The sequence below is a fragment of the Anaerococcus sp. C0059F3 genome, from assembly GCF_056590475.1.
Window position 1 is genome coordinate 1 of the sequence record NZ_JBWPWE010000006.1, and the last position, 57,671, is coordinate 57,671.

Annotated in this window: 52 protein-coding genes, 1 pseudogene and 2 CRISPR repeat arrays (1 of these 55 running past the window's edge); of the genes and pseudogenes, 40 read left to right on the top strand and 13 right to left on the bottom strand. The window is 38.1% G+C overall.

Annotated features, from left to right (window positions below):
• Positions 1-439 precede the first annotated feature (439 nt).
• Positions 440-1,549 (bottom strand): alanine dehydrogenase, encoded by a 1,110-nt coding sequence (gene ald, locus AC1EJ5_RS04900; RefSeq protein ID WP_479814888.1) that lies wholly within the window; start codon positions 1,547-1,549, stop codon positions 440-442.
• A 1,136-nt stretch (positions 1,550-2,685) separates the two neighbouring features.
• Between ald and AC1EJ5_RS04905 the strand changes: the two genes are divergently transcribed.
• From AC1EJ5_RS04905 to AC1EJ5_RS04920, 4 genes and pseudogenes are all read left to right on the top strand, one after another.
• Entirely contained in the window at positions 2,686-3,513 is an 828-nt protein-coding gene (locus tag AC1EJ5_RS04905) for a Cof-type HAD-IIB family hydrolase (protein ID WP_479814889.1), read from the top strand.
• Positions 3,514-3,577: 64 nt separating this feature from the next.
• The gene (locus AC1EJ5_RS04910; RefSeq protein ID WP_479814891.1) at positions 3,578-4,117 is read left to right on the top strand and encodes a helix-turn-helix domain-containing protein; all 540 of its coding nucleotides are present in this window, start codon (positions 3,578-3,580) and stop codon (positions 4,115-4,117) included.
• Positions 4,105-4,683 (top strand): annotated as a pseudogene (locus AC1EJ5_RS04915) (IS3 family transposase); the annotation flags it as partial. The gene AC1EJ5_RS04910 and the pseudogene AC1EJ5_RS04915, both read left to right, overlap by 13 nt.
• 63 nt (positions 4,684-4,746) lie before the next feature.
• Entirely contained in the window at positions 4,747-4,974 is a 228-nt protein-coding gene (locus AC1EJ5_RS04920) for a transposase (protein WP_479814893.1), read from the top strand.
• A gap of 84 nt (positions 4,975-5,058) precedes the next feature.
• On the opposite strand, the gene AC1EJ5_RS04925 is transcribed toward AC1EJ5_RS04920, so the two are convergent.
• Positions 5,059-6,432, bottom strand: coding sequence for an alanine/glycine:cation symporter family protein (locus AC1EJ5_RS04925; RefSeq protein ID WP_479814895.1), 1,374 nt, complete (start codon positions 6,430-6,432; stop codon positions 5,059-5,061).
• A 1,048-nt stretch (positions 6,433-7,480) separates the two neighbouring features.
• Positions 7,481-8,047, bottom strand: a complete 567-nt coding sequence (locus tag AC1EJ5_RS04930) for a DUF3783 domain-containing protein (protein WP_348938791.1) — start codon at positions 8,045-8,047, stop codon at positions 7,481-7,483.
• Positions 8,048-8,157: 110 nt separating this feature from the next.
• Here AC1EJ5_RS04930 and AC1EJ5_RS04935 point away from each other — a divergent pair, with 110 nt between their 5' ends.
• Both AC1EJ5_RS04935 and AC1EJ5_RS04940 read left to right on the top strand, forming a co-directional pair.
• A complete protein-coding gene (locus AC1EJ5_RS04935) occupies positions 8,158-8,619 on the top strand; it encodes a hypothetical protein (RefSeq protein WP_479814897.1) in 462 nt (153 codons plus the stop codon).
• A 91-nt stretch (positions 8,620-8,710) separates the two neighbouring features.
• Entirely contained in the window at positions 8,711-9,223 is a 513-nt protein-coding gene (locus AC1EJ5_RS04940; protein ID WP_479814899.1) for a nitroreductase family protein, read from the top strand.
• A 321-nt stretch (positions 9,224-9,544) separates the two neighbouring features.
• On the opposite strand, the gene AC1EJ5_RS04945 is transcribed toward AC1EJ5_RS04940, so the two are convergent.
• The gene (locus AC1EJ5_RS04945; protein ID WP_308749675.1) at positions 9,545-9,781 is read right to left on the bottom strand and encodes a DUF2922 domain-containing protein; all 237 of its coding nucleotides are present in this window, start codon (positions 9,779-9,781) and stop codon (positions 9,545-9,547) included.
• A 13-nt stretch (positions 9,782-9,794) separates the two neighbouring features.
• Positions 9,795-10,013: a DUF1659 domain-containing protein gene (locus AC1EJ5_RS04950; RefSeq protein WP_223419084.1), complete on the bottom strand. Its 219-nt coding sequence runs from the start codon at positions 10,011-10,013 to the stop codon at positions 9,795-9,797.
• Positions 10,014-10,168: 155 nt separating this feature from the next.
• On the opposite strand from AC1EJ5_RS04950, the gene AC1EJ5_RS04955 reads away from it, so the two are divergent.
• The 14 genes from AC1EJ5_RS04955 (at position 10,169) to AC1EJ5_RS05020 (ending at position 28,704) form a co-directional block, all read left to right on the top strand.
• The gene (locus AC1EJ5_RS04955; RefSeq protein ID WP_223419086.1) at positions 10,169-10,471 is read left to right on the top strand and encodes an ArsR/SmtB family transcription factor; all 303 of its coding nucleotides are present in this window, start codon (positions 10,169-10,171) and stop codon (positions 10,469-10,471) included.
• 16 nt (positions 10,472-10,487) lie between these two features.
• A complete protein-coding gene (locus AC1EJ5_RS04960) occupies positions 10,488-10,712 on the top strand; it encodes a heavy-metal-associated domain-containing protein (protein ID WP_223419089.1) in 225 nt (74 codons plus the stop codon).
• Positions 10,713-12,563: a heavy metal translocating P-type ATPase gene (locus tag AC1EJ5_RS04965; RefSeq protein WP_479814902.1), complete on the top strand. Its 1,851-nt coding sequence runs from the start codon at positions 10,713-10,715 to the stop codon at positions 12,561-12,563.
• 1,102 nt (positions 12,564-13,665) lie between these two features.
• Positions 13,666-14,148: a hypothetical protein gene (locus AC1EJ5_RS04970; protein WP_348938794.1), complete on the top strand. Its 483-nt coding sequence runs from the start codon at positions 13,666-13,668 to the stop codon at positions 14,146-14,148.
• 1,177 nt (positions 14,149-15,325) lie between these two features.
• Entirely contained in the window at positions 15,326-16,543 is a 1,218-nt protein-coding gene (locus AC1EJ5_RS04975; RefSeq protein WP_479814904.1) for a hypothetical protein, read from the top strand.
• Between the two features lie 1,718 nt (positions 16,544-18,261).
• Positions 18,262-18,933 (top strand): TMEM164 family acyltransferase, encoded by a 672-nt coding sequence (locus AC1EJ5_RS04980; RefSeq protein ID WP_479814906.1) that lies wholly within the window; start codon positions 18,262-18,264, stop codon positions 18,931-18,933.
• Between the two features lie 367 nt (positions 18,934-19,300).
• Positions 19,301-19,966 carry a peptidoglycan amidohydrolase family protein gene (locus AC1EJ5_RS04985; protein WP_479814908.1) on the top strand — a complete coding sequence of 222 codons (666 nt, stop codon included), beginning with the start codon at positions 19,301-19,303 and terminating at the stop codon, positions 19,964-19,966.
• A 733-nt stretch (positions 19,967-20,699) separates the two neighbouring features.
• Positions 20,700-20,987: a GIY-YIG nuclease family protein gene (locus tag AC1EJ5_RS04990; RefSeq protein WP_479814910.1), complete on the top strand. Its 288-nt coding sequence runs from the start codon at positions 20,700-20,702 to the stop codon at positions 20,985-20,987.
• Between the two features lie 558 nt (positions 20,988-21,545).
• The gene (locus AC1EJ5_RS04995; RefSeq protein WP_479814912.1) at positions 21,546-22,331 is read left to right on the top strand and encodes a hypothetical protein; all 786 of its coding nucleotides are present in this window, start codon (positions 21,546-21,548) and stop codon (positions 22,329-22,331) included.
• Between the two features lie 94 nt (positions 22,332-22,425).
• Positions 22,426-25,350, top strand: a complete 2,925-nt coding sequence (locus AC1EJ5_RS05000; RefSeq protein WP_479814914.1) for a hypothetical protein — start codon at positions 22,426-22,428, stop codon at positions 25,348-25,350.
• Positions 25,337-25,786 (top strand): hypothetical protein, encoded by a 450-nt coding sequence (locus AC1EJ5_RS05005; RefSeq protein WP_479814916.1) that lies wholly within the window; start codon positions 25,337-25,339, stop codon positions 25,784-25,786. The genes AC1EJ5_RS05000 and AC1EJ5_RS05005 overlap by 14 nt, the downstream gene beginning before the upstream one ends.
• A 201-nt stretch (positions 25,787-25,987) precedes the next feature.
• Positions 25,988-27,010, top strand: a complete 1,023-nt coding sequence (locus AC1EJ5_RS05010; RefSeq protein ID WP_479814918.1) for a hypothetical protein — start codon at positions 25,988-25,990, stop codon at positions 27,008-27,010.
• Between the two features lie 2 nt (positions 27,011-27,012).
• Positions 27,013-27,540: a hypothetical protein gene (locus AC1EJ5_RS05015; RefSeq protein ID WP_223419114.1), complete on the top strand. Its 528-nt coding sequence runs from the start codon at positions 27,013-27,015 to the stop codon at positions 27,538-27,540.
• A 75-nt stretch (positions 27,541-27,615) separates the two neighbouring features.
• A complete protein-coding gene (locus tag AC1EJ5_RS05020) occupies positions 27,616-28,704 on the top strand; it encodes a transglutaminase domain-containing protein (protein WP_479814920.1) in 1,089 nt (362 codons plus the stop codon).
• A 113-nt stretch (positions 28,705-28,817) separates the two neighbouring features.
• Here the strand turns inward: AC1EJ5_RS05020 and mnmM are convergent, their stop codons facing one another.
• The 3 genes from mnmM to AC1EJ5_RS05035 are packed head-to-tail and all read right to left on the bottom strand — an operon-like array spanning position 28,818 to position 30,306.
• On the bottom strand, positions 28,818-29,360 hold the full coding sequence (mnmM, locus tag AC1EJ5_RS05025; RefSeq protein WP_479814922.1) for a tRNA 5-(aminomethyl)-2-thiouridylate-methyltransferase MnmM: 543 nt from the start codon (positions 29,358-29,360) through the stop codon (positions 28,818-28,820).
• Positions 29,360-29,911, bottom strand: coding sequence for an ImmA/IrrE family metallo-endopeptidase (locus AC1EJ5_RS05030; protein WP_479814924.1), 552 nt, complete (start codon positions 29,909-29,911; stop codon positions 29,360-29,362). The genes mnmM and AC1EJ5_RS05030 overlap by 1 nt, the downstream gene beginning before the upstream one ends.
• Complete coding sequence (locus AC1EJ5_RS05035; protein ID WP_223419123.1) at positions 29,911-30,306, bottom strand: helix-turn-helix domain-containing protein; 396 nt, start codon at positions 30,304-30,306, stop codon at positions 29,911-29,913. The genes AC1EJ5_RS05030 and AC1EJ5_RS05035 overlap by 1 nt, the downstream gene beginning before the upstream one ends.
• Positions 30,307-30,472: 166 nt before the next feature.
• Here AC1EJ5_RS05035 and AC1EJ5_RS05040 point away from each other — a divergent pair, with 166 nt between their 5' ends.
• The 3 genes from AC1EJ5_RS05040 to rlmH all read left to right on the top strand — a co-directional run bounded on the left by AC1EJ5_RS05040 (position 30,473) and on the right by rlmH (position 32,664).
• Positions 30,473-31,714, top strand: coding sequence for a DNA polymerase Y family protein (locus AC1EJ5_RS05040; protein ID WP_479814926.1), 1,242 nt, complete (start codon positions 30,473-30,475; stop codon positions 31,712-31,714).
• Positions 31,715-31,777: 63 nt separating this feature from the next.
• A complete protein-coding gene (locus tag AC1EJ5_RS05045) occupies positions 31,778-32,182 on the top strand; it encodes an ATP cone domain-containing protein (protein WP_479814928.1) in 405 nt (134 codons plus the stop codon).
• Positions 32,182-32,664: a 23S rRNA (pseudouridine(1915)-N(3))-methyltransferase RlmH gene (gene rlmH / locus AC1EJ5_RS05050; RefSeq protein WP_479814930.1), complete on the top strand. Its 483-nt coding sequence runs from the start codon at positions 32,182-32,184 to the stop codon at positions 32,662-32,664. The genes AC1EJ5_RS05045 and rlmH overlap by 1 nt, the downstream gene beginning before the upstream one ends.
• Before the next feature lie 897 nt (positions 32,665-33,561).
• Here the strand turns inward: rlmH and AC1EJ5_RS05055 are convergent.
• The 3 genes from AC1EJ5_RS05055 to AC1EJ5_RS05065 are packed head-to-tail and all read right to left on the bottom strand — an operon-like array spanning position 33,562 to position 36,123.
• Complete coding sequence (locus tag AC1EJ5_RS05055) at positions 33,562-34,788, bottom strand: diphosphate--fructose-6-phosphate 1-phosphotransferase (protein ID WP_479814932.1); 1,227 nt, start codon at positions 34,786-34,788, stop codon at positions 33,562-33,564.
• A 2-nt stretch (positions 34,789-34,790) separates the two neighbouring features.
• Positions 34,791-35,603 (bottom strand): Cof-type HAD-IIB family hydrolase, encoded by an 813-nt coding sequence (locus tag AC1EJ5_RS05060; protein WP_479814934.1) that lies wholly within the window; start codon positions 35,601-35,603, stop codon positions 34,791-34,793.
• A gap of 49 nt (positions 35,604-35,652) precedes the next feature.
• Complete coding sequence (locus AC1EJ5_RS05065) at positions 35,653-36,123, bottom strand: PTS sugar transporter subunit IIA (RefSeq protein ID WP_479814936.1); 471 nt, start codon at positions 36,121-36,123, stop codon at positions 35,653-35,655.
• A 300-nt stretch (positions 36,124-36,423) separates the two neighbouring features.
• Between AC1EJ5_RS05065 and AC1EJ5_RS05070 the strand changes: the two genes are divergently transcribed.
• From AC1EJ5_RS05070 to thrB, 3 genes are read left to right on the top strand one after another with little or no spacing between them, the layout of a single operon-like run.
• Positions 36,424-37,737, top strand: a complete 1,314-nt coding sequence (locus tag AC1EJ5_RS05070) for an aspartate kinase (protein ID WP_479814938.1) — start codon at positions 36,424-36,426, stop codon at positions 37,735-37,737.
• 26 nt (positions 37,738-37,763) lie between these two features.
• Entirely contained in the window at positions 37,764-38,945 is a 1,182-nt protein-coding gene (locus AC1EJ5_RS05075) for a homoserine dehydrogenase (protein ID WP_479814940.1), read from the top strand.
• A complete protein-coding gene (gene thrB / locus AC1EJ5_RS05080) occupies positions 38,942-41,236 on the top strand; it encodes a homoserine kinase (protein WP_479814942.1) in 2,295 nt (764 codons plus the stop codon). The genes AC1EJ5_RS05075 and thrB overlap by 4 nt, the downstream gene beginning before the upstream one ends.
• A gap of 132 nt (positions 41,237-41,368) precedes the next feature.
• Here the strand turns inward: thrB and AC1EJ5_RS05085 are convergent, their stop codons facing one another.
• Positions 41,369-41,854 (bottom strand): hypothetical protein, encoded by a 486-nt coding sequence (locus tag AC1EJ5_RS05085; protein WP_479814944.1) that lies wholly within the window; start codon positions 41,852-41,854, stop codon positions 41,369-41,371.
• A 210-nt stretch (positions 41,855-42,064) separates the two neighbouring features.
• Here AC1EJ5_RS05085 and AC1EJ5_RS05090 point away from each other — a divergent pair, with 210 nt between their 5' ends.
• From AC1EJ5_RS05090 to AC1EJ5_RS05155, 14 genes are all read left to right on the top strand, one after another.
• Complete coding sequence (locus AC1EJ5_RS05090) at positions 42,065-42,634, top strand: RNA polymerase sigma factor (RefSeq protein WP_311487210.1); 570 nt, start codon at positions 42,065-42,067, stop codon at positions 42,632-42,634.
• On the top strand, positions 42,631-44,268 hold the full coding sequence (locus AC1EJ5_RS05095) for a hypothetical protein (protein WP_479814946.1): 1,638 nt from the start codon (positions 42,631-42,633) through the stop codon (positions 44,266-44,268). Before AC1EJ5_RS05090 ends, AC1EJ5_RS05095 begins: the two co-directional genes overlap by 4 nt.
• 192 nt (positions 44,269-44,460) lie before the next feature.
• Positions 44,461-44,854: a CRISPR direct-repeat array (repeat unit 28 nt; unit sequence GTGTTACCCGCCCAAGCGGGGATGATCC).
• 272 nt (positions 44,855-45,126) lie between these two features.
• The gene (cas3, locus tag AC1EJ5_RS05100; RefSeq protein ID WP_479814948.1) at positions 45,127-47,883 is read left to right on the top strand and encodes a CRISPR-associated helicase Cas3'; all 2,757 of its coding nucleotides are present in this window, start codon (positions 45,127-45,129) and stop codon (positions 47,881-47,883) included.
• Positions 47,876-49,597, top strand: coding sequence for a type I-E CRISPR-associated protein Cse1/CasA (locus tag AC1EJ5_RS05105; RefSeq protein ID WP_479814950.1), 1,722 nt, complete (start codon positions 47,876-47,878; stop codon positions 49,595-49,597). The genes cas3 and AC1EJ5_RS05105 overlap by 8 nt, the downstream gene beginning before the upstream one ends.
• An 11-nt stretch (positions 49,598-49,608) precedes the next feature.
• A complete protein-coding gene (gene casB, locus AC1EJ5_RS05110; protein WP_479814952.1) occupies positions 49,609-50,214 on the top strand; it encodes a type I-E CRISPR-associated protein Cse2/CasB in 606 nt (201 codons plus the stop codon).
• Entirely contained in the window at positions 50,198-51,400 is a 1,203-nt protein-coding gene (gene cas7e, locus AC1EJ5_RS05115) for a type I-E CRISPR-associated protein Cas7/Cse4/CasC (RefSeq protein ID WP_479814954.1), read from the top strand. The genes casB and cas7e overlap by 17 nt, the downstream gene beginning before the upstream one ends.
• A gap of 9 nt (positions 51,401-51,409) precedes the next feature.
• Positions 51,410-52,111 carry a type I-E CRISPR-associated protein Cas5/CasD gene (gene cas5e / locus AC1EJ5_RS05120; protein WP_479814956.1) on the top strand — a complete coding sequence of 234 codons (702 nt, stop codon included), beginning with the start codon at positions 51,410-51,412 and terminating at the stop codon, positions 52,109-52,111.
• Between the two features lie 2 nt (positions 52,112-52,113).
• Positions 52,114-52,767 carry a type I-E CRISPR-associated protein Cas6/Cse3/CasE gene (gene cas6e / locus AC1EJ5_RS05125; protein ID WP_479814958.1) on the top strand — a complete coding sequence of 218 codons (654 nt, stop codon included), beginning with the start codon at positions 52,114-52,116 and terminating at the stop codon, positions 52,765-52,767.
• The gene (gene cas1e / locus AC1EJ5_RS05130) at positions 52,764-53,702 is read left to right on the top strand and encodes a type I-E CRISPR-associated endonuclease Cas1e (protein ID WP_479814960.1); all 939 of its coding nucleotides are present in this window, start codon (positions 52,764-52,766) and stop codon (positions 53,700-53,702) included. Before cas6e ends, cas1e begins: the two co-directional genes overlap by 4 nt.
• 1 nt (position 53,703) lies before the next feature.
• A complete protein-coding gene (cas2e, locus tag AC1EJ5_RS05135; RefSeq protein WP_479814962.1) occupies positions 53,704-54,591 on the top strand; it encodes a type I-E CRISPR-associated endoribonuclease Cas2e in 888 nt (295 codons plus the stop codon).
• 60 nt (positions 54,592-54,651) lie between these two features.
• A CRISPR array of direct repeats spans positions 54,652-56,268; the repeat unit is 29 nt; unit sequence GTTCTACCCGCACAAGCGGGGATGATCCT.
• Positions 56,269-56,641: 373 nt separating this feature from the next.
• Positions 56,642-56,848, top strand: a complete 207-nt coding sequence (locus AC1EJ5_RS05140; protein WP_311486769.1) for a hypothetical protein — start codon at positions 56,642-56,644, stop codon at positions 56,846-56,848.
• A gap of 6 nt (positions 56,849-56,854) precedes the next feature.
• Complete coding sequence (locus AC1EJ5_RS05145) at positions 56,855-57,064, top strand: hypothetical protein (RefSeq protein ID WP_311479384.1); 210 nt, start codon at positions 56,855-56,857, stop codon at positions 57,062-57,064.
• Entirely contained in the window at positions 57,061-57,234 is a 174-nt protein-coding gene (locus tag AC1EJ5_RS05150; protein WP_311486770.1) for a hypothetical protein, read from the top strand. Before AC1EJ5_RS05145 ends, AC1EJ5_RS05150 begins: the two co-directional genes overlap by 4 nt.
• 2 nt (positions 57,235-57,236) lie before the next feature.
• On the top strand, positions 57,237-57,461 hold the full coding sequence (locus AC1EJ5_RS05155) for a hypothetical protein (protein ID WP_479814965.1): 225 nt from the start codon (positions 57,237-57,239) through the stop codon (positions 57,459-57,461).
• A gap of 113 nt (positions 57,462-57,574) precedes the next feature.
• Here the strand turns inward: AC1EJ5_RS05155 and AC1EJ5_RS05160 are convergent, their stop codons facing one another.
• Positions 57,575-57,671, bottom strand: the final stretch of a protein-coding gene (locus AC1EJ5_RS05160) for a sodium-dependent transporter (protein WP_479814967.1). It continues 1,220 nt past the right edge of the window; 97 of the gene's 1,317 nt are visible here — the last part of the coding sequence; its start codon lies off the right edge, out of view; it ends in the stop codon at positions 57,575-57,577.

Below are 57,671 nucleotides of genomic sequence, written 5' to 3' on the forward strand. Positions count from 1 at the left end.
TTCGGGCTACCGCCCTATGTTTTCGCCATAAAGGCCCCAAATCAAGGGGCCTTTATGAGGTCCAGGGTTCGAGTCCCAGGCTACGGCATAAGACTTTCCATAGTTCGCTTACGCTCACTAGGACAAGTCTATAAAGCCCCACCAAGCGTTTCTTTAAGAAGTGCTTATTTTTTTGGAAAATTATGGGAGGGGCCTACCGGTGGCTAGCCCGTCGGCTTGTGAGACGGTTCGAGTCCCAGGCTATGGCATAAGACTTTCCATGACTTGATTTCATCTCGTCAGGACAAGTCTATAAACCCCCACCAAGAATTTCCCTGAGATATTCTTACTTTTTGTAAAATTTTTGGGATTAATTTTCTTTTGTTTGGTGCCTATACTTATGGCTTAGCCTTCAATTTTTTTGCATAGAAAAACCACGAGTTTTGGCTCGTGGTTTGTTTTAGATTTCTAATTTTTTGCATTCGTGGCCTGTGTCTTGGGCTACGGATTCTATTGTGACTTGGCCATTGTGGGTGTTGACGCCTGTTCCTATTTCTGGGAATTTTTCTATGGCATCTTTTAGACCGCCTTTGCCTAGGGCTTTGGCATAGATTGTTGTGGCGTTTGATAGGGCGTAGGTTGATGTCTTGGCGACAGCGCCTGGGATGTTGCCTACTGCGTAGAAGGTTACGCCGTATTCTTTAAAGATTGGGTGGGTGTGGCTTGTAGCGTGGTCTTTGGTGATGTCGGTTGATCCACCTTGGTCGATGGCGACGTCGACTACGACTGAGCCTTCACTCATTTTCTTAACTGTGTCTACTTTTATTAGTTGTGGGGCACGTCTACCTGGGATTAATACTGTTGATATAACTAGGTCTGCACCGCTAACTGCTTCGTCTATGTTAAGTGGGTTTGAGTAAAGAGTTTCGATTTTATCTGGGAAAATGTTGTGTAGTCTTGTGAGTGAATCGATATTGACGTCTAGGACTGTAACCCTGGCTCCCATGCCGACTGCTATTCTTGTGGCAGCTGTGCCTACTGTACCTGCACCGACAATAACTACGTTGGCTGGCCTTACTCCTGGCACGCCTTGGAGGAGGATTCCCTTACCGCCTTCTGGGATAGTTAAATATCTTGCCCCTTCTTGGACTGCCATCCTGCCTGCAATTTCAGACATTGGGCGAAGAAGTGGGAGTTTGCCGTCTTTGACAACTGTCTCAAAACCAATGGCAGTAACTTTTTTCTCTAATAATTGGTCTAATAACTCCTCGTTGCCAGCTAGGTGAAGATAGCAATAGACGATGAGGCCTTCTCTTAGGTATTGGTATTCTTCCTTGAGAGGCTCTTTGACCTTGTAGATGATGTCTGATTTTTCCCAAACCTCAGCAGCAGAGTCAAGGACTTTGGCACCTGCTTCGGCGTAGTCTGCGTCTGTTATGCCAGAGCCAAGGCCAGCACCAGATTCAACAAGGACTTCTATTCCATTTTTAACAAGATCAGCCACAGCACCAGGTACTGCAGCAACTCTTGATTCTTGATCTTTTAATTCTTTTGGTATTCCTATAATCATTTTTTCTCCTCTTATATTATATAAAACTTAGTTATTAACTTATCTTTATCATTATACCGAATTTTGGGGTTTTATCCGAGTATAAAATATCTTTTTTTTGTCAATCCGAGATTGACTTCATCTTTTATTATTTTCAGGTCATTAACATGACCTCTCCGTATCTGGGAGAATATAGGCATGATTTTCTATCCAAGATAGGGTATTTTTCTTTAAATTCTAGATTTTTCATTATCTTTTATTATTTTTTCTCAGTCATTTACATTACCGCTTCGTAAAAAGGGGACCCCAGGGGAACGTTTCGCACGTTCCCCCATCGGGTCCCCTTAAACCCCTTCCGTTACACCCTCCGGGCGACCCCTCTCGGGGGATAATGTGTTTGCCTATCGGCAAACATGTTGGTAAGGAGGCGTCCTTGTTTAGGAATAATAGTTGTTTAACTTTTTAAAATCCCAAGCCTCATAAAATTGCAATCTCGTCTGACTTGTGCTCTTTGTTTGAAAATTAGTTCACAGTATCTACTGTATTTCTATTTGTAAAAAGCTGTCAGTGCAATTTTCGTAACGGAGGCTTGGGATTTTAAAATACAAGACCTTAAGTTTTTAAACTCTTAGTATAAGAAAGACAAAACACATCTAGCAAAGTTTGGCGAAAGCCAAACGAGCCTAGCAATTTTTAGAACTTCGAAGTCAATTCTCTAATCCACTGGGTAAAGATTTCTAATAGAAAGCCCCGTTTAAAAAACTGATTGTTTGAGCGATAGCGAGTTATCAGTTTTTAGGGGCTTGATTATTAGAAATCTGTGGGGATATACTAATACTAATACAAGGACGTTCTCTCTACACAAAAAAAGCTTGCCGAAAAGGCAAGCTTCATTGTCCGCACTCCGCCAAGGAGCCGCTCGGGGGTGCAGCCGAGAGGGGTTTAAGGGGAGGCGGGTGAGGGACCCTGCGGAAGGTCCCTCGGGCCTCCCCTTTAAACGAAGATTCAGCTGTAAGTAGAATAATAATACTGAATATAAAATTACGGAGAATTCAGGTAAATAACTTTATAAAAGAAGTGATAAAAATAAATTATTAAAATAAAGAAAAAGATTGCTTCGTCTCGGACGAAAGCGAAAAAAATAGTATAGTATTATTATGATTAAACTAATTACCATTGACGTGGATGGGACACTTGTCACACCACTTAAGAGATTAACTAAAAAAAATATTATACAAATCGACAGGGTAAGGGACTTGGGTGTCCATATTGCCCTTGCTTCTGGCAGGCCTTTTCATTCTATGGAAAGATATATCGAAAGACTTGGCCTCATGCAGGAGGGGCATTTTACTGTCTGCCAAAACGGATCTTACATAGTGGACAATGCTACAAAGCAGCCAATTGCTGGTTCTTTTCAGACTGTAGAGGACCTTGCAAGGCTTGATAAGCTGATGGAGGGCTTTGATGTGGAAGTCTCCGCCATGGACGACGTTGGTTTTTATTCCAGGCACAAAAACCCAAGTTTTTATACCAAGGCCGACGCCTTTATAAATAAACTTGCCCTAACCCCTGTAAATTACGAAGATTTCCCAGAAAATATGAGCTTTGGCAGGTTTCTAATCTTGGGATCCTCATCAAGCATCAAGGAAGTTTTGGCCAATATGCCAAAGGAAGTGACCGATAATTACTATGCTGTTCAGACCGCTCCATTTTTGATAGAAGTCATGAACAAAACCGCCAACAAGGGCCACGCCGTAAGGCAAATGGCAGCCAAACTCGGGATTACAGCCGACGAAATCATGTCCATAGGCAATGAGAAAAACGACATACCAATGCTAGAACAAACAGGTTTTCCTGTGGCAATGGAAAACTCAGTCCCAGAACTTAAGGCCCACGCCAAATTCATCACCAAATCCAACCTTCAATCAGGTGTAGGTTATGCTATAGAAAGACTAATTGATAATGGTTTAAAAAGATACGAATAAGAAAAACGACTCTAGGACGTGACCTGAACCCCAAAATCCGGAATACGGATGGAGGGGTTTTTGTATGCCAAAATACACAAAAGAATTTAAAATCAAACTAGTAATGGAATACTTATCAGGAGAAACAGGAGGTATAAGAAAATTAGCTGATAAATATAATATTCCCAAAGGCACCATTGAAAACTGGATAGATAAATATAATTCAGGAGGTTTTGATAACTTATCAAAAAAACAAAATCAAGATAAATTCACTAGTGAATTTAAGCTATCTGTAATACAATATAGGCAAATCAATAATATCTCATTCAGACAAACCGCAGAGCACTTTAATATAAAAAATGGATCAATAATATGTAATTGGCAGAGAGCATATAGACAGCGTGGTTTATCTGGACTAGAAGATAACAGAGGAAGGCCTAAAAAAGACAGGACCAAATCAAATAAGAAGTCTAAACCTAATACTCCAATAAATGAAAGTGAAAGAGAAGAATTAATAAGACTAAGAGAAGAAAATAGACTTCTCAAAATGAAGATAATCTACGAAAAAAAGCTACAAGCCTTGCTACTGGAAGAGGAAGCAGAAGCAAGGAAAAGACAAAGATAATCCTCAACTTAATAAAAGAATATCCACAAAGTAAAATAATCGAATGGTTAAGCATAGCAAAATTACCAAAATCATCATACTATAAATGGAAGATGAAATTAGGAAATCCAACAAACAAAGACAAGGAAGTTAAAAATGAAATTAAAACCATAGTAGAAGCATCAAAAGGCAGATATGGATATAGAAGAGTTACTCTAGTATTAAAAAATAAAGGATTTAATATTAACCATAAAAGAGTTTTAAGAATAATGAGAGAAGAATCCTTGCTATGCACTAAATTTAAAACTAGATCAAGAAAATATTTATCATACAAGGGACAAATAGGTAAAGTAGCAGATAATGTTGTAAAAAGACAGTTTACAGCTACTAAGCCAAATCAATTATGGCTAACAGATGTAACAGAATTTAGAATAAAAGGGCAAGAAAAGAAACTATACCTATCACCAATATTAGACCTATACAACAGTGAAATAATCAGTTATACACTAAGCGATCATCCAACAATAGAATTAACTAATACAATGCTAGAAAAAGCGTTAGAAGAAAATAAAGAAATTAAAGAATGAACAATACACTCAGACCAAGGATTTCATTATCAACATAGTACTTGGACTAAAAAACTAGAAAAAATGAATATTAGGCAGAGTATGTCAAGAAAAGGGAATTGTCTAGACAATTCTCCAATGGAGAACTTCTTTGGGATATTAAAACAGGAAATGTATTATGGAGAAGAGTTTAATAGTTATGATCATTTGAGAAATGAGATTGAAAAATATATCAAATGGTACAATGAGGATAGGATTAAAACAAAATTAAACGGAATGTCTCCTGTTATGTACAGATTACATTCCGCTTAAAATATTATTAAATTATTCCGTGTTTACGGGTTCAGGTCAGACGGAGTCGTTTTTAATTTTATATAAAGTTTTTTTGATAAAAGCTTAGTTTAACAAGCTTTGGTATTCTTGGCTTCCCTTTCTTATCCTCATTGGGTCTTTGAAAAAGTCTTTTTCTAGCCTGGTTAGTACTGGGGCTAGCTTTATCAAAGCGTAGAGGTTTGGAAGGGCCATTAGGCCGTTTAGGATGTTTGAAAATGTCCAGGCAAGGCCTAGGTCCATGTTTGCGCCAACAAAGACAAAGATTACATAGATTATCCTGTAATATTTTTTGACCCCATCACCAAGTAGGTAGGAAATGGCCAGTTCTCCGTAGTAGGCCCAACCGAGTATGGTTGAGAAGGCGAAAAGGCTGATTCCCAAAGAAAGGATTAGGCCGCCGATTGAAGAGGTGGACGAAAAGGCGTTTGCAACCAAGGTCCTTGCGTCAACGCCGACTGATCTGTCGACCCCTGTAGTCAAGATGACTAGGGCTGTGAGCGAACAAATCACCATTGTGTCAACAAAAACTTCTGTCATGCCCCAAAGTCCTTGGCGGATTGGGTGGTCTGTGGAGGCTGATGCGTGGGCCATTGGTGATGAACCAAGACCGGCTTCGTTGGTAAATACACCTCTTGCTACACCGGCAGACATAACTTGCTTTATAGAAAGTCCGACCACTCCGCCAGCCACACTCATCGGTGCGAAAGCGCCAACAAAGATTGACTCGATGGCAGGGATTAGGTTTGCCCTGTTGAGGAAAATTATCCAAACCGATCCCAAAATATAAAAAAATGACATGAAAGGCACGAGCTTTTCGGTAACCTTTGATATTGTGGCAAGGCCGCCAACAACGACAATGGCTGCAAGGCCACTTAGGATAAGGCCTGTAACTATTGTATTTACGCCAAAATTATCCCTCAAAACACCGGCAATGGCGTTGGATTGGGTGGAATTGCCTATACCAAAAACTGCAACTGAGGCAAAAAGAGCAAAAAGTTTGGCGAGATTTTTGTTTTTGAGGCCCTTTTCTATGTAATACATTGGCCCACCGACAAAAGAACCTCCTCTTTTTTCCCTATAGGCAAGCGCGAGAGTGACCTCAGCAAACTTGGTAGCCATGCCAAAGATAGCGGCAACCCACATCCAAAAAATCGCACCCGGTCCGCCCATGATAATGGCAAGGGACACACCGACGATATTGCCAGTCCCAACTGTGGCAGCAAGGGCAGTAGCAAGGGCTGAAAATGGCGAAATATCACCATCCGCCTCATCGACCTGTTCAAAAACCTTGCCCAAAGTATTCCTAAGGGCAAAACCAAGTTTTCTAAACTGGATTCCTCCGAGCCTGATACTAATATATATACCAGTACCCATGATGCCTAAAATAAGGGGCAAGCCCCACAAAAAGTCATTAAAACTCTCAATAATCTGTCTCATAATATCTTCCTTAAAAATGTTATTTTATTATTTTATTCTAATAATTATTAATTACAAATCATTTTTTTATTTTTTCGTCCGAGACGAAACAATCATTTTTCATTTTTTATCCGAGATAAATTATCTTTTCTTTCTTATACGAGATAAGTTATCTATCTTTTATGTGATAATTTTATTAACAATTGAATCTTCGTAATTTTATCTTTCATATTATTATTCTACTCACAGTTGAATCTTCGTTTAAAGGGGAGGCCCGAGGGGGCGGCAGATGCCCCCTCACCCGCCTCCCCTTAAACCCCTCTCGGCTACACCCCCAACTGCTCCTTGAGCGGAGTGCAAAACCAGAAGTTTGTCTGCGGCAAACCTCTTTAATAGAGTTAATGACCTTGTATAAGATTACGTATCTCCCCACTGATTTCTAATAGTCGGTCACCTAAAAATCGCAAACTCGCTTCGCTCAGACATGCGATTTTCTTTACGGTGACCTTTATTAGAAATCTTTGCTCGATAAAGGGGAGATTTGGTCTCGAGATTCTAGAATGTCCCAGGCTCGTTTGGCTTTCGCCAAACATTGCTAGATGAGTTTTACATTCTAAAACGAAGAGTAGAAAACTTAAGACCAAGTATTTTAAAATCCCAAACCTCCGTGAAGAGCCTGCCCTAGCGGCCGAGAGCGTTGCACTGACAGTCCTTTACAATTAAGAATACAATAACTACTGTGAACTGATTTTAAAATTCAAAACACAAGTCAGACGAGATTGCAATTTTTAGGAGGCTTGGGATTTTAAAAAGTTTGGATAATAATTTACTGAAACAAGGGCTCCTCTATGTTAATAGTTTGCCGTAGGCAAACTCCTTATCCCACGAGAGTGGTCGCCCGGAGGGGGTAACGGAAGGGGTTTTAAAGGGGACCCGATGGGGGAACGTGCGAAACGTTCCCCTGGGGTCCCCTTTATTACGAAGATTCAACTGTAAATAAAATGATTATTCTAACTATATAACTTATCTAGGATAAGAAAAAAAGATAATTTTATTCTCGGATAAACTACTAATTTTCTTTTTCAACCCTCAAATTTTCATCCATCAATTTCAAATAATAATCCTTGGCCTTGTCTATATCAAATATTGATGAATCTTGGAAAAAGCCTTGGATTTCTTCTATTAGGGCCTTTGTTGTGGCGTCTTCGCCGTATTTTTCCTTGAGGTCTGAAGCTTTTTCTAGTTGGGCATTTATTTTGTGGATGAGGCCCATGGTTCTGGCTTCCTTGTCATTTTCGATCAAAAGCTCTCTTAGGGACCAACCTATGTTATTTTGGGTGGTGCCGGCCTTGTGTTGGACATTTGCCTCGCTTTCCCTAAGCTCGTCCATGACTCTGAACATCTTTTCATTATCAAAATTAGAAAATAAAATAAAGTCAAAGTCTATATTTGCTTTTTCGTCAATATCAGTTTTCTTTTCATCAGTAAAACCTTCAAGACTGAGCAAATATCCCACATAGTGGTCAACTTGGTCTTCTTCTACTTCGATGATTGTTACGTCATTGGCCTCGCAAATTTCCTTAAATTTATTATAGTCCTTTGCAAGATGTGTATTATAAAATAGTATTTCTGCCATATTTTCCTCATTTCTATATTTTATATATAAATTATACTTATCATAAAATGAAGGTCAATTTTGAAAAATGGGTATATAATATAAAAGACTACAGTGGAAGGAAAAATATCATGAATATAGATTTAGAAATAGTAAAAACCGACAAAATGATCAGAAAAGTTAGGCAAACAAGGGCCAGGATTAAGCTCGCCATGGGAAAAATGGAAGACCAGTATTCCTACACCACATCAAGCTGTTTTCGTGGCAATATTTTTGGCGACATAATTAGGAAAAAAAGGACAGACAAACTAAATTCAACCATAAATAAGATCCAACAAGACCTCCTAAATCTCGAAAGTGACCTCCTCTTATACGACGAGAACCTAGCCAAAAGCCTAAGACTGCCAGCAAAAATGGCAGAAGCGGGCAGGGTAAATGGCATATTAGACGACATTAGCCTTAGAAGTAGGATGAGATACAGGGAATTTGACGTAGCCAAAAGCCTAAGAAACCTAGAAACCATCCTAGGCAAACTAGAAGACGACAAGAAAAAACTAAGATTTATAAAAAAAGACCAAAAAGGACTAATTTAATAATTATTAAAAGCCGAGCTATTAGGTTCTGCTTTTTTCACTCTAAATATTTTGTATATAAGTATATTAAAGAAAGAAAAGAGGAGATTTTATGGATTTTATTAAACTTGCTAGCGAACGTTATTCTTTGAAAAAATACGATGGGAGAAGGGTTCCTAAGGACAAGCTTGATCTCATTTTAGAGGCAGGCCGTCTTTCTCCGACTGCCAAAAATTTACAAAATTACAAGATTTATGTGGCCGAGTCTGAAGAAGCTTTGGCCAAGGTTGACCAGGTGACTCCTTGTCGTTATGGTGCGGGGACAGTCCTTGTTTTAACCTATGATAAAGACCAAGTTTTCACTTATCCAGGCGGCAAATACGACTCTGGTTTTGAAGATACAGCCATTGTAGCCACCCACATTATCCTTGCAGCTAAGTCCCTTGGCGTCGATTCTTGTTGGATTAACAACATCGATCCCGACCAGGTAAAGGAAGTTTTTGACCTACCAGCTAATGAAATAGTCGTTTGCATGATCGACCTGGGCTTTCCGGCTGAAGGGGCAGGTCCTCTTGCCAACCATACCAATAGAAAACCTATCGAAGATTTGGTAAAATATATTTAAGAAATTCACCCTAGGAAAATTGGGTCAGATTTTTTACCAAATCAAAACCACACAATCTTATAAATTATTTTAAAAAAATTAAACCCGAGGGGGCCAAACTCCACTAATCAATCAACTTATGAAAGCCACACGACTGCAAAAATCAATATGCCGGCCCCCTCACTTGTCTTATAAATCATCGCTCTTTTGATTTTGGCTAGATAGCCAAGTTAAAGGGCTTTTTTATTGTAAATTTTATGGTAAAAAAGCCAAAAACCTGGATCCGGCCATCAAAAATTATTAGAAAAATCCCCAAAAAAAAGACCCCTTATGGGGTCTTTCTTAGGCTTTTGTCACATCAAATGGAGATTTTTCAATGGTTTCCATTTCGGCATTGGCCTTTGTTGTGACCTTGCCTTTTTTTGTTTCAAGCACTCCAGATTTTACGATTTTATCCATAGCAGCCTTAACATCCGCATCTTGGTAATTATCTTTTGGATAGTCAATAGAGACAGTCCTTTGTGTGTTATCAGCGTCTTTAAAGTATAATTTTAATTTTCTTTTTATTGTTTTTTCCATTGTTTATGCCTCCTTAATTTACTTGTCCTTCATCAACTTTTTCTTCATTTGCCTTGTAGATTGCATAGGCAATTCCCTTGCCATTGTCATTTAATAAACCTAGGTAAGCCTCGGTGAATGCTTTTAAATTCTCGTTTGTAGCTCCTTGGTTTACTTGGGAGAAGGTCTTTGTGTAAGTCTTTTTTCCTACTCCTTCAATGTCCACAATTTCATATTTGATCTTAATTTTCATATTTAACTCCTTATATTTATTTCTTGGCGCCGTACTAATAGGTAGAAAAAAATTGAAAAATGTCCCGAAAATCTTGACAAAATTTTTATATATGCTACAATATTCATATGAAGATACATTCATATGTACAAATATAGAAATGAAACGAGGTGGAGATGAAGGTAGACATAGACAATATTTCGGATAATATCCTAAGCGACTTGGCCGACCTTTTCAAAATTTTTTCAGACTCTACAAGGATGAGAATCATGTACAGGCTTTTTGAGGGGCCAGTAAGTGTGGGCGACATAGCCGAAAGCCTTGATATGAGCCAATCGGCCATCAGTCACCAACTAAGAAACCTAAAGAAAAACAAGCTAGTAAAAAGCGAGAGGGAAGGCAAGTCCATTATGTATTCCCTTCTCGATGACCACGTGAAATTAATTATAGAAATCGGTCTAGAACACATTTGCGAATAGACCAAAGGAGGAATTTATGAAAGCAAAATACAAAATTGAAGGCCTAGATTGTGCCAACTGTGCAGCCAAAATTGAAGAAGCCATCTCTAAATTAGACGGTGTCAACAGCGTTAGAGTTTCATTTTTATCAGAAAAGGTCAAATTTGACCTAGCAGATGACATTGACCTAGAAGACCTAATTGCAAAATCAAATGAAATAGCCGACAAGATTGAACCAGGATCAAAAATTTTGGTGGACTAGATGCTAAAATCAATGACCAAAGACCATAAACAGACTTTTTTAAAGCTTGTTTTAATAGTCATCCTGACCTTTGCCCTAGCATATTTTGACTCCCACATCGCTTGGGTCAATATCCATATCGCAAGACTTTGGTATTTGGGCCTCTATCTTTTAGCGGCATGGGAGGTCCTCAAGGAAGCCTTTGAAGGCCTCAAACGTGGCCAGGCCCTTGATGAGAACTTCCTCATGACCATAGCCACACTCACCGCCTTTTTAATCGGTGACTACCTTGAAGCCATTGCGGTAATGGTATTCTACGGCTTTGGCGAACTTTTTGAGGAAATAGCCACCCACTCTTCTAAGGAAAACATCAAAAGCCTCTTAGACCTAGTCCCAGACCTTGCCAACAAGGTCCTAGACGACGGAACAATCGAGGAAATCGACCTCGATGATGTAGAAGTGGGCGACATCTTGATGGTCCGTGACGGAGAAAAAGTCGGAGTCGACGGGATAATAATCGAAGGAAATGCTTTGGTTGACACATCTTCAGTCACAGGCGAATCCATGCCAGTAGAAGTAGGCCCTGGAGATGAAATAATATCCTCATCAATCCTAAGCCAAGGCATCATCAAATATGAGGCCACCAAGGAATTTGACGACTCAGTTGCGGCAAAAATCATCGAACTAATCGAAGATTCCCACATGTCAAAATCTGACTCCGAGAGATTAATCAGCAGATTTGCCAGGATCTATACACCAATCGTAGTTGCCTTTGCAGGCCTACTTGCAATCGTCCCACCACTATTCATGGGCGGAGCCTGGTCAGATTATCTCCTAAGAGCAGCCACCTTCCTAGTTTTATCCTGCCCATGCGCCCTAGTATTATCAGTCCCACTTTCCTTCATGTCAGGCCTAGGCCTTGCAAGTAGGGAAGGAATCTTGATCAAAGGCAGCCAATATTTGGAAGAACTAGAAGCGGCAGATGTACTCTTATCAGACAAGACAGGCACCCTCACCACAGGCGAATTTGTCGTAAAAGACATAGAATTTTTGGCTGACTACGATAGGGAAAGGGCCCTCGATTATATCTACAACATCGAAAAAATGTCCACCCACCCAATCGCCAGAGGCATTGTAAATTCAATGGATAGGGAAGAAAACCCTGACCTATTTACAACAATTGACAACAAAAGCGGCCTTGGAGTCCTAGCAGAAAGTCGAAATGGCGAAGAAGTCAAAATCGGATCAGGCAAATTTATCGGCATAGAAAATGACGGATCCAGAGCTGTATATCTAGCCATAGACGATAAGCCAATCGCCAAAGTCGTCATAGAAGACCAAATCAAAAAAGACAGCAAAAAGACAATAGAAAGTCTCAAAAAACACTTCAAAAAAATCGCCGTAGTATCAGGCGACGGCCAAGGCCCAGTCAGAGACTTGGCAGAAGAACTCGCCCTCACAGATTATTATGCAGAAGTCATGCCAAAAGATAAGCTAGACATCATGCAAGACTATCAAAACAAGGGCAGCAAAGTAGTCTTTGTAGGCGACGGCATCAACGACGCCCCAGTCCTTAAAAACGCAAACGTCGGCATATCCATGGGCGAAACCGCCTCAGACCTCGCCATAGAATCATCCGACATCCTAATAGCCAACGGTGAATTTAGCCAAATGGCCAAACTAATGACCATAGCCAAACTCACCAACTCCACAGTAATGCAAAACATCACATTTATAATGACAGTAAAAGTCCTAATCCTAATCTTAGGGCTCCTAGGCCACGCCTCCATGTGGTTAGCAATCTTCGGAGACGTAGGAGTAAGTATAATTGCTATATTGTGGGGAATGAGGATACTTAAGAAAAGGTTATGAAAATAGCCTTTTTTTTTATGATTTTTTTAATTTTAAATTTATTTTATCTTTTATATTTTCTCAGTCATTGACATTACTGCTCCGTTCATAGGGGGAACCCAAGGGGGCGGCAGATGCCCCCTAACCGGTTCCCCCTAAAACCCCCTTACGCTACACCCCCAACTGCTCCTTAAGCGGAGTGCGAAACCAGAAGTTTGCCTAACGGCAAACCTCTTTAGTAAAGATAATATCCTTGTATCAGTTTATGTATCTTCTCACTGATTTCTAATATTCAAGCCCCTAAAAACTGATAACTCGCTAACGCTCAGACAATCAGTTTTCTTGACGGGGCTTTCTATTAGAAATCTTTGCCCGATAGAGGGGAGAGTGAGCACGAGACCAACTCAAACCCACACCCTCGTCTCGACTAAGTGAGCAAAGCGAACGCATGGAGAGACCTCCTACGTACACTTAAAGCTAGCTCTACTCATACATTCGGGAGACATTTATAAAATCAAAACCCTACCCCCAACACCAAAAACTTGCAAACAACCCCAAAACTGATATAATAAACCTAAGAGAAGCCACCTCTTATCCCATCAAAAAAGCTCTTGGCTTAGGCCAGGAAACAAAACAAATAGAGTGAGATTCTCCATGAGGATCAAAAAAGACGGTAGTTCCAGCTACCGTCTTTTTATTATTTGCTAGTGCCGTCGTCATCTATATATTTTTCAATATATAAGACAATTAAAGCCACTAGCAGTGGAAAAAATAAATTTTCCAACAAATAGAGTGATATCTCCATCAGTCTCACCTTCTTTTTTTCAGGAGATAATTATATTATAACATATTTAATTAATAATAATAATCTATCTTAAAATTACCATGACACCTATACCGTATAGATTAGACAAAGGAAGCCAGAGGCTTCTCCAGTCTCCTAGAGCCGACGGGCTTGTTATTCGCTACGTTCACTTAGTCGAGACGAGAGGGGTGGAGCCTCGAGCCCACCCCCCTAAAAGCCTTTAAGCCAAATCCCCCTCAAACCCCTTGCCAAAAATCAAATTTCACTGTACAATAAAAGTACATTTAAAGTCCAAACACGGACTAGAAAGGAGAATATATGTACTATGAAATTATCGCCATCTTGCCAGAGCAAGTGAAAGGCAAGGGAATATATTCCCGTATATATAGGGAAGACAAATCCTTCCTCGACCCACGCACACCCGCCCTCTATCTCAAAAACCTCTACGAAGCCAAAGGCAAAAACAAAAGGCAGATGGACAAAAAAATCAAAGAAACCTACCAAATCGCAAGAAACATCCCCTACGCCATAGACTCTAACCACGTCTTCTTCCCATTCAAAATCAGATCCACCGACATTATGGAAAACAACCGAGCCTTCATCAACGTCAAATTCATCAGGGAAATCAAAGGCACTTCCATAATCCTAGACACAGGAGAAGAAATCCAAAGTCTCACCACCAACAAAGCCCTAATCCAAAACAAAATCCTAGCCAGAGCCCTACTAATGGAAGAAATCCTCCAAACCACCCTACAAAGGGAAAAAACATTGAAATATATGACGGCTTACTTAAAAAGATAGGTAGCTACCTTTTTGATTCCTAAAAATTGGTGGGTTTCTTATCCAAGATAAGTTATTTTTTTCTTTCTTATCCGAGATAAGCTATCTATCTTATATATGATTATTTTATTTACAGTTGAATCTTCGTAACTGGGGGAACCCCAAGGGACAACTTGCCCAAGCGGCTTAGAGCGCCGCAGGGTCCCTCACTGGGTTCCCCCAGGCCCCTTTTCCGCTACACCCCCGAGCGGCTCCTTATGCGGAGTGCGGATAATGAAGCTTGCCTATCGGCAAGCTTTTTTGTGTAGAGAGAATTACCTTGTATAAGATTACGTATCTCCCCAGAGATTTCTAATAATCAAGCCCCTAAAAACTGATAACTCGGCTCCGCCTCAAACAATCAGTTTTCTTAACGGGGCTTTCTATTAGAAATCTTTGCCCGACAAAAGAGAGAACTGGTCTCGAAGTTATAGAAAGTGCTGGCTCGTGTGGCTTCGCCATACATTGCTAAATTAGTGTTTATTTTCAAACAAAGAAATTATAATCCCAAGACCAATTATTTTTGTAAATGAAGGAGGCGTCAAAAAATTTGATTGTTTGAGGCTTTAGCCGAGTTATCAAATTTTAGCCGACTGAATGTCAAAAAAGTTTGGAGATAGTCCAACTAGAACAAGGGCTCCTCTATATTAATAGTTTGCCGTAGGCAAACTCCTTATCCCCCGCGAGGGGTCGCCCGGAGGGGGTAGCCGAAAGGGGTCTGGGGAGTCGAGTTGGGGAACGTGCGAAACGTTCCCCTGGGACTCCCCAGTTACGAAGATTCAATTGTAAGTAGAATGATAATCTATAATAAGAAGATAATATTAAAAGAAAATTATAAGATGCTGATCCTGGATTAATAGACTCACCTAGTGAAAAAAGATTGTTTCGTCTCGGACGAAAGAAAACTAGATTTTATCCAAAACAATAGTATATTAACAGATATCTTACAAGGACTCCGTCGAGGAGATAACTTATCTCGGATAAGAAATCTCATGAATTGTGTAGAAATATTGTAGCAATATTTAGCAAAATTTTATATATATTGACAATTTGCATAAATGTGTTGACAATGTGGAGAAAAGATTGTAAGATTATAAATGTAAAGTGAGTACACAAAGTACGAAACAAAAAAGAAGTAATTCAAAGGAGAATTAAAATTATGAAAATGAATAAATTAGCAGCAGGTGCATTAGCACTAGCTCTAGGTCTTGGTGCAGTTGCTCCAGCAGTTGCAGCAGAAAACGGAACAGGAACAAATATTGTTGAACACGAATATAATGAACAATTAATTAAAGTTCAAAAATACTTCGAAGAAAGAAACGAAGCAAGAAAAGTAGTTGAAGCAGCTAAAGCTAGATATGAAGCAGCTAAAAAAGCAGCAGAAGATGCTGAAAAGAAATATAAAGAACTTCCAGCTGACAAAGATGATGCAGCAGCAGGAGATATTGATACCCAAATCGCTCAAGCTGCAGCGGCAGTAACAACAGCAAAATCTGATGTTGCGACAGCTGTAAAAAATTACAACACAGAATATGATAAAAAAGAAAATGCAAACAAAGATACATTAGAAACTTTAAAAGTTGAAGTTACTAAAAAAACAAAGGCATTAGATGAAGCAGTAGCTAAACATGCTGAACTAGTTAAGAAGAAAAAAGAAGGTCTTCCAGAAATTGACAAAAACAAACTAGCTCCAAAAGCACAAGCTCTAGTTGATTTAGTTAAAGCTCAACAAGAACTTGCAAACGCATATGGTGCATACGGTATTGCTTTAGATAATGAAAAGGCTCTAACAGACAAATTTGATGATGAATTCAAAATACTAAAAAGTCATGCATCAGCTGTAGGAGATATCCTAAGAATCGAAGATGGTAAAGTAGTTGTTAAACCAGCTAAACCAGCAGTTAAGAAAGACAATATTGAAGAACTTAAGAGAGCAAGAGAAGAAGCTCTTACAGCTATCAAAGCAGTTAAACTTCTAAAAGAACTTTCTCCAGAAAAGATCAAAAACGTTGAAGCTAAACTTAACGCTCTAGTTGCTAAAAACGAAGCTCTTGTTAAAAAAGCTGACGCTAAAATCGCTGCAGCTGAAAAGAAAATGGCTTTCATCGCAACAGCTTACGCTGATGAAGAAGCTGATGACACAGACGCTCTAATCAAAGAATTAGACTCTACAACAAGCGAAATCAAAGAACTTATCAAAGATAAACCAGAAGAAAAGAAACCAGAAGAAAAGAAACCAGAAGAAAAGAAACCAGAAGAAAAAGCTCCTTCTAGAAAAGCTGGTAACAACGCTAAAACAGGTATCGCTGGAGTAGCAGGTGTTGCAGGTATCCTAGCAGCAGCTTCAGTTGCATACGCAGCAAGCAAAAGAGACTAATTAATTTAGAATCTCAAGAATTGTCCAAAATAAGAGTGCACTCTTAGGACTTTTCTAAAAAAATAAATACCCGGGTACTCACTTGACAAAAACCTTCCTTTTTAAAAAAGGGAGGTTTTTTTATTCCACTAAAATCAATTAAGGTTTAATATTGTCTTTATCTTTTATATTATTTCAGTCATTGACATAACTGCTTCGTACCAAGGGGGACCCCTGGGGAACGTTTCGCACGTTCCCGCTATCGGGTCCCCCTTAAACCCCCTTCCGTTACCCCCTCCGGGCGACCCCTCGCGGGGGATAAGGTGTTTGCCTTCGGCAAACTATTGGTATGGGGGTTACCTTGTTTTAGATAGTTGTTATCCTAACTGATTTATAATCACATATTGCTAAAAACTAATAACTCGCTAAAGCTCAAACAATTAGTTTTCTTAACGCAATCTGTGATTATAAATAATCTTAATATTTAGAAATTAATTCCCAAAGTATAAAAAGTTCCAAGGCTCGTTTGCCTTTCGCTAAACATTGCTAGAAAGATACCTAAATCCTACAGTGCCGTCCCGACAAAGGCCGCAGGCCGCCGAGGGACCTTATAAACTCAGGACCAGAATATTCGAAGTGACACCCCATACTTGAAAACTAGGCCAAAAATGATATAATTATCTTAAGAGAAGCCACCTCTTACAAAAGCTCTTGGTTTTGGCCAGGGAAATTATATATGCTAAGATTCATCAATAGGATCAAAAAAGACGAGCCTGCCTGCTCGTCTTTTTCGATAACATATAAGCGTGCTTATATAATGATGTTGAATTTAATTGATTTATTTTAAGAATAAGTTGAAATGAGTTGAAAAATTATTGATAATTGGTATATTAATATTAACCATGAGTTCTATTACAATGCATGGAATAACCAAAAAAAGACGAGCCCGCATGCTCGTCTTTTTTGTGCTAATTATCATCGCTGTTATTTAGCTTTCCATCTAGCCAACTTGCACAAGTAGTAACCAACTACTTGTGCTATGATGGATACAATGAGTTCTATTATTAACATGAAATCACCTCCTCCCACCCTGTGGGCCGATGATAACACGTATATTATACTTTATTTATTTTATTTTTATATATTGTTAGTATTTTAAAATCCCAAGCCGCCGTGAAGAAAATTGCACTGACAGTAATTTACGAATAAAAGCATTATAAATACTGTGAACCAATCTTTAAATATAAAACACAAGTCAGACGAGATTGCAATTTTTAGGAGGCTTGGGATTTTTAAAAGTTTGGATAATAATATTCTCAAACAGCGGCTCCTCCATACCAATACGTTTGCCGAAGGCAAACACATTATCCCACGAGAGTGGCCGCCCGGAGGGGGTAACGGAAGGGGTTTAAGGGGACCCGATGGGGGAACGTGCGGAACGTTCCCCTGGGGTCCCCTTTGAACGGAGCAGCCACGTAATTGGCTGAGATTATTTTTATGATACATTTAATCTCGGATTAACAGCTAAGGAACGTAATCTTTTTACAATCAATGCTCCTATTCGTCGCATCGCTTATAAAAAATTACATAAGGTTTTTCATAAATTTCTGCTGTGGTGCTTTGCACCTTGAGAAATTTTGAAAACCGTAAAAACTTTGCCTACAAAGTTTTTACTACCATTAATCTCGGACGAAATAAAGATTAGGGTATAATAAGGTATTATCAAGAAAGGAATTTTTATGGATTATTTTTTTAGGACTACTCCTGACGCAGGTTTTACTTTTAATATGCATTTGGTGCGTTTGGGGCTTGTTTTATTTTTATTTGTTATATATCAATTCAGGAAGAAGGCTTGGCTTTTGAAACTTTTGCTTGTGGCTAGTGTGATTTTGCAGGGGATTTTGTATTTTTGGTACACTCTTGATCACGATTTGTGGCTTTTGGAGGGGCTGCCTTTGTATCATTGCAGGATTGCGGGGATTTGTTTACCGATTGCTTTCCTTTTGAAGAAGGAAAAGTCTATGGCTTTTTTTGCGGATTTGGCTTTGGTGGGGACTTTGGTGGCTTTTGCCGTGCCAGACCCTTCGAAATTTGCCTGGCCTCATGTGACCAACCTGACCTATATCCTTAACCACTACGTCCTTATGGCTTGTGGTTTGCTTGTGACTGTGAACCGTCCAAAAAGCTTGACTTTTAAGGAGATTGGCCTAGCTTCATTGGCTATGAATTCTGTGATTTTTGCCATGGATTTGGCCCTTGGCGCAAATTACGGGTATCTAACAAGGGTGCCGATTGCATTTTTCGACTTTGTTCCTGTGCCTCTAGTTTTCCTCATTATGACCATTCTAATCGCCATCGCTCTTTATTTGGTGGAGATTTTGAAGAAAAAATTCGGGACATTTGCGGCTTAATTTCTATATATTATTAGCCGGCTAAAAAAATTATAGAAAGGAGAATGAGGCATTCTTTCTATTTAAAATCGAGAAAAACAAGGTTTTTGCCTTTATAAACAAAATTTGCCCTGGCTTGGTCTAGGGCTTTTTTAGTAGGATTTTTAAGGGCGAGGACAAAGATTTTTTTTCTTTTTTAATTCTTGCCAGCTTTGATATTTGCTAGCGATAAAGAAAGGCCAGCAAGTTTTTTGCCTCTATGTTAGTATGGACATTGTTGATTTAATTTCACAAGTAGGTTTCCCGATTGTTATGAATCTCATTTTGATTGTTCAGATTAATGGCAAGCTTGATGAGATTTTGAGGGAGATTAAGAAGTAGGAGGATTATGACTAGAGAAAAAATGATTGATTTCGCCCTCTCCAAGGTGGGGAGGGTGGGCTATTCTATGGCTTACCCAGCAAGGCTGGGTCCAAGGTTTTATGATTGCTCGTCCTTTGTTTATTACGCTTTGATTGCGGGCAGATTTTTGCCAAGGGGGACTCTTATCGGCAATACCGAGAGTCTTTATAAGCTTAAGGGCAAGGTTTTTGAGGAAATTTATTCCTATGAAGATGTGAGGCGTGGGGATATTTTTATAAGGGGAATCGAGGGCAGGTCGGCTGGTGCTGGCGGCCATACAGGGATTTTCCTGGCTAAGGATAAGATTATCCATTGCTCATACAGGGCAAATGGGGTTTCTATCCAAGATACGGAAAGAGGCCTCGGTTTTGTCCTGGACCGCAAAAGGTCGGCTAGAGAAAGGTATTTTAGGCCGATTGATAGGAGGATGAGCCAAGAGAGGATAATTGATAAGATAGGAATGGCGATAATAAGAGTCGCAACAAATGTAAGAGCCGCCCCAAGTGTCTACGCACCAATAGTAGCAGTCTACTACCCCGGAGCAAAAGTCTACTACGATAGACTTGTGGAGGCCGAGGGGTACATACGGGCTTCCTATATAGGTTCTGTCAGTGGAAAGAGAAGGTATGTGGCTATTGAGAAAATAAAATAAGGGTCAAAAGAGTTTTTGCTTATCCACTCCGACAAAGTTTTGAAAATACAATTAAAACTTATAAAATAGCCAAAAAATGATATAATGAAGACAAGAGAAGCCACCTCTAACAAAAGCTCTTGGCTTTGGCCAGGAAACAAAAACGTAACTATTCTCTATGAGAATTGAAGACAAAAAAGGCAGTAGGTACGAACTACTGCCTTGTCTTTTTGTTAATCAAGCTTAAAAGTATTCTTAGTATAACAATCATACAAATTCATTGAAATCAAGTATGACCGACAACTCTCGTCCCGAGCTTAGGCTAGCCCGTCGGCTCTGGGAGACAGGGACCTCCTCGTCCAATTTCGGATGAGCTCTGGTTATACATTCGTCAACACGTTCGTAAAATTAACACCTCATCCTAAAATAATCTAGACACCCTTACCATATTGGTTATATACAGGTGGCAAGAGATCTCTCCACTCGCTTCGCTCGGTCGAGACGAGGATGAGAGGATTGAGCTTCGGACTATTTCCCAAAGTTTTAAATTAATATTATTATTACAATCATCTAATTTTTTTGAAACCAAGTTTGAACAACACCCCTCGTCCCGACCGAGGTGGAGGGACCTCCTACGCCAACTACAAGCTAGCTCTGCTCATACATTCGTCAACATCTCCATAAGATCAACACCTAAACAATTAATAAAACTAATATCGGGTATATAAATAATAGCAAATATTAGGAGGCAATCATGGCTGGATATTTTTACATATTGGCGAATGCGACAAATGAAGTGTTGTATAAAGGCTCAACCACTAATCTAATTAGTAGAACTTATGAACACAAGATGCACCTTTTTAAGGATAGTTTTACTGATAAATATAACATTACAAGGCTGATTTATTTTGAATGCTATGACGATATAAGACAAGCTCGTGATAGAGAAAAACAGATAGAAAAATGGAGCAGAGCAAAGAAAGATAAAATAATAAGCAAGATGAATCCAAAATGGAAGGATTTGTATTGGGATTTGTTGTAGGGGAAGGTCTTTGATTTGAAAATGGACTAGACACCCATATCATATTGGTCATATATAGGTGGCAAGAGATCTCTCCACTTTCTCCGCTTACGCTACGCTCGGTCGAGACGAGGATGAGAGGATTGAGCTTCGGACTATTTCCCAAAGTTTTAAATTATTCTTAATATCACAACTCAATAAATTCTTTGAAACAAAACTCAAACCCACAGTACTCATCTCGAACGGAGTGAGAGATCTTTATCGTTCAGAATATCAAGGGTTTCGTCTATACATCGTTATTATCCCAATCCTTTATAATTTACCCAAAATCCCGATGAAAGAGCGAATCCAATTTATAGAGAACTATAGAGACCTCTCGTCGCTTGGCTCCTCGAGGTGGGTGTTTTTTTATTCGTCCTATTTTCCATAGTATAATAGTATTTTTTACATGAAATCAAAACCATATCAAAAAAAACAAAGCAAACACTTCTACTATTAACTAAGACGAAATCAAGAATGGGGTATAATATTAGTAAGTATTAATTGTTTCCTAGTTGATTTTACAAGAAAGGGTTTGTTATGAATAAGAAGCTTAGAGTTTTATCACTTGCTATGAGTTTGGCTTTGGTTGGGCCTTCTTTGGCTTTTGGGGCTGAGGGTGATCTTGATCTTAGGATTAAGGCGCTTGACCGTGAGATTAGTGAGCTTGAGAGCCAGGTTGAGGCTTTTGGGGAGACTTTTTCTAAGGTGAATAAGTCTTCGCGTGCCTATGTGAATAAGTCTGGCAAGTATGTTTCTAACAAAGATGCAATTTCTGAGCATTTGCTTTCTGTTTCTAGTAAGCTTGATGAGTATGTGGCTAATGCGACTCCGTCTTTGGAGCAGCCTATGCTTGGGGTTTATTTCCTTAATGGGGCAAATTTGAATGGGGTTAGGATTCGTCCTAGGAATGCCAATGACCTTTATAAGTATCTTAAGGGATATTTTGTGATGAAAGATGGGGTGAATAAGGCGGCTTACGATGAGCTTTTGGTTGACTATGTCAATGCCATTGCTGAGTCTGTTACCGGGGATAATCTTGATAAGGCCAACGAGGTCCTTGTTGAAAAGATTAAGGAGAAGAGCCTTGCCCTTGAATTGGCCAAGGCTAAGCGCAAGAGTTTGCTTAATATTAGGGATAAGGAGAAAATCGACAATCTTAAGAGGGCTATTTCTGATGCTGAGACTACCATTGCCGCTTGCAAACAGCTTATTGATCTAGCGCCTAATAAGGTGGCTGATGTGAGGGATAAGCTCGATACTTTGATGGCAAACCAGGAAAATTTGATTAGGAAGGGTAGAGTCTTACTTGCCAAGTACGAATAAGCCTTGTAAGTATTGAAATCTAGGTATTTGTTGACAAGAATGCCCAGATATATTATAATTAGGCTAACAGGCTTATGCTTGTGGGGAGATAGATATGAATAAAAAATTAATTGCAAGCCTTTTGACCCTAGGCCTCGCCCTAAGCCCTGTTTCGGGGGCTGTGAGTGAGTCTTATGCGACTGAGGTGAGCACGGTAGAACTTAATAAAGACGATATGGCCTCCTTGATTAAGGCATATATTGAAGATTTTGAACATACGAAGGAATCTTCAGTTTATAACTTTGCGGGCGTGGATGCCCAAAATAATCTTAGTAAAGCTATTAATGATGCTAAGGAAATCATTATTAAAGCTAGTCCAAGTGCGGATAAATTGAAGGATAGTATTAGCTCTATAGAAACAGCATACAAAAGTCTTGCCGAAAAGGCTAAGGCTAATGTTGATGCTGACGCTATAAATAAGGATATTAAGACTAATCTTCTAAAAATAGTTAAACTTCTAGAAAAACATGGAGATAAGGCGGAAGATCCTAAATATAAGGAAGGTTTGGCTCTTGTTGATAAAGCTAAGGAACAACTAGAGACCGAAAATCTTAAGAATGCTAAGTTAGAAGATTTACTTAAATTAGACAAGGATTTGATTGATTTCTTCACAAATTATAAGAAAGAATTAGCAGATGAAGAAGAATTCAATCCTAGTGAAGATGAAATCAATGCTTTTGAAGCAAATTTAGATAAGACAAAATATGAAAATATCAAAGCAGACTACGAGGCTTTAGCTAAAAGCTATGAGGATTTCCTAAAGTCTGATAAGTTTATCCTAGCTTCAGATGGCTTAAAAAAAGCATATAAAGATGCTTATGAAGAACTAGAAAAACATCGTGGTATTGATAAGGCCACTTATGAGGATATAGCTAAGGCCGTGAAGAACCTCGCTGATGCAAAATACAATATCGACAGCCAGGCTACAGACTACAAGTATATTGAAAATAAGCCAAGTTCCGAAGACATCTTAAAGAAATTGTCTGCTTATGTAAAAGAAAGCAAGGCTACTTTGGATGGTCTAAAGGATATCGACCTTGAAAGTAAATACAAGGCAGCCATTGCAAAGGCAATAGTCTATAAAACAAGCCATGAAAATGGTATTAAAAGGGATCTTAAAGACTACCAAGAATTGGAAGCTCAGCTTAAGGACCTTACAGAAAAAATCAATAAGGCCAAGAATGTAAAAGCCGTCCCTAAGGAAGAAAACAAAAAATTCGACAAACTTAAGTCTAGTATCGAAAAGGGAAATAAATTTTTCTATTCCGATGCCTATGACAAGGCCGACAAAGAGAAAAAAGACAAGTTCTTTAAGGCCTTAGTAGGGGCTGAGGCTTTGAGAGATAAATATGAAAAAGATCCAGCATCTGTAAAAGACGAAGAAATCGAAAAGGCTACTAAGGCACTTGATGATGCCCTTGCTGGCTTTGATAAGTTTTCTGACAAGGATAAGGCAAGGGATGCCATCAAAGGCTTGCTAGGCCTTACCAAGGGTATAAAGATTGAGCAAATCTACGATACCAAGGATACAAAAGAATCTAAGGAAGCCTACACAAAGGCTAGGGAAAAGGCAGCTAAGCTTGCTGATGACAAGAAGGCAAGCCTTGAAGATTTGGATAAGGCCTACAAGAACTTTAACGAATCTGTAGTTAAACTAGCTGAGTTTTTGACTAGCAGGCTTCAAAAATTAGTTGATGACGATAAAACTTTCAGAGAATCAGATAAGTATAAGGATGCTGAAAAAGATTCTAAGAAGGAAGAAGCCATCAAAAACTATAAGAAATTAGTAGAAGATGGTGAAAAAGAGCTTAAGAAAGCCGCTCCAGATGCCAATATTTTGAATGTTATTTACAAAAAGTTGGCTGATGCTAGGGCAGAGATTAAGGACGAGATGACTAGCCAAGCTAGGAAATTGTCTTATGCTATTTATGATTCTTATCTATTCTTGGAGACAGAAGACTACAAAAAGGCTGCAGTTAGCTCTAATGAAAATATAAAGGATGCGGCAAAGAATTATAAGGAATTGGTAGAAGCAGCCAAGGCCTTGAAAGAAGCAGGCAAACTCGATAGCCAAGAAGCAAAAGACTTGCTTGATTCAATTAATAATGCCAAGGACTTTATGGATGGCAAGATTAGCAAAGAAAAATATTTGTCTAACAAATACTATTACATCCTAAAGGCTGTTAGAGAATATAAAAATGGGGAAGAATATAAGAAACTTCCACAAGCCTTGAGGCAAAAACTCGACGATGCCTTGAAACTTTACGAAACAAGCAGTGATGAAAAGGCTGTTTTCAGTGCCTTAGATGCTGTTTGGCAAGAAAAAGAGATCCAAGAGATTATCAAGAAAATAGAGTGGGAAAAGAATCCAAACAAGACTCGTGATAAACTTCTTGAAGACCTTAATAATTTGATTGCTGAAGATAAGAAGCTTAAGGAAGGCAGCTTTAAGTATAAAAAGGCCCAAAAAGCCCTAAGAGATGCCTATGACCTTGCGTTTAGTGAAGCTAAAGATTTTATTAATAAGAACGATAAACCAACAGAAGAACAAGTCAGGGCGGTTTATAATAAATTATTAAATGCCAAAAATGCCCTAGATGGCGATAAGTTTGATAAATTAATCCATGACCTAGCCGCTAGGTTTAAGAAAGATCAAATGAAGATAGCAAATCCAGCCGATAGGAAGGCTATAGCTGATAAAATCAATGGTCTTTCTGGTGAAAATATGACTATGGATGATGCTTTGAGGGTTGAAAAGGAATTAAATGACCTTATCAATCCAAAATTCGCAGCAACTCAGACACTTGTTCCACAAGGTCAGGTGCCTACAACAAGTAGACCTATTTCTACAGTAACAAATCCTGGTTCAATTGTAAAAACGGGTATAAATGGAATAGCTAAAGTTGCAGTAGTTCTTGTTGCAGCTCTAGGAATATTTAAATTAACATCTAAAAAAGGAGACAAAAATGAAAATAACTAACAAAAAAATTCTAGCAGTTCTTTTAATCGCAGCAACTCTTACAGGTTGTGATAGTCTTAAAAACAAGATGAAGGGCGAAGATACTAAGGTAGAAGAGCCAACAAGTAACGAAGACGCAGCCAAAAAAGAAGGCGAAGAAGACGCAGACCATTACGAATCTACAGAAAAAGAAGGCGAAGAAGGAAAAGAAGGCGAAGAGCCTACAGAAAAAGAAGGCGAAGATTCTAACGAAGCTGAGACTGATCCTGGCATGACTGCTAAGGAAAGACTTGAAGATGCAATCTTCAACAATAGAGTTCAAGCCAGAGCAGCAGAAATCCTTCTAGAAGAAGTTCCAGAGTCACTTTCTGAAGAAACAAAGGCTAAACTTGAGAAATTAGTAGAAGATTCTAACGCACTAATTGAAAAGGCAGAAGCAGCTCTAGAATCCCTATAAAATAAGTAAGAGGCTAAGCAAAAAAAGATAAGTAAGACAAACCACGCCTATTTTCACAAAAAGGCTAGGCGAGGGCCTAGTCCGGCCAAGGTTCAAATTGTATTTGTCCATAATTTTGCTAGGCCTCTTTTATTATCTTTTATAAATGGGTAAAAAGAGTATATTAAAGGTAGAAATATTTACAATAGAAAGGTTGAAAATATGAAAAATAATAATTTTAAAAAAGTTATGCTTGCAGCAGCTCTTGCAGCAACAGTTTTTGGACCTAAGGTAGAAAAAGCTTTCGCAACAGAAACTGTTTTATCAAGTCAAGGATACTATGACGCATATATAAATTTAGAAAAAACAATAAATGAAGCAGAAAAACTTAAGAAAAGCTATAGATATATCAATGCTAGAGATTTTCGTCAAAAAGCTCTAGACGGACAGATTACAGCAGCTAAAGAAGTTTTTAATAGGTCAGCTCTTAATATTCTTAATGATACTACTAAGCTAAACTTATTAATGGCTACAAGTGATCTTAAGATAGCTATGGACGATCTTGATGGACAGAAGGCTTCAATCAAAGAATTAAAAGAATTAGTAGGTGCAAATGATGAATTTGTTAAATCTTTTGCCTTCACAGCAGCTACAAAGACACAAAGAGAAGCTTACCTCAAGGCTTATCACAAGGCCTATGATTTTGTGGTTTTGAATGATAGTAATGATAACATCAACAAGATTCTTGCTGATTCTTATTACAAAGAATTAAAGGATAAAAAAGAAGTTATCACTAAGGCTTATGCACCATTTGAAAACAAGGTTCTTTTGAAAGAAGAGATAGCTATATCAGCTAAGCTTAGAAATGATGCTAGCAAATATACAAAGAAGAGTTTTGATTCATTCCTATCTGCCCTAAGAATTGCAGAAACAAGTGTTGAAGATAAGGCAAGCACAAAGACTGCTGTGGAATACAAGGAACTAACTGATGCATTAAAATCAGCCAGACTTGCCCTAGTGGAAAATAAGGTTGAAGATGAAAAAGTAAAACTTCAAAGACAAAGACTACAAAAATCACTCGAAGAAAATAGGATAGCTGTTAAGGCTGCTAAGTTATTATTAGATATAACTCCAGAAAAAGTAAAACCTGTTAAAGCTGAGCTAGTAAAATTAATTAAAAACTCTGAAGCTTTGGCAGTAAAAGCTGAAGAAGCCTTAAAAAAACTTGATGGAATTAAGGGATAAGTATGAAAATAAATAAGAAGATAATGGCCTCTCTGTTGGCTATAAACTTTGCCTTTATGGGTCTAGGTCAGGCTAGGATAAGCGAAGTTTATGCGGCAGAGGCAAGCCAAGAACAACAATATGCTGAACAAAAGGCTAACCTAAAAAATGCTGTAGATGACTATATAGATGTAGTTAGCAGCGAGGCTTACAATTCTCATGTATCAGCAAAAATAAAGGCCGACTATGAAGTGGCCATGGCTGAGGGACGTGCAGTCCTTGATAAGGGCGATAAAGCTACATTCCTAGAGCTCCGCCAAGCTACAGCCAAGCTTAAGGAAATCAAGGAAGAGATGAAGCGCCAAACTGCAAAAAGTGTAAGCAAAACAGTAAAATTACAAGCTTTGGTAGAAGATAGCAAAGTTACTATCAGTGCTGTAAAGCTCTTATTTGAAACATCACCAGAAAAGGTTGCTAATGTTAGACCTAGGCTAGAAGCCTTGGTTAAAAAATCAGAAGCTTTAATTAAAAAAGCAGAAGCTATTTTATAAAAAATATAACTAGCAGGATATAAGGTCCATCGCGACGTAGACTGGTCCTGCTAGTTATTTTATTATGGAGATGATATGAAAATTATAAAAAAAATTGCCCTCATCCTAGTCTTGGGCCTGGTTTTGGCTAGCCCAAAATCCTATGCCTCCACGGCAAGCGAGGAAAAATTCCTAAAGATTGACACAAAAAAATATAGGGATGTCCTAGACGAGGTAGGGACAGCCATGAGGGAAGATAAGCTAAAAATTTCCAAGGAAAAACTCGACAAGGTCAAAATCCTCATGGATTCCCTCGAGAAAACCTTAAATAAGGTTGAAAACATCCAGGCTGTTTATAGGGACAATATGAAAATCAGAGACCAAATCAGGCCCCACCTCCAAAATAGGGATACTTATTTTGTCATAGATATTGGCGAGGTAAGTACAAATCAAAAAATATCTGACCTTTTCCTAGACGTGGCAAGGGAAGACGATTATTTCTACTATGGACAATATGGATCAGCAAGGATAGATACAACCTACAATCCGGACAAATCCATGGACGGCAAGACCTATATAGAAAAGGCCAAGTTTGACGTAAAATACAGGGTAGGTGTGGATATGGAATACTCCACAACAGACTTTGTCAAAAAATGGGTAGGGGAAAATATAGACCCATCATTCACAGAATATGCCAAAGTCAAAGCCATCCACGACTATATAGTCAAGAAAAATTTCTACAATAAGGGGGACAGAAACGAAGAAAGCGGGGGAGTATCAATCTACCACCCAGCCTCAATAATCTACGGCAATGGTGGAGTTTGCAACGCCTACGCCACCCTCTTTGACCTAATGGCCAAGGAAGCGGGTCTAGAAACAAGGTTTTTGACAGGCAAGTCACTAAGAAACGGTGAAGATCATATGTGGAACATGGTAAAAATCATGGGCAAGTGGTACCACATCGACACAACCTGGGACGACCCAGTAATAAACTTCAGCGAAAAAGATATAGAAAACCTAGGAGACTTCGTAACCTACGATTACTTCCTAAAATCCGATGAAGAAATCAAAAAATCAAGAACCATAAACGAAAGCAAAACCCGCCCACAAGCCCCAAACAACTTCCCAACTAGCCCAGAAAACACAAAAATAGAAGAAATAGACGGAAAATATTATGTAAGATGATGAGAAGCCAGGCTTCTCATCTTTTTTTCTGTTAATCCGAGATTAATGGTAGTAAAAACTTTGATTTCAAAGTTTTTACTACCATTAATCTCGGACGAAAAAAAGAACTATTTCTAGTTCTTTTGAATAACAATAATATATGGTGGTTTTTTTGGTCTGGTTGGGTAGGTTATTTTTATTATTTCGTATTTTTTCTGGTCGAGGTCTTTTAGATAGGCTTCGATTTTTTCGCTTTCTATTTTGCCTGCTGGGTGGCCGGGGTAGATGGTTAGGATTATCATTCCTTCTTTGTTTAGGAGGTCTAGGGTTTTTTCTAGGCTTTTGATTGTGCTTTGGTATTTGGTTGTGATTTCCTTGTTGCCTCCTGGTAGGTAGCCTAGGTTATAGATGGCAAGGTCCAGGTTTTCTTTTACATAGTTTTCAATTTGATCGTGGCTAGCTAAATTAAAGATAAATCTTAGATCTTCTCCTATTAATTTTTTGGCCTTGATTTCAGCTTCTTTTTGGATGTCAAAGCCGTAGAGTCTTTCTACTTTTGTATTTTCTAAGATATACAAGCTATCATTGCCGGCGCCTACTGTCATATCAGCTGCAACTATTATGTCTTTTTTTTGGTCTATGATTATTTTGACTAGGTCTGTGAGTCTCTTTCCCATTAGTAGGACCTCAAATTTCTAGAATCTTTGCCGTCGATTTGCCTAAAGAAGTCGGCCTGGCTTGGGTTTTCTTTTCTGATGGGCATACCCATCCTGTGCATTTCGTTTAGTTTAAAAATCATGAGGTTGACGTTGACGTCGTAGAGGCTAGCTAGTTCGTTGTAGGTGTAGCCTTCTATGATATCTTCCATGAGGCTTTTTTCATCTAATAAGAGGTGGGCGGCAAAGATGTTTGCTTCGATTTCCATTTCGCTATTGATGTCGAAAAGCTCGTATTCTACCAAAGTTTTCTTGGCATTTTCCTGGTGGTAGAGGTCGTGACCTAGTTCGTGGGCAAAGACCATGGTCCTTATCCTGTAGTCGACGTGGGGATTGTAGAAGACAAAACGACTGTCTAATATTATCTTATACATGCCAAGGAGTTTGGTGTCTTCCTTGAAGGGGATGAGGTGGACTCCTCGTTCTTCAAGGATTTCTCTAGGATCACGGGTGCCGTGGGTTTTGATTAGGTCAAGGACATCCTCATAGATTTGATCATAGGCATAGGCCATTATTTATTTGTCCTAAATTTTTTGCTGTCTTGTTTGGCTATATAATAAGCTTCGGAGATAGCGTCTAGAATAGCTCTTTTGTCTTCTTCTGGGATTTCGCCTCCTGCCATAAGACCGATGACTCCGTCTACTAATTCCTCTGCTTCTTTGCCTGCCTTAAAGCCGTATCTCTCACGGGTGGTTAGGACGAAGTCTTCCTCGTCTGTGACTAGGTAGTCGTGGCTGGTGTTTAGGGCATCGGCCAAGAGGTCGTAAGTCTTTCTGTACCTTGGTTTTGACAGACCTAGCTCATAGCGAGATATGGTTTTTAGGGATACATTAACCATTTCAGCTAATTCACCTTGGGTTAACTTTTTTTCTTCTCTTAGACTTTTTAATTTGCTTGCGAAACTCATAATACTCCTCTTTTTCTTTTTTAAATTAAGATTTTTGAAAAAATTTTGTTGACAAAAGACATTTAGTGTCTTATAATTTACTTACAGTCACTTATTGTCTTAATTATACATTAAGAGTCCAGAATAATCAAGATTTTTAGTAAATATTCACAAGAAGGAGTCTACAATGAAGAGAATCATCCTACATTCAGATATGAACGCCTGTTATGCATCTATAGAAGCCAAGCTTAATCCAGCCCTTAGGGGCAAGGCCATGGCTGTGGCGGGCAATCCCAAAAATAGGAACGGGATTATCCTTGCCAAAAGCCAGGAAGCCAAGGAAATGGGGGTCAAAACCGGTATGCCAATCTGGGAGGCACTGACCCATTGCAGGGACCTAATCCTCGTTCCACCCCAATATGACCAATACCTCAAACATTCAAAAATGGCCAAGAAAATCTACTACGATTACACCAACCAGGTCGAATCCTTTGGCCTTGATGAGTGTTTCCTAGATGTGTCTGGTTCTACCAGGCTTTTTGGGTCGGGAATGGACATTGCTCAGGAAATTTCTAGGCGTATGAAGGAAGAAGTTGGCCTTACAGTGTCCATTGGGGTTTCTTTTTGCAAGATTTTTGCCAAGCTTGGATCAGATATGAAAAAGCCTGACGCCATCACAGTCATTGACCAGGATAATTGGAAGGAAAAAATCTGGCCACAAAAGGTCGAGGCCATGGTGGGCATCGGCAGGGCCACCAAGGGTAAGCTAAACCGCATTGGAATTTACACCTTGGGCGATTTGGCCAAGACTCCTGTTAGCCTTTTACAAAATCTCCTCGGTATTAATGGGGTCTATCTTTGGACCTATGCCAAGGGCGAAGATAGGCGCCCGGTTGTGGATATAAACCACAAGGACATCATAAAAACTATTGGCAATTCTTCGACTTGTAGGAAGGACCTTGTAAATAATGGCGAGGTCAAAAACGTCATCCAGGAGTTGAGCTTTTCTGTATCAAGAAGGCTTAGGGAAGCTGGCCTTGAAGCCAATGGGGTTGAGGTTTTTGTGAGAGATTCTGAGCTTTTCTCTCAGCACTTTGCGACTGATTTAAAACTTGCCAGCCAATCTTCCATAACCCTGGCAGACGCTGGTTTTAAGTTATTTTGCCAAAAATATGACTGGCCTTTGCCTGTGAGGGCTATTGGCATCAGGGCCACCAAGCTAAGGCCCCTAGGGTCTGGCAGCCAGCTTGATATTTTCACCGAATGTGATAAATATTTCAAGGAAGAATCTTGCGATAAGGCCATCTACGAAATCAGGAAAAAATACGGCAAAGACGCCATTTCCTTTGCTGCCTTAAAAAGGGACATCAAACTGCCAAAAGAACTCAACGAAATTATTACCCTACCCAACAGGCACTACAATTCCTGATAAGCTTTGCGAGTTTTGGGTATAAAAATAAGTAGAAGAATGTTTGAAATTTAGGAGAAAAAAATGACAGAAAAAATATTAAATTTATTGACAGATTTTTTGAAAAATAACAAGATTGAGGGCCTAGACCTTGGAGAAATCGCCAAATCTTTGCCAGTTGATGAAATCATGGCCATGGTTACAGGCCGTGATGAATATGTAGTAAAAAGAAGTGGAAATATTGAAAAATACAATGAAGATAAGATTTCTAGATCAATTAAAAACGCAGCCGACAGGGCAGGTATGCAAATAAACACATCTGATGTTTCAATTATCCTAAAAGATGTGGCAGATAGGCTATTTCATGGCGACGACAAGAGGATTACAAGAACTACAGAAGTGAGAGATATTATCCTAGAAGCCTTGGAAAATGACGGATTTTCAAAGATTAGCCAGGCCTACGCTGACTACGCCAAAAATCAAAACTAATGTTAATTAAAATAATCGGCGTAGGGAAAATCAAGGAAAGATTTTATAGGGAGGCTATCGCCGAGTATCAGAAGAGGATGACCGCTTACAATAAGGTTGAAATTGTGGAAGTGGCCGACGAAAAGGCCCCAGAAACCCTGTCAGAAAAGGAAATCGACCAGGTAAAAACCGCTGAGGGCGAGAGAATTCTATCTAAAATCAAGGACGACGCCTTTGTCGTGACCCTAGAAATAAATGGCAAGGCCCTGGACTCGATAAAATTTGCAAAATTAATCCAAGACGAAATGCTAGATGGCTTTGGCAGGGATATGGTTTTTGTAATAGGAGGATCAAATGGACTGGGAGCCAATGTCCTAAAAAGGTCCAATTACAGAATATCCTTCGGCAAAATGACCTATCCTCATCAATTAATGAGGGTCATCCTAATGGAACAAATTTATAGGGCTTATAGGATAATAAATAAGGAGCCGTACCATAAGTAGGTTTCTTATCCTAGATAAGTTATTATCTTTATCTTTATCTTTAAAGTGATTATTTTATTTACAGTTGAATCTTCGTAATAAAGGGGACCCCAAGGGAACGTTTCGCACGTTCCCTCATTGGGTCCCCTTTAAAACCCCTTCCGTTACACCCTCCGGGCGACCCCTCTCGGGGGATAAGGAGTTTGCCTACGGCAAACTGTTGATAATGTGGTCTCCTTGTATTAGTGTTCGTATATCCACATAGATTTCTAATCTTCAGGTTGCTAAAAATCGCAAACTCGGCTACGCCTCAAACAAGCGATTTTTGTAATGTAACCCTTGATTAGAAATCTTTGCCCGACAAAAGGGAGAATTGGTCTCGGTGTTCTAGTTTATGTAATGCTCGTTTGGCTTTCGCCAAACATTGCTAGATGAGTTTTACTCTTTGAATAAGAGTATAAAAATAATTTCAAGAATATCTTAGAACTCACACCATCGTTTCTGAAGCGAGGGGAGGAGCTTCGGACTATTTCTCAGATTTTTAGAATTATCTTTATATAACAAACTTTCTAACTACCCTGAAATCAACTTAAATTAACAGCCCCGTCTCGAATCCTACCGTAGGTAGGTGAGAGACCTCCATCGTTTTCTTCATCAAGGGTTCCGTCTATGCATTGTTATTATCCCAATTCTTTGTAATTCACTCAAAAATCCCGATGTAAGAGCGAACCCAATTCGGGGAAAACTATAGAGACCTCTCGTTGCTTTACTCCTCGAGGTGGGTGTATTTTTACTCGAACTATTCCTCAAAGTATTATCATAGAATATATACAATAAATAATATGATTCCCACAAAATCAATTCAAACAAAAACCAGCCAAGCTCGTAAAATTCGAGCCTAGCTGGTTTTGGTTTTTCCTAAATTTCCCTAGTGAAATCTTCTATTTTCACAAATACTGGCATGCCTTTTTCGTAGGTTTGGTCTACTTCGCCTTCGATTAGAGGTAGGGCGTAGGCTTGGATTTTTTCTTCTAGGGTTTTCTTGTCAACTAGCCATTCTTGCGGGATTTTCATTTCCCTGTTGGCTATCTCATCTGGGGCTACTTCTGTGTAATAAACCTCGTAGTCCTTGCCTTCTTTTCTCCTTAAAACTGGGACTAGATTGGTTCTATCGGTTCCTATTTCAACAGCCTTATAGCCAAGGTTGTAGGCTTCTTTCGAGTCAACTTCAGAAATAAGAGTGTTTGATCTTTGGACGATATTTAGCTCAACTGCCCTAGACTTGATGTCAAGTCTATCCCTAACTAAATCGGCAAGTCTTTGGCCAACTCCTGACACGATTGGGTGGTTGAAGCCATCTTTGGTGTTGGTGAAAACTTCCTCAGATAAAATTCCGCCTGTATCTCTAAAGCCCTCAGCAATTGCAACTAGGAGGTTTTTCTCGGTTTTCAAGTCCTTTTTGATGTCGTCTAAGAGTTCATCTATAGACATTTCGTCTTCTGGAATATATAAGAGATTTACCAAATCTTTTGGGTAATCGTAATTTGCAACAAGGCTTGATGCAGCTAGCCAACCTGCGTGGCGGCCCATGATTTCAACAAAGGTCACACTTTCAAGGTCATAAATATCCACATCACACCTTAAAGACCTCAAGGTTGAGGCTATATATTTGGCAGCTGATCCAAAACCTGGAGAATGGTCCATGCCTTCAAGGTCGTTGTCGATTGTCTTTGGACAGCCAATCACATTGATTCCCTCGATTTTTTTGTGATCTATGTAGGCATTTAATTTCTTGACTGTATCCATGGAATCATTGCCACCTATATAGACAAAAAGTCCGATGTCATATTTCTTAAGGACGGCAAAAATCTTCTCATAAACCGGACTATCTAGGTTATCGTCAAGCTTAAACCTGCAAGAACCAAGGATAGAGGCAGGTCTTGCCTTAAGTTTTTTGGTCATATTGTCTTTGGTAAAGACCTCAGCGTCCACAAGCCTGATATTCTCATTAATAATTCCCTCAATCCCGTTCATAGAAACAAAAATTTTCTCAAAATCATTATCAATACCGCTGTCGATTACACCTGCTAAAGATGAGTTAATAACAGAGGTTGGTCCACCTGATTGGGCAACAATTAGATTCATTTCTACTCCTTATTCAATACAAAATTTTCTAGGTAATAAGCAATTCCATCTTCATTATTCGATTTTGTAACATAGTCTGCGATATTTTTTATAGACTCAACCGCATTTCCCATGGCAACACCAGTACCTGCCACTTCAAACATAGATATATCGTTCATTTCATCGCCAAAAACTATGGTATCCTTGATGTCAATTCCAAAAATCTTGCAAGCTTCAATAATTGATGCCCCTTTGGAAAGACCCTTAGGCATTACTTCATAATAAAACCTAGAAGACTTGACCTGCTCAGTCACATCGCCAAACTTCTTCAAAAGCTCCCTAGCAGGCTTGTCAATTTTTTTAGGGTCCTGGGCAAAAAGAAATTTATTTGGGGCAAAATCAAGCCTATCCCTAAGGTCGGGAATTTCTTTGATTTCCATATCTATAATTTTTGACTCACGCTTAACATAAAAACCATCGGCCCTATCGGTAAGGATATATTTTCTATCAAAAATCATAAGTTCCAGGTCTAGATCCTTTGTAAATGCAAGGATTTCCATGGCTAGGTCATAATCCATCCTGTGGCTTGAGAGGACTTTCTTTTCCTTAAATTCATAGAGCTCCCCACCATTAAAGGAGGATAGGACACCGCCATATTTGTCAAAGGCAAGGGTCTTTGCCTGGTGCCTTAGCCCGGAAGTCGCCCTGCCCGAAACAATCATCACCTCATGACCAGCCTTAGTCGCAGCTATCAGCGCCTCTCGAGTCCTCGCCGTAATCTGGCCATTGCTATTAACCAGGGTCCCATCAACATCAACTGCAATTAATTTTTTCATACAACTCCTAACTTATTCTTTCTTTTCTATTCTTCTCTATATTTTCTATTTATTTTGGCTCGCAAATCCTAAAAAATTCATCACCGTAATTAACAGTGCCCTTTTTGAGGATTTCAACTTTTTTGATCTCAGGGTTGGTTATAACAACAGGTGATTGGATATTTTTGCCAGCCTTTTTAATTTTTTCTAGGTCAAATTCAAGCAAAAGATCTCCGCTTTCGACCTTATCGCCCACTTTTTTGTAAGACTTAAAGCCATTCCCATCCATATCAACAGTATCAATGCCGATGTGGATTAGGACCTGGAAACCTGCTGGATTTTTAATAGCGATTCCATGCCTGCAATTGGCAATGATAGAAATTGTGCCATCACAAGGGGCATAAACCTTGGAACCAGTAGGGATAATCAAAACCCCAGCCCCAACAATTCCTTGGGAAAAAATCGGGTCTACACAGTCCGTAAGGTCCAAAACTTCCCCATCCATGGGTGCAAAAAATAATTTTCCGTCAAAATCAACCATAAAATCCTCTTTCTATAATAAAAAAATCTCTAAAAGGCAAGCCTTTAAAAATAATATGTAAAATTAACTCTCATTTCTACTATACCATTAAATGGCGAAATAGTTTTGTTTGAGATGAAATATTTTATTAAAAATTCCCCTTCCTGATGGTATCAACTTAGGTTACGTTTTCACTGCTTTACCATGGTTATCTAATAATTGACAACCGGGATAAAAATTGTATAGTTTTTTAAATTGCTTTAACGTGATGTAGAAATATAGTTAAGGATTTTATATTATTTTTTGATAAAGGGGAAGAAGATGAAAGTTGCTAAATTTGGAGGAAGTTCACTGGCTGATGCCGGCCAGCTTCAAAAAGTTAAGGATATAATTCAAGCGGATAAGGACCGCAAATACATAGTTGTTTCTGCGCCAGGAAAGGGTGTCAATAACAACCACAAGGTCACCGACCTTCTTGCCATGTGCCACCAGCTAAGTGACCACGACCTAAATTTCAATGAGGTTTACAAAATAATTGAGGATGTCTATAAAAATATAGTCGATGACCTTGGCCTTGCTATTGATATTGACTCTATTCTTGCCGATGTCAAGGAAGAGATTACAAATGGGGCCTCCTACGATTTTGTTATTAGTCGTGGTGAATTTATGAGTGCCCAGGTCCTTGCTTCCTTTATTGGGTATGATTTTGTTGATGCCAAGGATTTGATTTTCTTTAATGAAGGTATACTTAATTTAGAAAAATCTCAGGAAAATATAAAAAATATCCTATCAAAGCATGACAGGGCTGTCATCCCAGGTTTTTATGGCCAGGAAGATGGCGATGTTAAGACCTTTTCACGTGGAGGGTCTGATGTGACAGGCTCTGTTATTGCTTCTGCCATGGATGCCCAGATCTATGAAAATTTTACAGATGTGTCTGGATTTTTGGTCGCAGATCCAAGGATTGTCAAAAATCCTTGCCCAATTGAGACTATTACCTACAAGGAACTTAGGGAGCTTTCCTACATGGGGGCCAATGTCCTCCACGAAGAGGCGATTTTCCCTCTTAGGGACAAAAATATTCCGATTAATATCAAAAATACTAATGCTCCAGCCAAGGCGGGCACCCTCATTGTTTCAAATTCTGACATCAAAAATAAGCATATCCTAACAGGTATTACCGGTAAAAAAGACTTCACTTCTATTACCCTGGAAAAGGTAAATATGAACAACGAAAAGGATTTTTTTAGGAAACTTACTACAGTTTTTGAGTCAAATGATATTTCGATTGAGCATATGCCTTCGGGCATTGATACGGTTTCTGTTCTCGTGGCAGATTCCTATATTACGCCAAAACTCAAAAAAGTTCTCGAGGAATTGCAGATATATCTTAATGTTGATAGCATTTCTTGGGAGAGGGACATTTCCCTAATAGCTGTTGTTGGTCGTGGCATGAAAAAGGAAAAGGGTGTGTCTTCTAGGACCTTTACCGCCCTTGCCAAGGAAGGCGTCAATGTCAAGATGATAAGCCAGGGATCAAGCGAGATTAACATCATCATAGGTGTCGAAACCTGTGATTTTGAGAAGGCAATCCGTGCTATTTATGACGAGTTTTATGGATCTAAGCAAGATTGAGGCAAGATTATACCAGGAGATTTGATTTGAAAATTTCGATTATGGGCTTCGGCACTGTTGGTACAGGGGTCGAGGAAATTTTATATAAAAAAAGAGAAATTTTACGAAAACATAAGCTGGATATAGAAATTGACAGGGTTTTAATTAAAAATATAGGCAAAAAAAGAAATCCCTTTGAAAAAAGTTTGGTTTTTACAGACGATTTTGATGAGATTTTAGCTTCGGATGTGGACACAGTTATTGATGTGACAACAAGTCTAGAAGAAACCTACCAGAGAATGGTCGCCCTTATGAAGGCTAATAAAAATGTTTTAACTGCGAATAAGGCTGTAGTTTCAAAATATTTTGAAGAATTAAATGACTTGGCCAGGGAAAATGAGGTTTACTTTTCCTACGAAGCTGCGGTTGGTGGGGCAATTCCCCTAATCCATCCTCTTATGGAAGAGGCACTTTTCAATAATATGGACAAGGTTTTTGGGATTTTGAATGGAACAAGCAACTATATCCTATCAAAAATGGAAATGGAGGGAGCTTCCTATGAAGATGTCCTAAAAAAGGCCCAAGACCTGGGCTTTGCAGAGCTTGATCCGACAGCAGATGTGGGCGGCTTTGACTCTATGAGAAAGATTAGGATTCTTTCTTCGATGATTTACAATGCAAAGATTAATGAGGAAGAAATCCCGACTTTCGGTATTGAAAACATCAAAAAAGCTGACTTTGACTTTGCAAAAAACATGGGATATTCAATCAGGATGCTGGCCAAGTCAGAGCTAAAAGATGGCAAGATAAATATATCTGTAATTCCTAGCTTTGTAAACGACGAATTTTTTGCCAAAACTTTCAACGAAACCAATGCTGTTAAAGTTTGGGGAGAAAATTTTGTCTCCTATGAACTTAAGGGACCAGGGGCAGGAAGGCTTGAAACTGCCGAAGCTATCGTCCGTGACCTCTTGAGAATCTTATCAAGAAGGGAAATTCCAGCCTTTTATGACGGAGAAAATCACTATGAGGTCGAAAATATTCTCGAAAATAAATTTTACATTAGGTGCGAGAAAGTAAGCCCAGCCTTGAAAGATTTGATCAAGTTTGAAAAAGTATGCGATAAGGACCATTTCATTTTGACAAAAAAAGTCAGCCTAAGTTCCTTAAAACCGAAACTTTTAGACCTAAGAGACTTTTTCCTAGCGGAAATTGAGGAGGACTTATGAAATTTTTATCGACAAGGAATGCCGATCTAAGAATATCAGGTAGACAAGCCATTGTGAAGGGGATTTCCGATGATGGGGGACTTTTTGTACCAGAATATTTTCCAGTCTTTGACATCGGGGAAAATTTGGACCTGTCCTACACAAAGATGGCCCAGAAAATCCTTTCTCTTTATCTGACAGATTTTGATAAGGACGACCTTTTGGAATTGATAGATAAGTCTTACTCGACTTTTGAAGATGAGATTGTAAAAATTGCCTACCAAAAAGACTATTACCTAGAACTCTACCATGGCAGGACATCGGCCTTTAAGGACTTTGCCCTTTGCCTATTGCCAAATCTTCTGGCCTATGCAAAAAAATCCCTGGGTATCAAGGATAAGACCTTGATTTTAACAGCAACATCAGGGGACACTGGCAAGGCCGCCTTGGAAGGTTTTTACAATACTGAAGATATTGATATTTTGGTTTTGTATCCGACTGAGGGTGTTAGTGACATTCAAAAGCTCCAGATGGATTCGACAGATTCGTTAAATTCAAAGGTTATAGCAATCGAAGGCAACTTTGACGATGCCCAGAGTGCTGTCAAAAAAATCTTTAATGATGAGAATATAAAGGCAGACTTAAAAGAGAAAAATACTTATCTATCGTCAGCAAATTCCATCAATATAGGCAGGCTCCTTCCCCAAGTTGTTTACTATTTCTATGCCTATGCAGATTTGGTAAATAAAAAAGCAATAAAGTGTGGGGATAAGGTATCTTTTTGTGTCCCAACTGGTAATTTTGGCGACATTTTGGCAGGTTTTTATGCCAAAGAAATGGGGCTTCCTGTTGGAAAATTAATAATTGCTTCAAATGACAACAATGTTTTGACTGATTTCTTTACAACTGGGACCTATGATGCCAACAGAGACCTAGTCAAAACAATTTCGCCATCCATGGATATTTTGGTTTCGTCAAATCTTGAAAGGTTAATTTTCCACAAGTCTTCGGATAAGGTTGTTAGAGAAAAGATGGAAGATTTAAGAAAAAAGGGAAGCTTTTCTTTTGAGGGCGATTTTTCTGAATTTATGGCGGGCTTTGCAAATAAAAAGGAAACCGAAGAAGCCATCAAAAAAGTTTATGAAGGCGAGGGATATTTGATAGATCCCCACACAAGCGTGGCTAAGGCTGTTGTAGATAAATTAGGACTTGGGAAAACAATGATTTTATCAACAGCTAGTCCTTATAAATTTGCCGCATCAGTCCTAAGGGCTTTGGGAGAAAATCCAAAGGACGACGAATTTGAAAATATAATGACCCTTTATGAGAAAAATGGTGTAAAAATCCCTAGGGAAATTAGGAAATTAAAGGGCAAAAAAATAATCCACAAGACAAAGATTGAAAAAGATCAAATTGCAAAAGAAGTCCTTAAGTTTGCTGGTCGTGGCAAGAGAATTGCTGTGCCTGCCACATCAGCCAACCTGGGCCCAGGCTTTGATGCTTTGGGTTTGGCTCTAGGACTTTATAATACTTGTGAATTTAGGCCTAGTAATGATAAAGAGATTTTTGAGGAAAACCTAAAAGAAAATCTCATCTATCAAGCCTATAAATATTCCTTTGATTTTTATAAGGAAAAGCTAGTGCCAGTTTCTTTTGACCTTGAAGCGGATATTCCTGTATCAAGGGGCCTTGGCTCATCTGCAGCTTGCATAGTTATGGGAATTATGGCAGCCTTTGACATCATGGGAAGAGATTTTGACAAAAAAGAAATCCTAAAAATTGCCACTGCTATCGAAGGGCACCCAGACAATGTGGCCCCAGCCATCTTCGGTGGGGCGGTTGTTTCTATTTTAGAAAATGAGGAAGTTTATCTTGAAAAAATTGAAATTTCAGACAAGTTTAAGTTCTTGGCCCTAATCCCTGACTTTAGACTTTCAACCAAAAAAGCTAGGGAAGTTTTGCCGGATACTTACCCAAAGGCAGATGCAATTTTCAATATTTCGAGAGTGGCTATGTTGGTTTTAGCTTTGGGATCGGGAGATGAAAACAATTTTAAAATCGCCCTTCAAGATAAAATCCACCAGCCATACAGGTTTAAACTCATTCCAGAAATAGAAAAAATCGAGGAAATAATAAGAGATTCTCGTGCCCTAGCCTACTACCTAAGCGGTGCTGGATCTACAATAATGCTAGTCTTAAAAGAAGACGATGATAGTTCAGAAAAAGAAATAAGGGAAAAATTAGGAAAACTATCAAAGACTTATGACCTAAAAGCTTTAGAAATAGACAAGAAGGGGGCTTTCATAATCTAAAAACAAGAGAAAAAACTCCATCATGCAAATAAATCGAAAAGTGTTTGCTTTATAAATTTTAAAAAAGGCTTATAGAAAGAATATAAAATGCAAAGAAAAAAGACGGGGAAAAATCCTCGTCTTTTTTGTGCTTTATCTTGGGTCATTTAATTTTAGGTTTTCTTCAAAACCTGAAGGGTCCCCATCCTTAGCCTTTTCTAGACTATCTTTGAAAGCTTTTCTAGTGGCATCATCACATTTATCAGGGCCCATATAAGCCATACCAGGAGCTTTTTCAAGCTCTTTAAGAGCCTTTTCTGCCTTTTCTGGATTGGTTTTATAATTATTTAACCATTCCTCCTGCCAAGCAGCCTCCCAATATTGGGAAGCCCTAGTATTGCCGAAACCAGCTTCAAAAGTTGCATCCTTATCATCATCTAAATGGTCAGGAATTTCATAACCCTCAGGCCAATCAAGATTTTTAGCAGAATCAACAAAGTCTTTCTCAGTCTCCTCAAAACTAATAATATTATCAGATCCAACCTCAACATCAGCCTTAGACTTGCCACAAGCACTCATTCCTAATGCAAGGCCAAAAACAAGAGCCGCCTTAACAAAAACATTTAAATTTTTTTTCATAATAATTCTCCTTTGTATTTTTTTAAGTTAACTTAATTACAAATAAATTATAGCAAGTAAAAAAAGATGATACAATTACAAGATTTGTAAGGAAGGGGAATAAATAAAATGGGTATATAATTGACAAGATAAGCTAAAATTTGGAAAACTTGTAAAAATAGAAAACTATGTAATATTTCTCACTAATTTACGTCTTATAGGATAGAGGGGGTGAAAGATTTTATGGATGATAAGGACATAATCAAATTATATTTTGATAGGAATGAAGCTGCAATCAAAGAAACGGACCTGAAATATAGACCCTATTGCTTTAGGATTAGTAACAATATTTTGGATAATTTTCAAAGTGCTGAGGAATGTGTTAATGATACCTACCTAGAAACTTGGAGGACTATTCCACCGCAAAATCCTAATGTTTTCAAATTATTTCTGGCAAAAATCACTAGAAATTTGTCCCTAGATTCCTATCGAAAAACCCATGCCGAAAAAAGGGGAGGAGGGCAAATACCTTTGATACTTGACGAGCTAGATGAGGTTGTTTCAGGTATTTATGATTTGGAAGAAGAGGTCATTTATAGGGACTTGTTAAGGATTTTAAATGAATTTTTAAATAATTTATCTGACGAAGATAAAACAATTTTTATCCAGCGTTACTTCTACGCCATCCCAATTAAGGAAATCGCCTCAAATTCAAACTACAAGTACAACAATTTAGTGACAAGGCTACATAGACTTAGAAAAAAACTGAGAGAAATCTTAGAAAGTGAGGGATTATTATGAAAAAGAAAAATAGGGGAAATAAAAATGCCGAAATTCTCTTTAAGGCCATTGGCGACTTAGAAGAAGAGACCTACAAGGTCGGGGGCCAAAGCGTTGATCTTGATACCAAGGCCAAGCATAAAAATTTTTCATGGAAAAAAATAGGAGCCCTTGCAGCCTGCCTGGCCCTAGTCGTTGTTTCTCTTAGCTTTTTGAAAGAATGGCTTCCTGGCAGTACTTCTATGGGCCCATCCAAGGAAATCACCACTGATGAAGCCGGAGGATTTATGAAATACGAGGGACCAATCCTTCCGCTCATATTAGGATCTGCCGATTATAAGGATGAAATAAATGCTAGTCGTAAATTAACTTTTGATTTCTTCACTACAAATATCGCAGATCAAAGCCCTAAAACAGCCTTGCTAAAGGACCAATATATGATAAAAAACAAGGGCCCTGCAAAGAAAATAAAGCTCTTCTATCCCTTTGTATCAAGCGTCGATGACTTAGCCTACTCATGTCCAACAATTGACCAAGACGGGAATGCTTTGCAGGCAAAATTACATTACGGAGACTATACAGGGGACTTTGTTTCAACTGCCAATGAAATCGACCCAGCAGAAACCCTCAACCTTAGGGACTATATGTCATGGAAAGACTACCAAAAGGCCTTAAATGACGGGTCATATTTGAAAGACGCCCTTGACAAAATCTCAAACACCAAGGATATACCAGTAACAGTTTACAGCCTAACCAACAGCTACTATGAAGAAAACAATGAGGATGAAAATCCAACCTTAGTAGCAGGAATAGAAATTGATAGGGACAAGTCCAAGGTCCTAAGTCTAGGTTTTGATGGCTTTGGCAAATTTGATGACGGTAAGGAAGAATTTTACCAATACTCCATCCCAAAAAAAGATGAAAAATCGATCTATGGGGACAAGCACTATCTGATTATCCTAGGCCAGGACACACCAAGTGTGAAAATCGAAGCCCAAAGCACAGGTGGCTGGGATGGCTACGAAGACAAAGCATCCAAGCTTAGAAATAATCTAAAAAATGCTGGTGCAGACCTCAAAAGACAAGAAATGAGCCTAGATGAAGCCTTAGATTTGACCTTACCTATACTTTTTGAGGGATATAAAGAAAGACAATCATCAAGAGAAAAAGACTTTGCTTATTGGAGAATGGATAATGGCAATATTCCATCATACACCTTATCCTATGAAGAATACAAAGCCCTCTACATCAGAGAACTCTATGCCACAGGCGTACTGAGCGAAAAACCAATGATGAGATACGAAAATGGCAACCTAGACCTAATGGATGTAACAAACACCCAAAGAATTATCTTTACAGAATTTGAAATTGACCTAGGAGAAAATCAAACAAGCCAAATTACTATAAACTCTTACAAGCAAGGTTCTTACGACTTCTACGGCGAGAGAAATGACCAAAAAATATATGGCTACGACCTATTAACCAAGCTAGACTCGGCCATAGACGTGGATAAATTCGAAACACAAATCATAGACTACGACAAGCTTACCATAGGAGAAGGAAACCTCGGTTTTGATCTAGAAAAAAACATCAAAACCCAAACCCTATCCAAGGACCAAGACCACTATTATATGGAAGTAAGGGGAAAGAAGTAAGCCCAGAAAAGCTTAATGAAGGTGATATTCAGAATAGATATAGCTATTTTGTAACATCACCTTTTTTAATATATAATGTAAGTAGGATATGGGATAAAAAAATCTAGACTTCAAAAATCGAGGTAAAAGGGAAAGTAAATAAAAATAGGTTTTCTTAATTTTAAAATGTGATAAAATAGGGGATTTTTTAATGTGTTACCCGCCCAAGCGGGGATGATCCTAAACTTAATGAAATCATAAAAAATAATTTGGAGTGTTACCCGCCCAAGCGGGGATGATCCCTGGTGAATTTTTCTTAGTTGGTCGAGGTAATGGTGTTACCCGCCCAAGCGGGGATGATCCTCCAGATAAGAAGGTTTATAGGACTTTTGATGGGTGTTACCCGCCCAAGCGGGGATGATCCTGAAAACTGGTTCAGAGTGGTTTTTTTACTCTGGTGTTACCCGCCCAAGCGGGGATGATCCTAATGTACAACGAAGGAGTCAACAAAAAACTTTGTTCTACCCGCGCAAGCGGGGATGATCCTACAATCTTAATTTCAGGCATACCTATTTTTGCGTTCTACCCGCGTAAGCGGGGATGATCCTACTGCTAAGGTTAAAATATCTTTAATGTCGACGTTCTACCCGCACCCACGGGGATGATCCTTGGTATTATCTTTTGGACGGTGCACAAAGATTGCTCTACCCGCACCCGCGGGGATGATCCTCATCCACATTAACATGTTTTGATTGCTGTTATATACTACCCGCATTTGCGGGGTTATAAATGATTCAATCTATGAGCTTTTCAGGGAGCGTAAAAACGTTTGCACAATATTCTTAATTTTTATATAATTGTATTAAGAAGGAGTATTTTATGGAGAAATTTTTGTGGGCTAAGAAAAATAGGGTGGATAATCAGCCTATGTGGTTGCCTTTGATGGTCCATCTGGATGATACTAGTAAGATTTGCGGACTTTTATATGACCGCTGGCTTTCCCAAGGGGTGAAAGACTTATTGATGGATTCTGTGCTTTCTGATGTAGAGGATAAGGACGAACTTCTTTTAAATTTATGTAGATTCTTGGGGTGGGTCCATGATCTGGGCAAGGCTACAGCTATTTTTCAGGTTAAAAAATCTTTTAATGGAGATTCTGAACTTGATAGTTTAATCATAGAAAAGCTTATAAATGCGGGTTTTAAAGACCTTGATAATTTTGCTTTGGCCAAGAGGGAAAATATTGCCCACAATATTAGCAGCCAGCATTTATTAACTACATATGGGGTTAATCTTTGCGTGGCAAATATTCTTGGCGCCCACCATGGCAGACCTATTTCTGAAAAAGAGTCTGAAGCTTGTCTTTCTTTTGCATCAAGCCTTTATCAAGAAGACAATATAAATTCGGATATAGCTATCTTTTGGCAAAATTTACAAAAAAATATTTTTGATAAGGCACTTTTAGAGTGCGGTTTTTCTGACCCTAAGGATTTGCCTTTAATTTCCCAGCCCGGCCAAGTTATTTTGTCTGGGCTTTTGATTATGGCAGACTGGATATCTAGTAATGAAAATTATTTTCCTTTGATTCCTATAGATCAAATTGAGGTTGAGTCAGAAAGATTGGAAGAAGGATATGAAAAGTGGAAGAATGATAGGACTGAAGCTTGGAATCCTAAACCTTATTCTGAAGGCATTTATAAGGGAAGATTTCCTTTTATAGAAAAACCAAAAGATGCCCAAAAGAAAATTTCAGAAGCAATTTCCAATACTGATGAACCTGGGATATTTATTATAGAAGCACCAATGGGCATGGGCAAGACCGAAACTGCCCTCATAGCTGTTGAAGATTTAGCTCAAAAAACTAATCGTAATGGTATGTTTTTTGGCCTACCTACCCAGGCTACTTCAAATGGGATTTTTACCCGTGTGAGAGAATGGCTTGACCATATTGAGGGAGAAAAATCCCTCAGGCTAATCCATGGCAAGGCCCAGCTTAATGATGAATTTTCAAAGCTTCCAAAGAGCAGGAATATCCACGGCGAAGACGGCGTTGGGGTTAATGAATGGTTTGCGGGTAGGAAGGTGTCGATTTTAGATGATTTTACAGTTGGAACTGTAGATCAAATCCTCCTTGCAGCCCTCAAACAAAAACATCTTATGCTAAGGCATTTGGGTTTGTCTAATAAGGTTGTAGTCATTGATGAAGTCCATGCCTATGATGCTTATATGTCCGTATTTTTGTACAGGGCCTTAAGGTGGCTGGGGGCTTATAAGGTGCCTGTTGTAATCCTTTCTGCTACCCTACCAATAGCTAAGAGAAATGCAATCCTAGAAGAATATATGATTGGGGCGCGTCTTGGTTATTCAAGGCTCCCAAAACCAGAAGGTTTTGAAACAAATGAAGCCTACCCACTTTTAACCTACAATGACGGGGCGACTATAAAACAATTTTCTGATTTTAAGAAAGAAGCTGGAATAGACTATCAAATAATAAAAAAATCTAAAGATGAGAGCGAAGACCTAGTTGGTTTAATTAAAGAAAACACACCAAAAGGTGGGATTGTGGGCGTGATGGTAAATACAGTTAGGAAGGCCCAGGATTTTGCCAGACAATGTATCGAATCTTTTGGCGAAGACAGGGTTGAGCTTTTGCATTCGTCTTTTATCGCAACCGATAGGTACAAAAAAGAAAAGAATCTCATAGATACTATTGGCAAAAATGGCAATAGGCCTGATTTTAAAATCGTCATAGGGACCCAAGTAATCGAGCAGTCTTTGGATATAGATTTTGACATTTTAATTACTGATCTTGCTCCAATGGACCTAATCCTTCAGCGAATGGGCAGGCTTCATAGGCATGAGGAAACTAAAAGACCTGAAAATCTCAAAAATCCAAAAGTTTATGTCTTAAACTGTGGCGGCTATGATTTTGATAAGGGAAGTTCTTTTGTATATTCCCCTTATATTTTATTTAGAACTGAATATTATTTGCCAGAAAAAATAAACTTGCCAAATGATATTTCCCACCTAGTTCAATTGGTTTATTCTGGTGGGGATTTGGATTTAGATGGCGAAGTTAAAAAAATATACAAAAAATATAGAGAAGAAAATGATGAAAGAATTTTAAAGCAAAGAGACAAAGCTGATAATTATAGGATTGACATACCAGAAATTTATTATATAGAACCAGAGTCTAATATTCATGAATGGTTTAGTAATTCAGAAAGAATTGTTGAGCTTTCTGACATAAAAGCAGGTGGGAAAGTGCGTGATAGTGTTGACTTAGTAGAAGTAATCGCCCTCAAGGCCTGCGAGAGTGGTTATGAATTTTTTGATAAATCAGGTCCCTTAGATCCATCTGATAATAAGACTGCAATGGAAATAGCAAAAAGAACTATCAAACTTCCGAATGCTGTATATTATGATAAAGATAATGGGTATATAATTGATAAGATAATAGAAGATTTGGAAAAGTATTATCTGACAAACTTATCTCCTTGGGACAACCAAGCTTGGCTTAAAAATTCTTTGGCGATAATATTTGATTCAAATAATGAATTTAGGCTAGGGGATAAGGTTTTACTTTATGATGAAAAGTATGGCTTAATCGTAAAAAAGGAGGAGAAAGATGAGTGAATTTAACTTAATTGACGAGCCCTGGATATCGGTGGTGACTGACTACAAGGGAACAACGAAGCTTGTTGGTTTGAGGGAGTTTTTTCAAAATTGTCATTATTACCTGGACTTTGCTGGGGAAATGCCTACTCAAAATTTTGCTGTAATGAGATTTATACTTGCTATTCTTCACACGGTTTTTTCAAGGTTTGATGCAGATGGAAATCCTTACGAAATTGTGAAAATAGATGATAAAATGCTGCAGACAGAACCTATTTTAAAAGAAGATGAATCAAGATATAGAAGAAAATTGATGAAAACATGGGAAAATCTATGGAATAATGGAGAGTTTCCAGAAATAGTATTAGACTATCTAGAATGTTGGCACGATAGGTTCTATCTTTTTGATGAAGAGTTTCCTTTTTACCAAGTAAAAGAAGATTTTTCAGGTAAATGTGAATTATATAATCAAAAACAACCTACAAAAGATGCGGGTCAAATGTCATTTAAAACAATCAATCGTTTAATATCTGAAACTAAAGATAATACAGCTATTTTTTCGATGGTTAATGATGAAGATAATCCATTTAGAGATAAGTTGACAAATGCCCAATTAACTAGGTGGATAATAAATTTTATGGGATATACTTCTACTCCGGATAAAATAAAAATAAAATCTTTTGAAGAAGTTAAAAACATTGAAAAATATGAGGGTCATAAAGGCTGGCTTTATTCGATCGGTGGATTACATTATAAAACTGATAATTTATTTAAAACCTTACTTCTAAACCTTGTCTTAGTTCATCCAAGTAAAAAGTTTATAACTGCTATTCAAAGTCCAGCTTGGGAGCATTCTCCAGAAGAAAATATAAAATTTTATTTAAATAATGGTAGAATTGATAACTTGGCCAGATTATATACTGACTATAGCCGAGCTATAAGGATTTCTAAGACAGAAAATGAATATGGTAGATATTTAGAAGTTATTCAGCTACCGATTTTAGACAAAAAAGATAGCTTTTTAGAATGTATGACTATTTGGGAAAATATAGGTAAAAAAGGTAATGATGAGTTTGCGCCAAGAGAAAATAATTCTTATGAATCTTTATGGCGTAACTTTGGTATGATATTTAATAAAAATGTGTCAGATAATAAATATAAAACTCCATATATTATTGACTGGATGGGTGAAATCTCTAAATTGATAGATACTTCTAAAGTAAGGTTAGTTGGTCTTGGAATCAATGGTGATAGTACCGCTTCTAATACTATGAAAAATGAAATGTACGATGAGCTAAGAATAGATTATGAAATAACAGCAGATTGTTCTGATCAAGGTTGGGTTTATAGAATAAATCAAGCAATAGAAAATACAAAAAAATTTATAGATGACAATTACATTGAGTTTGTAGAAGTAATTTTAAGGCTTAAAAAGGTTGATAACAAAATAGTTAAACCTGAATTAAATGACTATTTAGAGTCTTTGTATTTTAATATAGATAAGCCTTTTAAAGATTGGCTAAGTTCCATTGAATATGACGTAAATAAAGATGAGAAAATAGAAGAATGGTTTAAAACTTTAAAAAAAATAGTTATGGAAGAAGTTAACCAGATTTGCGCAGATTTAACTAGTGAATACTTTCTTATACAGGAGATTAAAGTTAATAATAAAAAACAAAATAAAAATATTGCACTAGCTTTAAATGATTTAATGACAAAACTGAATAAATTATAAAGGAGGTATAGATGGAAGATTCTAAATTAAATGTTTATAAGGAAACGGCAAGGATTTTAAGAAGCCTTGACAATACAAGGGATAAGCCAAGCACCAAGGCCATCTTTGCTAATATTAGAAATTCGATTAACAAAGATTCATCTGTTAATATGGATGCATTAGCCTTTGTTTTTCAAAATATACCAGAAGAATTTTTGGGCTTCAATAAAAATCTGAATGACTATGAAAAGGCAATCCTAACAGCTGTTCAAATGTACGCTCTCCATCAACAAGCCAATACAAATACGGTATTGAAGCTTGACTACGGAGAAGGAGAGAGAAGGCAAAACCTAGGAGATGCCTTGGCTACTATGAGAAAGAATGAAGATGATAGTAAGGCAATCGACAGAAGGTTTAATGCCATTATAACATCTAGTAATTTTGAGGAATTAAGCCACCACCTAAGACAGATGATAAAACTTTTGAAGTCCAAATCAGATGCCCAGGTTGATTACGCTAGCCTTGCCGATGACCTATATTGGTTTTTAAAAAATCAAAGAGAAGGTCTCAAAATTAAATGGTCAAGATCTTATTATAAATTTAACAAAGGGGAAAATAAAAATGCAAAACAAAATTAACAACAGACTATTTCTAGACATCCACGCCATCCAAACTGTACCACCAGCAAATATCAATAGGGACGATACAGGAAGTCCAAAGACTGCCCAATATGGTGGAGTCACAAGGGCCAGAGTTAGTTCTCAATCTTGGAAAAGGGCTATGAGATTATCATATCCTAAGGAATTGCAAGGTGTTAGAACCAAAAGAATTTTACAATTATTCGAAGATCAATTTATTAAAAGAAATATTAGTTTTGATGAAGATGCAAAAAATGACATGATTTTTTTAACAGAGTCTTTAGGATTTGGAGTAAAAGAGTCAAATGGTGAAACTATATTGGATGTGTTATTTTTGTATAGCAATAAGCAAATAAACGAGATTATTGATTATTATATAGACAATAAAGAAGAAATATCTGTTTTAGGTAAGGCTTATTACGAAGAACTTCAAAAATTTGAGAAAAAGAAAACAAAGAATATTAGGTCCGATGCGTGGAAAAAAATTTTCAATGGAAATAAAAAAGCAATAAATAAAATAAATAACGATTTAGAAATGATTCTAAAAAATAATAACTCTGTTGATACTTATTTATTTGGTCGAATGCTTGCATCAAGAAAATCTTTAAGTGTGGATGCATCTAGTCAAGTAGCCCACGCTATTTCAACCCATGCCATCCAAAGTGAATTTGACTTTTTTACAGCAGTTGACGACCTAGCCCCAGAAGATAATGCGGGAGCTGGGATGCTTGGTACAGTTGAATACAATTCATCAACCCTTTATCGTTATGCAAATATTGCCCTTCATGATTTTTATAGGCAGCTAGAAGATAAGGAAGAAACTGTAAATTCAACAAAATTATTTGTGAAATCGTTTGTAGAATCCATGCCAACTGGCAAGATAAACACCTTTGCAAATCAAACCCTACCTCAAGCAGTAGTTGTTAGTCTAAGGTCTGATAGGCCACTCAATATGGTAAGTGCCTTTGAGGAGCCAATCAAATCAGACAATGGTTATGTAGATAAGTCAATAGAAAAGCTTTTTGCTGAATACACAAAATACGATAAAATCCTTGATAAACCAATCTTTACAGCCTACTTAATTTTAGGCGATACAGAAGTAAATGAGATAGGAAAGTCAGAAGCAAGTCTAAATGACCTCCTAGAAGACTTGGGGGATCAGATAGAAAAAAATATAGAAGCCTAGGTGATAATAGTGAAAACTATCTTATTAAAATTAACGGGTCCCATGCAGTCATGGGGGACTTCATCTCGTTTTGAAACGAGGATGAGCGATTATTATCCATCAAAATCAGGGGTAATTGGGATAATTGCAGCAAGTCTAGGTTATAATCGAGACGAAGATGATATAATAAAAAAGCTAAATGACCTTGATTTTGCTGTGAGAGTTGACCAAGAAGGGGTTTTAAAAAGAGATTTTCATATAGCTGCGGAATATGTAGGTAAAAAAGAGCTCAAAAATCATCTTACAAACCGTTATTATATGGAAGATGCGGTCTTTGTTGTGGCTATTTCCCACGAAGATGATAAGTGGATGGATGAGATTCTTCAAGGCTTGAAATACCCTTATTTTCAACCTTTTATGGGCAGACGTTCTTGTCCGTTGCCAGGAAGTTTTATCTTGGGCACAAGTGAGAAAGGCCCGATAGAGGCCCTAGAAAACCTAGATTGGCAGGCAGCTAATTGGTATAAAAAGAAAAACAAAAATTATCGAGCAGATATTTATGCCGATAAGGAGCTCTTGCCAGAAAAGCCTCATACAATTAGGAATGACAGAGTTATTTCATTTTCTCAAAAAGAACGTAAATTCGGACCTAGATTTGAAGCGAGATCTAGTATTCTTATGGCAAAATCCGATGAAGACCCATTTGACGTTTTTGAAAGCTTGGAGGGCTAGATATGTATTTATCAAGAGTTGAAATAGATATAAACAACAGAAGGAAAATGAAGGACCTAACCCACCTAGGATGCTACCACGCTTGGGTGGAGGATTCTTTTCCAAATTCAAGCACAAATGAAAATCGTCCTAGAAAACTATGGAGGATAGATAATATTTATGATAAATATTACCTTCTAGTCCTAAGTGAAAGAAAGCCTGATATAGAAAAGCTTGAAAAATACGGTCTTGAGTCCTCAGCAGGCGTTAAGGCCTATGATGAATTTCTAGATTCTCTGAAGGAAGGAATGAGGGCAAAATTCAAAATAAAATTAAATACAGTCAGAGCCTATAAAGATGAGAAAAATCCTAATAAGCGTGGGCGAATTATGCCAGTTCCTCATGAGAAATTAAATGAATTTTTAATCGATAAGGCCACAAGAAATGGATTTGAAGTTAAGCTAGGTGAATTTGAGATAAGCAAGATAGATAAAGAATATTTTATGCATACCGACAAGGGTGAAACAAAAAAATCTAAGAAAGACATTGTGAGTGCGACCTATGAAGGGATACTCACTATTACAGATTTAGAAAAATTCAAAACTGCCCTTATAAATGGGATTGGCAAGAAAAAAGCCTACGGCTGTGGGTTTTTGACAATAATACCAGAAAAATGAAAAATATAGCAGGAGCAAAAAAGACAGAACTGTCAGAACTGCCAAGAATATCTGATAGGGTAAGCTTTATCTATGTTGAACACGCAAAAATAAATAGGATTGACAGCGCAATTACAGTTAGTGACTATCGTGGTCTTGTAAATATACCTGTTTCTCTAATTGGTGTCCTCATGCTTGGGCCAGGCACAGATATAAGCCACAGGGCCATGGAAATACTTGGGGATGTTGGCACGTCAGTAATTTGGGTAGGTGAAAGAGGTGTCAGGTACTATGCCCATGGCAGAAGTCTTGCCCATTCGACTAGGTTTTTAGAAAAACAAGCCAAATTAGTTTCGAATAAAAGAACGAGACTTGACGTTGCAAGGAAAATGTACGCCATGCGTTTTAAAGGAGAAGACGTTTCAAACCTAACCATGCAGCAACTTCGCGGTAGAGAAGGGTCTAGAATTAGAAAAGCATATAGAGATTGTTCCAAAAAATTCAATGTAAAATGGGAAAAAAGAGATTACAAGGTTGACGATTTTCAAGATGGAGATCCTGTAAATCAAGCCCTTTCCGCCCTAAATGTGTCTTTATACGGAGTCTGTCACAGTGTGATAGTTGCTATAGGCATGAGTCCAGGACTGGGTTTTGTCCATACAGGTCATGACAAGTCATTTGTCTACGATATAGCTGACCTATATAAGGCAGAAATCACAATACCCCTAGCCTTTGAATTGGCAAGTAAATACAAAGAAGGCGATGATATTGGAAAGCTCGCTAGACTTAGCCTAAGGGATAGGATGGTTGACGGTAAACTAATGAGGAAAATTGTAGAAGATCTACAATTTTTGATGGATATATCTGAAGAAGATAAAATATCTACAGAAATTATAGAACTCTGGGATGACAAAGAAGAAAATGCTAAACATGGCATATCTTATAAAGAGGATTAAAATGCCACTTACAGTAATTACCCTAAAAAATTCCCCACCATCCTTAAGGGGAGACCTCACAAAATGGATGCAGGAAATATCAACTGGAATCTATGTTGGAAATTTCAACACAAAAATAAGGGAAGAACTACGGGATAGGATTGTAGAAAGCGTAGGAAGCGGCGAAGCAACAATGACCTATGCAACCAGAAACGAAATTGGCTATAAATTTGAAACTCATAATTCAAATAAAATACTAATAGATTTTGACGGGATTCCCTTGGTATTTATACCAACTAATCCCAAAGAAAGCAAAAAAGAAAATAAACTTGGCTTTAGTAAGGCCGCTAAAATGAGAAAGGCTAAAAAATATTCTGAATTAAAGTCTCAGGAAAAAAACAAAGCTTATGTAATAATAGATTTGGAAACTACAGGCCTTGACCCAACTAATGACAGGATAATCGAAATAGGTGCCCTAAGAATTGGTAAAGAAGTAGAGGAATATTCTACAATTATAAGGCAGGAAATAAATATTCCAGAAAAAATAAAAGACTTAACTGGGATAAGTGATGAAGAAATAAAAAAAGGAAAAGCTGAAGAAATAGCCATAAATGAACTCATAGACTTTATAGGGGAAGACACCCTAGTAGGCTATAATATAAATTTTGACATAAAATTTATAAATGAGGCCCTAAAGAGGCAGGAAAAGTCCAAAGTCAAAAATATGACCTACGATGTGATGAAATATGTAAAAAATGACAAGTTATTTCTCAAAAATTATAAGCTAGAAACGGTAGTAAAAGAATACGGAATAGATGAAACAGTACCTCATAGGGCCATAGGAGATGCTAGGATAACTCAAAAGCTGATAGTAAAGCTAGACAAGCTTATAAAAAGACTAGAAAATTAAAGTGAATGAAAATGCCTAAAACTAGGATGTAAATTGGCTAAATAATGGGATCTTTTTAATGTTCTACCCGCACAAGCGGGGATGATCCTGCAAAGAATGAAATAATACCAATTCTTACTTTGTTCTACCCGCACAAGCGGGGATGATCCTGCACGATTTTTGTTAAAAAAATGAGGACAAAAGTTCTACCCGCACAAGCGGGGATGATCCTGGACTATCAGGAAGTAAATTTATAACTGTATTGTTCTACCCGCACAAGCGGGGATGATCCTATATGAAAGATAAACACCAACAAAAATTGTGAGTTCTACCCGCACAAGCGGGGATGATCCTGGTAAAAATGACCTTTAAATTTATATTTATCAGTTCTACCCGCACAAGCGGGGATGATCCTATAATTTAAAAGATGTTATAGCTTTAAGTGAAGTTCTACCCGCACAAGCGGGGATGATCCTTGCAGTAGATAAAAGTTATTTTACTAGTAGAAGTTCTACCCGCACAAGCGGGGATGATCCTAGCTTCCTTTGATTGATAGGGTATTGCTTTCTGGTTCTACCCGCACAAGCGGGGATGATCCTATTGTTATTTTCCATTTAATTCTCCTCTTTAAGTTCTACCCGCACAAGCGGGGATGATCCTGTTGATGATTTTTGACTCATCGACTTAAGTGAAGTTCTACCCGCACAAGCGGGGATGATCCTGAAAAAGAAGATTCGCAAGTATGCAAGTATGCGTTCTACCCGCACAAGCGGGGATGATCCTGCCTCTAGGACCATTTTTTGGCGGTTAAAAAAGTTCTACCCGCACAAGCGGGGATGATCCTATCTTTTAAGGACGGGCAAGTACAAAACTTCGGTTCTACCCGCACAAGCGGGGATGATCCTAGCCTTCAAGGCCAAATAGTGGGTCGTGAATCGTTCTACCCGCACAAGCGGGGATGATCCTGGAATTTGCTTAGCATAACCCCACTTAAACATGTTCTACCCGCACAAGCGGGGATGATCCTATGCAGAAAATGTTGATTAAATTAGGGGATGTGTTCTACCCGCACAAGCGGGGATGATCCTTCAGGTGTAAATACTAGCCGAGGCAATCAAAAGTTCTACCCGCACAAGCGGGGATGATCCTAGGGGGTAGTTTCTCAAATTTTGAAGCGTCAAGTTCTACCCGCACAAGCGGGGATGATCCTGATTTTAAGCTCGACCTAGACGGAATCAAAACGTTCTACCCGCACAAGCGGGGATGATCCTACTTTGATAATTCCAACAATGAATTTATTAATGTTCTACCCGCACAAGCGGGGATGATCCTATACAGGAATCGAAAGTGATAATATTAGCTTCGTTCTACCCGCACAAGCGGGGATGATCCTAATCCACCGAGACCCTTGCTCAATATACCTACGTTCTACCCGCACAAGCGGGGATGATCCTCCGTCAACATCTTCAATATCACCCGAAAAAGTGTTCTACCCGCGCAAGCGGGGATGATCCCGGCTCAACGGAGGACCTTTTCAGGTTGGCTAGGTTCTACCCGCGCAAGCGGGGATGATCCGGATGCAAAGACTTGCGATGACTCAAGATAAGAGTTCTACCCGCGCAAGCGGGGATGATCCTACCTTTTTAAAGCCCTTATTTTACCTTTTAAAGTTCTACCCGCGCAAGCGGGGATGATCCTTATTCTAACAATGGTATTAGTAAGAATGATTTGTTCTACCCGTACATGCGGGGTTTATAATACTTAGATTATAGTTTTCTATTATGCTTAAACCAGGCCGCAAGGGGTATAATATTAATGGAAGTAGTAATACTTTTTCGATTCGAATTTTTTTTATAAATCATCTATTTTTTTCAATCTTATTTCTTAAATTATTTTCATTTTTTAATTCTACTTTTATCAATTTTTATTCATCAAAAGTATCACAATTATGTGAAATATTCAATTTATTTTCTAGGGATAAGTGGGGAAGCAAGAAAAGCAGATTTTAAGCCAAAAATAGTAAGATTTTACAATTAACCAAGAAAGTTTTTTTATTAAATAAGGAGTAGGTATGTATTATTATTGCATAGCGTATGATGATGGAAATATTTTGATAAGATATAACAAGGATGGCTTAATAGAAAGATACGACGTGTGCAAGAAAGAATGGATTTTTGATATAGATATGGCGGCTATTTTTACAGATAAGATGCCATCTAGGCCTGTAAGTAAAAAAGAGGCGGATAGGATTATTAATGATAGATATGAGAATAGGTGAAATAAAATGGATAAATATAATTATCATATATGTAAAGAACTTAATAATCTTGTGATAAGAAAAGGAAAGAATCTTCCGATTCAGAGATATGATCCTGATGGGAAAGTTTGGATTACAGATTGGGATATGCTTGCTGTTTATACAGGTAACATTATAGCTATTCCAATATCTAAAGAAGAAGCAAGGAAAATTATTGGAAAAGGAGGAAAATTATGAATAGAGAATATTTAATTATAGATATAGCGCTCGGGGCAGAAAAAGTTGAGGATTATGATATAATACTTACAGAAGAAGAGAAAGAAAGAATTAAGAGATATCAGGAAGAAAGTGCCAAGGCCAAGAAAGAGGGGAGGCGTATTGTTTGGTATGCGCCAGACATGGATTAGTTATGAATAGAGAATTAACACCAGAAGAAGAAAAAGAATATTTGTATTTAATTAAAAAATCATTGCATACTGTGTTTACAATGAGTAAAAAAGACTGGGAAAGGCTTGATGAGTTAAGTGAAAAAAAGTATGGGACTGCCGAGGAAATTGCCGAAGAAATTAGGGAAAATAGAAAGAGATTTTATAAATTCCAAGAACAATTGAGTAAAAAGCAAAAAAATAAGTGAGATTTTCTAATAATATATCTATAATTATTTGTTATCTCAGATTAATTTTTTTAAATTAAAAAGGCAAAACCATCTATTTTGGTCTTGCCTTTTGTTTTATTTTTCAAATCTAATTAGAATGAAATATGGTATCTCATTGCTATGAAGCATAGGATAATGGCTAGGGGTACGAAGATGAATTTGCCTGTGTAATACCAGACAGATCCATAT

Excerpts from the sequence above, each read along its gene's own strand:
- ald (WP_479814888.1), bottom strand. The coding sequence starts at position 1,549 with ATGATTATAGGAATACCAAAAGAATTAAAAGATCAAGAATCAAGAGTT.
- AC1EJ5_RS04905 (WP_479814889.1), top strand. The coding sequence starts at position 2,686 with ATGATTAAACTAATTACCATTGACGTGGATGGGACACTTGTCACACCA.
- AC1EJ5_RS04910 (WP_479814891.1), top strand. The coding sequence starts at position 3,578 with ATGCCAAAATACACAAAAGAATTTAAAATCAAACTAGTAATGGAATAC.
- AC1EJ5_RS04920 (WP_479814893.1), top strand. The coding sequence starts at position 4,747 with ATGAATATTAGGCAGAGTATGTCAAGAAAAGGGAATTGTCTAGACAAT.
- AC1EJ5_RS04925 (WP_479814895.1), bottom strand. The coding sequence starts at position 6,432 with ATGAGACAGATTATTGAGAGTTTTAATGACTTTTTGTGGGGCTTGCCC.
- AC1EJ5_RS04930 (WP_348938791.1), bottom strand. The coding sequence starts at position 8,047 with ATGGCAGAAATACTATTTTATAATACACATCTTGCAAAGGACTATAAT.
- AC1EJ5_RS04935 (WP_479814897.1), top strand. The coding sequence starts at position 8,158 with ATGAATATAGATTTAGAAATAGTAAAAACCGACAAAATGATCAGAAAA.
- AC1EJ5_RS04940 (WP_479814899.1), top strand. The coding sequence starts at position 8,711 with ATGGATTTTATTAAACTTGCTAGCGAACGTTATTCTTTGAAAAAATAC.
- AC1EJ5_RS04945 (WP_308749675.1), bottom strand. The coding sequence starts at position 9,781 with ATGGAAAAAACAATAAAAAGAAAATTAAAATTATACTTTAAAGACGCT.
- AC1EJ5_RS04950 (WP_223419084.1), bottom strand. The coding sequence starts at position 10,013 with ATGAAAATTAAGATCAAATATGAAATTGTGGACATTGAAGGAGTAGGA.
- AC1EJ5_RS04955 (WP_223419086.1), top strand. The coding sequence starts at position 10,169 with ATGAAGGTAGACATAGACAATATTTCGGATAATATCCTAAGCGACTTG.
- AC1EJ5_RS04960 (WP_223419089.1), top strand. The coding sequence starts at position 10,488 with ATGAAAGCAAAATACAAAATTGAAGGCCTAGATTGTGCCAACTGTGCA.
- AC1EJ5_RS04965 (WP_479814902.1), top strand. The coding sequence starts at position 10,713 with ATGCTAAAATCAATGACCAAAGACCATAAACAGACTTTTTTAAAGCTT.
- AC1EJ5_RS04970 (WP_348938794.1), top strand. The coding sequence starts at position 13,666 with ATGTACTATGAAATTATCGCCATCTTGCCAGAGCAAGTGAAAGGCAAG.
- AC1EJ5_RS04975 (WP_479814904.1), top strand. The coding sequence starts at position 15,326 with ATGAAAATGAATAAATTAGCAGCAGGTGCATTAGCACTAGCTCTAGGT.
- AC1EJ5_RS04980 (WP_479814906.1), top strand. The coding sequence starts at position 18,262 with ATGGATTATTTTTTTAGGACTACTCCTGACGCAGGTTTTACTTTTAAT.
- AC1EJ5_RS04985 (WP_479814908.1), top strand. The coding sequence starts at position 19,301 with ATGACTAGAGAAAAAATGATTGATTTCGCCCTCTCCAAGGTGGGGAGG.
- AC1EJ5_RS04990 (WP_479814910.1), top strand. The coding sequence starts at position 20,700 with ATGGCTGGATATTTTTACATATTGGCGAATGCGACAAATGAAGTGTTG.
- AC1EJ5_RS04995 (WP_479814912.1), top strand. The coding sequence starts at position 21,546 with ATGAATAAGAAGCTTAGAGTTTTATCACTTGCTATGAGTTTGGCTTTG.
- AC1EJ5_RS05000 (WP_479814914.1), top strand. The coding sequence starts at position 22,426 with ATGAATAAAAAATTAATTGCAAGCCTTTTGACCCTAGGCCTCGCCCTA.
- AC1EJ5_RS05005 (WP_479814916.1), top strand. The coding sequence starts at position 25,337 with ATGAAAATAACTAACAAAAAAATTCTAGCAGTTCTTTTAATCGCAGCA.
- AC1EJ5_RS05010 (WP_479814918.1), top strand. The coding sequence starts at position 25,988 with ATGAAAAATAATAATTTTAAAAAAGTTATGCTTGCAGCAGCTCTTGCA.
- AC1EJ5_RS05015 (WP_223419114.1), top strand. The coding sequence starts at position 27,013 with ATGAAAATAAATAAGAAGATAATGGCCTCTCTGTTGGCTATAAACTTT.
- AC1EJ5_RS05020 (WP_479814920.1), top strand. The coding sequence starts at position 27,616 with ATGAAAATTATAAAAAAAATTGCCCTCATCCTAGTCTTGGGCCTGGTT.
- mnmM (WP_479814922.1), bottom strand. The coding sequence starts at position 29,360 with ATGGGAAAGAGACTCACAGACCTAGTCAAAATAATCATAGACCAAAAA.
- AC1EJ5_RS05030 (WP_479814924.1), bottom strand. The coding sequence starts at position 29,911 with ATGGCCTATGCCTATGATCAAATCTATGAGGATGTCCTTGACCTAATC.
- AC1EJ5_RS05035 (WP_223419123.1), bottom strand. The coding sequence starts at position 30,306 with ATGAGTTTCGCAAGCAAATTAAAAAGTCTAAGAGAAGAAAAAAAGTTA.
- AC1EJ5_RS05040 (WP_479814926.1), top strand. The coding sequence starts at position 30,473 with ATGAAGAGAATCATCCTACATTCAGATATGAACGCCTGTTATGCATCT.
- AC1EJ5_RS05045 (WP_479814928.1), top strand. The coding sequence starts at position 31,778 with ATGACAGAAAAAATATTAAATTTATTGACAGATTTTTTGAAAAATAAC.
- rlmH (WP_479814930.1), top strand. The coding sequence starts at position 32,182 with ATGTTAATTAAAATAATCGGCGTAGGGAAAATCAAGGAAAGATTTTAT.
- AC1EJ5_RS05055 (WP_479814932.1), bottom strand. The coding sequence starts at position 34,788 with ATGAATCTAATTGTTGCCCAATCAGGTGGACCAACCTCTGTTATTAAC.
- AC1EJ5_RS05060 (WP_479814934.1), bottom strand. The coding sequence starts at position 35,603 with ATGAAAAAATTAATTGCAGTTGATGTTGATGGGACCCTGGTTAATAGC.
- AC1EJ5_RS05065 (WP_479814936.1), bottom strand. The coding sequence starts at position 36,123 with ATGGTTGATTTTGACGGAAAATTATTTTTTGCACCCATGGATGGGGAA.
- AC1EJ5_RS05070 (WP_479814938.1), top strand. The coding sequence starts at position 36,424 with ATGAAAGTTGCTAAATTTGGAGGAAGTTCACTGGCTGATGCCGGCCAG.
- thrB (WP_479814942.1), top strand. The coding sequence starts at position 38,942 with ATGAAATTTTTATCGACAAGGAATGCCGATCTAAGAATATCAGGTAGA.
- AC1EJ5_RS05085 (WP_479814944.1), bottom strand. The coding sequence starts at position 41,854 with ATGAAAAAAAATTTAAATGTTTTTGTTAAGGCGGCTCTTGTTTTTGGC.
- AC1EJ5_RS05095 (WP_479814946.1), top strand. The coding sequence starts at position 42,631 with ATGAAAAAGAAAAATAGGGGAAATAAAAATGCCGAAATTCTCTTTAAG.
- cas3 (WP_479814948.1), top strand. The coding sequence starts at position 45,127 with ATGGAGAAATTTTTGTGGGCTAAGAAAAATAGGGTGGATAATCAGCCT.
- AC1EJ5_RS05105 (WP_479814950.1), top strand. The coding sequence starts at position 47,876 with ATGAGTGAATTTAACTTAATTGACGAGCCCTGGATATCGGTGGTGACT.
- casB (WP_479814952.1), top strand. The coding sequence starts at position 49,609 with ATGGAAGATTCTAAATTAAATGTTTATAAGGAAACGGCAAGGATTTTA.
- cas7e (WP_479814954.1), top strand. The coding sequence starts at position 50,198 with ATGCAAAACAAAATTAACAACAGACTATTTCTAGACATCCACGCCATC.
- cas6e (WP_479814958.1), top strand. The coding sequence starts at position 52,114 with ATGTATTTATCAAGAGTTGAAATAGATATAAACAACAGAAGGAAAATG.
- cas1e (WP_479814960.1), top strand. The coding sequence starts at position 52,764 with ATGAAAAATATAGCAGGAGCAAAAAAGACAGAACTGTCAGAACTGCCA.
- cas2e (WP_479814962.1), top strand. The coding sequence starts at position 53,704 with ATGCCACTTACAGTAATTACCCTAAAAAATTCCCCACCATCCTTAAGG.
- AC1EJ5_RS05140 (WP_311486769.1), top strand. The coding sequence starts at position 56,642 with ATGTATTATTATTGCATAGCGTATGATGATGGAAATATTTTGATAAGA.
- AC1EJ5_RS05145 (WP_311479384.1), top strand. The coding sequence starts at position 56,855 with ATGGATAAATATAATTATCATATATGTAAAGAACTTAATAATCTTGTG.
- AC1EJ5_RS05150 (WP_311486770.1), top strand. The coding sequence starts at position 57,061 with ATGAATAGAGAATATTTAATTATAGATATAGCGCTCGGGGCAGAAAAA.
- AC1EJ5_RS05155 (WP_479814965.1), top strand. The coding sequence starts at position 57,237 with ATGAATAGAGAATTAACACCAGAAGAAGAAAAAGAATATTTGTATTTA.